The organism is Aphanothece microscopica RSMan92, assembly GCF_046613545.2.
Lineage (GTDB): Bacteria > Cyanobacteriota > Cyanobacteriia > PCC-6307 > Cyanobiaceae > NIES-981.
The window spans coordinates 1-54,503 of record NZ_JBKKKY020000007.1 but is presented as its reverse complement, the minus strand read 5'-3'; the positions used below and the strand labels follow the sequence as shown (position 1 = coordinate 54,503).

The following is a 54,503-nucleotide window of genomic DNA, read 5'->3' as shown; positions in this document are numbered from 1 at the left end:
ACTCAGCGATCTGGATGTGATCTACATCAATGCGATTGCCTGGGTTGGCGACAACTACGAGGTGCACGGGCGAAGTTTCCACCTCACCCGGGACCTCGCCTACAAGCCTGAGGCGATCATCCTCCACCCTCTGGCCCGGGGCGCTGAACTGGGAACCTGCCTGGATCAGACCCCCCACAACTGGTACTTCTCCCAGGCCCGCGGCGCCGTCTTCATCCGGATGGCCCTCCTGACCTGCATGGTCGAACGGACCTCCCAGGTGATGGACATCATCTGAACCAACCCAAGTCTGAAGAGAGTCTTTTCGCGAACGAGCTCATGTGTGGCATTGGTGGCATCTTTCAGCGCCGGTCCGACCAACCGATCGACGAGCAACTGCTCGTGAACATGGCGGCCATCCAGGTGCATCGCGGGCCGGATGGGTTCGGGGTGCGCAGCCTCCCCGGCCAGGGGGTGGGCTTCTGCCATGCCCGCCTCTCGATCATTGATCTCGATGCCAACCGGGGCCGGCAGCCGTTCGTGTCGGAAGACCAGCAGCTGTTGATGGCCCACAACGGCGAGTTCTACGACTTCCAGGCCATCCGGGCCTCCCTCACCGCCCAGGGGTCACGCTTCACCAGCAAGAGTGACTCCGAGATCCTGCTGCGGCTCTACCAGCAGCGCGGGCTGGACGCGACCCTGCCGCTGCTGCGGGGTGAATTCGCCTTCGCCCTGTTTGACCGCAGCCTCGACACCCTGTTTCTGGTGCGCGACCGCTTCGGGGTGAAACCCCAGTACTGGGCGCTCACCAAGGAGGGCCTCGTGTTCGGCTCCGAACTCAAGGTGCTGTTCGCCCACCCCGGGGTGGAGCGGCGCTTCAGCTCCGAGGGGTTGTTCCACCAGCTGATGCAGACCATGGTGCCGGGCACCACCGCCTTTGCCGGCGTGCACCAGCTCAAGCCGGGCCACGTCCTGACGGTGCGGCGGCAGGGGGGCGAGTTCCTGATCGATGACCGGCCCTACTGGGATGTGGGATTCCCCCGCCAGGGGGAGCGGGATGGCGGCCGCAGCGAAGCCGAGCACGTCAGCGCGGTGCGGGAGGCCCTGCTCGAGGCCGTGGAGGTGCGCATGGTCGCCGACGTGCCGGTGGGCTGTTACCTCTCGGGCGGCATCGACTCCTGTTCGATCCTCGGGCTGGCGGCGGCCGTGAGTCAGAACCCGGTCAAGGCGTTCACGATCGGATTCGACGATGCCCGCTACGACGAAACCCCGATCGCGGCGAGCATGGCGGAGGCCACCGGCGCTGACCAGCTGGTGATGCGTCTCTCCGGCAACGAGCTCTACGGCCACCTGGAGGAGACGATCTGGCACACCGAACGCACGATCTACAACACCCTGGCGGTGGCCAAGTTCCTGATGAGCCGGGAGGTCAACCGCGCCCACTACAAGGTCGTGATGACCGGGGAGGGCTCCGATGAGCTGTTCGGCGGCTACCCCGCCTTCCGGCGCGACATGTTCCTCCACGGACTGGACACCCTGCCGGCGGCGGATCGCCAGGAATGGGAACAGCTGCTCCAGGAGGCCAACCAGCTGGTGCAGGGGGCCATGCTGGCCGAGGAGCAGGTGAGCGACCCGGCCCTCGAGGCCGTGGTGGGCTTCACCCCCAGCTGCCTGCAGCCCTGGCTCGCCTGTGCCCCCCTGGTGCCCGATCTGCTGGCCCCGCAGCACCGGCAGGCCTGCGAGGGCTACCAGCCGGGTGCCGCCATCGCCGCCACCCTTGACCGCTCCCAGCTGGAGGGCCGCCATGCCCTCGACCGGGCCCAGTACGTGTGGATCAAGACCATGCTCGAAGGCCAGATCCTCACCTGGGGCGGCGATCGGGTCGACATGGCCCACGCCATGGAGGCCCGCCCCGCCTTCCTCGATCACCACCTGGCCGCGGTGGCGGTGCAGGTTCCCCCGGAGCTGCGCATCAAGGGAAAAACGGAGAAGTATGTGCTGCGGGAAGCCATGCGCGGCCTGCTGCCCGAGCAGCTCTACCGCCGCGAGAAGTTCGCCTTCATGGCTCCCCCCGCCCATGCCGATGCCGACAAACGGGCCGCCATGCAGGCCCTGGCCGACCAGCACCTCAGTCCCGAGGCCATCACCGCCGCCGGCCTGCTGGATGCCGAAGGCGTGGCGGCCCTGTTCGAGCGCCACGACCACCCCGACACCACGCCCGCCACGCGGGTGCAGCTCGACGCCGTGATCAACCACCTGATCGGCGTGCAGATCATGCACAAGCTGTTCGTCGCCGCCGATCTACCTGCCCAGGCGCGGCGCCAGGCCGATGCCCTCGGCTGGCGGCTGCACCAGGAGGAGCAGGCCGAACCGGCCTACGCCCTGATCGGCATGTCGGCCGGCTGAGCGACCCCGAGGGTCGTCGGCAGGGTGGCGCGAAAGCCGGTGTAGTAGGGCTTGGCGGTCTCGGCCAGGATCTCCCGCAGCGCCTGCAGGGGCTCGGGGTGGTGATCGACCCGGAAGTCGATGTGGGGATAGCGCTCCTGGTGCATCACCAGCAGCGCGGCCGACTGACGGCCGCGGTGGTCCCCGCCGTGGGCCTCGCCGGCCTCGAGGGCGGCCATCAACCGGGTCTCCAGGGGCAGACCATGGCGCTCGGCCGCCATGTAGGCCTCGGCCATCCCCAGCAGCACCAGCTCGGAAGCCAGGTAGTTGCCGGCCACCGAGAAGCCGGGGTAACAGCGATGGCCTGCCAGCCCGGCGCAGCCGGAGCCCGTCCAGGCAGCTGTTCGGCCGCGGGCGTCGACGAGCTGCAGCTGGCGGCCGTCCCGGCCGGGGTCATCCTGCAGAAGTGAGGCCAGCACCTCGTCGGCGCCCTGCTCCCCCTGGGTGTCGCGCTGCACCTGCTCGAGGCGGTCGAGCCCCCACGGGCCGAAGTAGGGATTCGTGCCGGCCTGGGTGGCCACCGCTCCCACTCCGGGACGGGCGTGGGGCACCAGGGAACCGACCGCCAGATGCTTCGTGGCCACACCCACCCCGGTCATGCCGGTGTGCTCATCCCAGGCAACGATCGAGTAGGTCATCGCGGCAGTGGAGGGGCGGGCGTGAGGCGAGCGGAAGAGGGGAGCACGCCTGGCGCCGGAATCGGTAGAGATGCCGATGATCCACGAACCGGTTGGGGGGGGTCTGTACCTGAGCGCACCGTTTCTCCGATGCGGGCCCGACGGGCCACGGCGGACAGTCGGCCCCCCCGGCGATGTCGGAGGGTGGAGTGAACCCGGTCTGCCCCCGTACCACCTCCCCCAACCTTCCCCAGCCGTCATGAGCCAGCCGAGCATCACCGCCCAGACCCGCCCTGCCGGGGCCGCTGCCGCCCTGCTGGCCGACCGGGAACGGTTGAGCCACAGCCTCGAGGCCCTGGCCCAGATCGGCAGACTTCCCTCCGGTGCCGTCCGCCGGCTGGCCTTCACGGATGAGGACCGGGCCGCCCGAACCCTGGTGATGGGCTGGATGGAGGAGGCGGGCCTGGCCGTGCGGATCGACCCGGCCGGCAACCTGATCGGCCGCTACGAAGGGCTCGACCCCGAAGCCCCCGTGCTGGCCACCGGCTCCCACATCGACACGGTGCCGGAGGGAGGCCGCTACGACGGCGCACTCGGGGTCATGGCCGGCCTGGAGGTGGTGCGGGTGCTGGGCCAGCAGGGCCACCGGCTGCACCACCCCCTCGAGGTGATCGTGTTCGCCGACGAGGAGAGCACGATGGTGGGGTGTAAAAGCATGGTGGGCCGGGCCCCGGACCAACCGGAGAGCTACGCCACCGCCGTGGGGCGGCCGATCCAGGACTGCCTGGCCAGCATCGGCGGGGACTGGGCCCGCCGGGCCGAGGCCCGCCGCCCCCCCGGCGAGATCGCGGCCTTCCTGGAACTGCACGTCGAGCAGGGGGGCGTCCTGGAGGCGGTGGGCAAGGAGATCGGGGTGGTCGAAGGCGTCGTCGGTCAGCAGCGCTACACGATCAGCGTCAACGGCCAGGCGAACCATGCCGGCACCACGCCCATGGCCATGCGGCGGGATGCCCTGACCACCGCCGCCCAGATCATCCTGGCGATCGAGGACATGGCCCTCCACTTCCCCGGGGATCCGGTGGCCACGGTGGGGAAGCTGCAGGTGTGGCCCAACGCCGCCAACATCGTGCCCGGTCGGGTGGAGTTCACCCTCGACATGCGCGACCTCTCGCACACCGTGATCGATCACATGCGTGCCCAGCTGGAGCGCAAGATCGAGAACATCGCCGTGGCGAGCCGCACCCGCATCGCCATGACACCGCAGTTCCTGGTGGATCCCAGCCCGGCCGATCCGATGATCCAGGAGGTGATCACCGAGAGCTGCCAGCAGCTCGGGCTGAGTTACACCCACCTGCCGAGCCGGGCCAGCCATGACGCCCAGGAGATGGGGCGGCTGACGGCGATGGGGATGATCTTCGTGCCGAGCCGCGACGGGGTGTCCCATTCCGCCGACGAGTTCACCTCCCCCGAGCAGTGCGTCCAGGGGGTCAACGTGCTGCTCCAGAGCCTGATCCGCCTGGATGCCAGTCTCGCGGCGAGCTGATCTCCCCTCCCGATGGCCCCTCCCCCCGGTCCGCCCTCCGGCTTCGACGCGATCGTGGTGGGATCCGGGGCCACCGGTGGGGTGGCCGCCATGGTCCTCGCCGAGGCGGGGCTGCGGGTGCTGGTGCTGGAGGCCGGTCCAGCCCTTGACGCCCGCCAGGCCCGGGGGAGCGAGCCCCTGAACAGCCTGCGGCGGGTGGCCCACCTCTCCTCCGGGAGACACCGCCTGCAGCGCCACCATCCGGGGTACTGGAAGCAGAACCCCGAGCTGTTCGTCGACGAACGCCAGAACCCCTACTCCACCCCGGCCGATCGGCCCTTCCTGTGGACCCGCGGGCGCCAGCTGGGGGGAAAGAGCCTCACCTGGGGGGGCATCACCCTGCGGCTGAGCGACTACGAATTCGAGGCCGGCCAGCGGGACGGCCACGGCCCCAGCTGGCCGATCCGCACGGCGGACCTGGCCCCGTACTACGACCGGCTGGAGCGGCTGCTGGAGGTGCATGGCCACGCCGACGGCCTGCCCCAGCTGCCGGACGGCCGCTTTCTGCCGCCGCTGCCCTTCACCCCGGGCGAAGAGCATCTGCAGCGCCGCATCGGCCGCGAGCTGGGCCTGCCCTTCATCCACTCCCGGGGCTTCAACCTCCACAGGGGCCGGGACTGGCCCCGCTCCGCCAGTCCGGGCCGCACGCTGGCCAGGGCCCTGGCCACCGGGCGCACCCAGCTGCGCGCCGGCACCGTGGTGAGCCATCTGCTCATGGACCCCGGCCGCGAGCGGGCCCGCGGCGTGGTGGTGGTGGATGCCGGCAGCGGTGCCCTGGAACGGCTGGAGGCCCCGCTGGTGGTGCTGTGCGCCTCGACGATCGAAACGGTGCGGATCCTGCTGCACTCCCATGAAGCGGAGCGCAGCGGTGGGCTGATCGACCCCTCCGGCAGCCTGGGCCGGTATCTGATGGACCACATCTCCACCAGCCGCTTCTTCTCCATCCCGGGCCTGGCGGGGCCGCCGGAAGCGCCTGAACTCTCCGGGGCCGGCAGCTGCTTCATCCCCAACACCGTGAACCTCGACACTGCCGGCGGCGAGGACTTCCGCCGCGGCTATGGCCTCTGGGCGGCGGTGCAGCGCTTCGATCCCCCCAGCCTGCTGCAACGGCGCCGGGGCGAGGCGGTGGGATTCCTGATCGGCCACGGTGAAGTGCTGCCGGAGGCCGGGAACCGGGTGAGTCTGAACAGCGCGCAGCTGGATGCCTGGGGGCTGCCCACCCCCCACATCAGCCTGGCCTGGGGCGCCAATGAGCAGGCCATGGTCCGCCACATGCAGCAGCGGATGGAGGCGGTGGTGCAGGTGGCTGGCGGCACGATCCGGGCGATCGAGGACCTCTTCGTGCTGCCCCTGCTGGAACCGTGGATCCGCAGCAGCCATGCCGTTGGCACCGGAGCACCACCCCCCGGCTACTACATCCACGAGCTCGGAGGGGCGCGCATGGCCGAGCGGGAAGACGATGGGGTGGTGAACCCGTTCAACCAGTGCTGGCGGGCCGCGAACGTGCTCGTCGTGGATGGGGCCTGCTGGCCCAGCGCCGGCTGGCAGAGCCCCACCCTCACCGAGATGGCCATCACCTGGCGGGCCTGCGAAGCCGCGGCCGCCAGGCTGCGCCGCGGTGACGTGGTTGGGGCCTCAGCTGGGGCCTGAGGCGGCGATGGCGAGCGTCGCCAGAGATCGCGCTGCCGTCAGGAGATGCCCACAGCTCTGAGCTTCCGGTGTCGACGGCCACAACCACCCCGGTCAACCCTCCGCACAATGACGGGGCGACCTTTCCAAGGGTCGGGCAAGGGAGAACCGGGGCGGGGGTTGGCACCTCCGCCTCTTTTTATGCCTGAACCGCTTTTGCCTGAACAGCTTTTGCCTGAACGGCTTTTACCTGAACCGCCCTGAGCGGCAGCGGCGGCGTCTCCCCAGTCTTCGCTCCGCTCAGTGGCTCCGCTCAGTGGCTGCACTCAGTGGCTTTGCTCAACGGCGGAACAGCCCGTTGAGGTACTGCTGGTTCACCCAGGGATCCTTGCAGCCGTTCTGGAACAGGAAGGTGGCCAGGGCGGAGGTGATCACGCTGTATTGATTCCAGTCGGGGTGCGTGTCCAGGAACTGGTGCATCCCGGCGAAGAGCAGTTCCGGCACCTCGGCCTCCAGGCTCACCGCAGCCGCCTCAGCCGGCTCCCCGCCCAGCGACGTCGCCTCGGTCTTCGAACCGCTCTCCTCGCCCCTGTCGCCATCCCTGGACATGCCCGTCTCCGCGCCAACGTTGGGGGCCCAGTAGGCCACACCGCCCCGGGCAGCGTCAAAGCCGTCGGCAAACGGCCGAACCATGCTCCTGCAGGCTGAGACTGTGGGCCTGCACAGTGATCTCCACGCCGACCGCCCTCACCCCTCCCGCTCCTGGCGTGGCTGGGCGGTTGCTGTCAAGCCGACTCTGAACAGATCCCCGAAATCCCCAGCCCAGGGCTCCCAGCCACGTCCATGGGCAGCGTTCTGTGGAAAAACCCCCTCAGAACGGGGGAAAACCCCCTCGAAATGGGGAAAGTCGAAACTGATCAGCACTGCTGATCCGTGGGGATTCTCCTGAGACCCCTCCGGGTCGAGACGGTTGAGCCAGGTCCCAGCCCTAGGAGCGACTTCCTCCGGAGCGCAGGGTTCGCGGCCCGAGCGGATGGTCGGCGTGGGGGTAGGGAGGGTGGTGATGATCGGCCCCAGGCTCATGGTCATGGCTGTGGTCATGGACCTGGCTGTGGTCATGGCTGGAGTTCGCCCCAGGGTTCGCTTCGGGGTTCGCCTGGGAGCTCGGCCCCCCGCCCAGGGGGACCGGCACGCCGTCGGGCTGGCAGGCCCCCGTGCACTCCCTGTCGCAGAGGTCGCACGACTCCGTCAGCCCTTCGACGTGATGGTGATGGCTGTGCTGGGGTGCGCCCACCTCGCTCTCGAAACCGAGGACCTGGGCGCGGTACTTGCAGAGGGAGCAGTTCATGTCGGTGTCCCCCCGCACCACCTCCTCCACCCGCTCCACGAAGGTGTCGAGCACGAGGGGATGGTCCCCGAGGTAGGAGGCCTTCAGGAAGGCCACATCGGGATGGTCCGCGGCCACCCGGTCGGTGTGCTGGAGGATCCGGCTGACCAGCACGCCGGAGAAGAGGAAGTACGGGAAGACCACGATGCGGCGGTAGCCGAGCCGCACCACATGGCGCAGACCGGGCTCCACCAGCGGGAAGGTGACCCCGGAGTAGAGGGTCTCGCCCCAGCCGAAGCCGAAGCCTTCGACCAGCATGCGGGTGACCTTCGCCACATTGGAATTGGCGTCGGGATCGGACGAGCCGCGCCCCACCACCACCAGCAGGGTCTCCGCCAGCGGGACAGGGCTGGGGTCGCGATCGAGGGCCTCGCGGATCCGCGCCCCGGCCGCCTGGATCATCTTGCGGTCGACCCCGAGCTCCCGGCCGTAGTCGATCGTCAGACCGGTCTCGGCGGCGTAGGTGTTGAGCACCGAGGGAATGTCGTTCTTGGCATGGCCAGCCGCGAAGAGCATGGCCGGCACCGCCAGCACGTGCTGCACCCCCCGGCGGCGCAGGGCCTCGAGGCCGTCGCGCAGGATCGGCAGGGCAAACTCGAGGTAGCCGTACTCCACCGGCACCGCGCCGAACCGCCCCTGCAGGCTCCGGGCCAGCGAGGCGAATTCGTTGACCGCCAGGCGGTTGCGGCTGCCATGGCCGCAGACCAGCACGCCGATGGGACCGTGGGGACCGACCAGGGATGGCGCGGGGGCAGGAGAACGCATGGGACCAGATGCCTCCAGCGACCCTATCCCCAGCCGCCACTGGGGCACCGAGGCACAGGGGCATCGGGGCATCGGGGCATCGGGCCCCAGGGGAAGACCGCGACAAGCCGACGCCGACCTGCCGCGCTGCCCGGCCCGGGGGGTTCCTGCACCAGCTGGGCCTGGGCTGATCCGGGTGAGGATGGACCCCTGTGGCCCGTCCGCACCCGATGGCACTGCGACTCCCCCCTTACCAGCAGCTGCCTCCCCCCCGATCCGGCGATCCCCTCATCGAGCTGCCCATCGCCAGCCTCCAGCCCACCCAGCTCTGCGTGGGGCTGGCCGAGGTGCGCAGCCGTCAGATCGACTTTCAGGCCGAGAACCGGGGAGAGCGGCGCCAGTACCTCGGCAGCAAGCCCGTACCCCTGGTGCGCAACGGCGCCGGGGAGGTCTGGATGGTCGACCGCCATCATCGGCTCAGGGCGCTGCTGGAGCTCCAGCCCGACGGCACGGCGTTCGGCTACGTGGTTCTGGAGCTGCCGACCACCGAGCGCGCTGAGGTGCTCGAGGAGCTCGCCCGTCGCGGCTGGCTGTACCTCTACGACGGACGCGGACTCGGTCCCCTCCATCCGGCCGTGCTGCCCCGCCAGCTCACCGGCCTCCAGGACGACCCCTACCGCAGCCTGGTGTGGAAACTCAAGAAGGAGGGGGTGATCGAACCGGCGCCCCTGATCCCCTTCCACGAATTCCGCTGGGGCGCCTGGCTGCGCAGCCGCTCGCTGCCGCCGTTCAGTTCGCTGCATCTCGATCCGGCCCTGCCGGCGGCCCGGGCCCTGGCCCGTTCGGCGGCGGCATCCCATCTGGCCGGCTGGAGAGGGCCGCGAGCCGGCGGCGGCGGTCGCTGAACCATGCCCACCTCGGCCGGGGTCCACGCCTTTCTGGTCCACTCCCCCCTGGCGGTCTTCGCCCTGTTGCTGGGGCTGAGCGTGGCGGTGCCGCCCCTGGCCCGGCGGCTCGGCCTGCCGGATCTGGTCGGCCTGCTCACGGCGGGGGTGCTGATCGGCCCCCACCTGCTCGGCTGGATCAGCAGCGAGAGCCCCACCGTCGAGCTGCTCTCCGACGTGGGGGTGATCTACCTGCTGTTCATCGCCGGGCTGGAGATCGATCTCGGCGAGTTCGCACGGATCCGACAGCGGTCGTTCCGCTTCGGCCTGCTCACCTTCAGCCTGCCCCTGATCGGCGGCATGGCCCTGGGGCTGGGGTATGGCTTCAGCCTGCTGAGCGCCGTGCTGCTGGGGTCGATCCTGGCCTCCCACACCCCGCTGGGCTACCCAATCGTCCGCAGCTACGGCGCCATGCGGGAGGAGTCGGTGATCGTGGCGATCGGCGGCACGATCTTCACCGACCTGGCGGCCCTGGTGCTGCTGGCGCTCTGCATGGGATTGAGCCGCGGGGAGCTCTCGGCCCCGGGCCTGCTGACCCTGCTGGCCAAGGTGGCGCTCTTCGTGGTCCTGGTGGTGCTGAGCATCACCCGACTGGGCCGCACCCTGGTGCGCCGCAGCGTGAACAACGACAGCCAGCTGTTCGTGGCGGCGCTGCTCGCCCTGTTCCTCGCTGCCCTCGGCGCCGAGCTCGCCGGGGTGGAGAAGATCGTGGGGGCCTTCCTGGCCGGTCTGGCGGTCAACAGGGTGCTGCCGGAGGGCCGGGTGAAGGAACAGGTGATCTTCGTGGGGGCCGCCCTGTTCATCCCCGTCTTCTTCATCGATCTGGGCCTGCTGCTCGACCTGCCCGCCTTCCTGCCCACGCTGCTCGGATCGCCCTTCGCCCTGGCCCTGATCGGCACCCTGATCGCGACCAAGGGGCTGGCCTCCTGGTGGGCCGGGCGGATCTACGGCTACGACGGCGCCCAGATCCTCACCCTCTGGTCCCTCTCCCTGCCCCAGGTGGCGGCCACGCTGGCGGCCACCTTCGTGGGCTTCCGGGCCGGCCTCCTGGACGGTGCGGTGCTCAACAGCGTGCTGGCGATGATGGTGGTGACCGCCACCCTCGGGCCCTACCTCACCGCCCGGGCCATGCCGCGCCTGGGGCGGCATGCCGCGGCGGCCCTGACGGCCGAGGCCGCCGGCCAGCTCGCCCTGGTGCGTCGTTCGCTCCGGGTGCTGGTGCCCGTTTCCAACCCGGCCACCGAGGCACCGCTGCTGGCCCTGGCCAGCCTGCTGATCGGCGGCGACGCCGACGACCGCGGCCAGGTGCTCCCCCTGGTGGTGGTCTCGCCCCGCCAGATCGCTGCCAACCAACCGGAGGGGACGGCGGCCACCCCCGCGGCGATGGCCACGGCCCTGGCCCGGGCCCGCAGCCTGCTGGATGCAGCCCTGGCCTTCACGGCCGCCGCCGCGGTGCCATGCCGGACCGTGCTGCGGGTGGACACCGACGTGGCGGGGGGCATTGCCCGGGCAGCCCTCGAACGGGGCACCGACTTGGTGGTGATGGGCCTGGCCCCTCCCGCCCGGCTGGGCCAGTGGCTGTTCGGGGATCTGGTGGATGCCACCTGCCGCCAGGTGTCCTGCCCGGTCGTGGTGGCCCGGTTGCTCGGAGATCCGAGCGGCCTTCGCCGCATCCTCGTGCCGATCAAGGACGTCACGGCCGGCGCCCTGGAACAGTTCCAGCTGGCTGAGCGGCTGGCCGCCGCCCTGGGGGGCAGTGTCACCCTTCTGCATGTCACCGACCCCCGCCACCGGGCCGACCAGCGTCAGCGGCTGCAGGAGCAGCTGAGCCGCTGGCAGCCGGGGGCCACCAGCTCGGGCCAGAGCGTGCCGATCAGCCTGGTGATCGACGACCGCCCCGGTGTCGAGGGCGGGATCGCCCGGGCCGCCGAGGGCCACGACCTGGTGATCCTGCGGTCCCAGCGGCGCTTGGTCGCAGGCCTGCCCATCCCCGCCAGCGACCGAATCGACCGGCTGGTGCGGCGGCTGACCCTGCCGCTGCTGGTGATCAGCGACCCGCTGCACTGAAACGGTCCCAGCCCCTGCGGCGCGTGGGCCCATCGCCCACTAAACCTGGACTGTGCAGCTCGTGCCCCCGATGCCTTACCAGCACATCCTCGTGCCGACGGATGGCTCCGACCTCTCCGGCAAGGCCGTGGAGCAGGCCGTGGACCTGGCCCGCCACCTCGGCGCTCACCTGAGCTTCCTGCATGTGCAGAGCAACTTTCCGATCTCCCTGGTGGGCGTCGGGGAGCTGGTGGACACGAGCACGGTCGAATCCCTGGTGCAGGCGGCGCGGGTGCAGGCGGATCAGATCCTCGAGGCCGCCCTGGCCACCGCCGCCGCCGCGGGTGTGCCCGCCCGCCGCATCAACCTGGTCAGCCCCCAGCCCTACCAGGCGATCGTGGACGAAGCGGCGGCGAAGGCGTGCGATCTGATCGTGATGGCCTCCCATGGTCGCCGGGGCATCACCGGGCTGCTGCTGGGGAGCGAGACCCAGCGGGTGCTGACCCACAGCCCCATCCCGGTGCTGGTGGTGCGTTGAGTGGGGCGCGGCGGCTCTAGGCGGCGGTTGTAGGAAGGGTCATCCCAGGAAACGCTGCCGGTGACGATGGATCCAGGCCTGGCCGCCTTCGGTTCCAGCCTCAGCGCCATCACCCTGGCCGAGCTGGGTGACAAGACCTTCTTCATGGCGCTGATCCTGGCGGTGCGCCATCGGCCGCGCTGGGTGTTCGTGGGCAGTTTTCTCGCCCTGGCCGCGGTCACCCTCATCTCCCTCGGGGTTGGCTACGGCCTGCGGGAACTGCTCCCGCCCCGCCTGCTGCCGTGGATCGCGGCCGTGCTGTTCCTGGGTTTCGGCATCAAGCTGCTGATCGACGCCCAGTCCTTGACCCCCGATGCCGCCCGGGAGGAAGCCAAGGAGGCTCAGGAGGCGGTCGACGCCGCGGAGGGTCAGCATCCGAGCGATCGGCCACTGGCCGTGATCTGGGAGGCCTTCGCCCTGGTGTTCATCGCGGAACTGGGCGACCGCACCCAGCTCACCACCATCTTTCTGGCCACGGCACCGGCGTTCACCTTCGCGGGCCTTCTCGCCGGCACCCTGGCGGGTCACGGGCTGGTGACGGCCCTGGCGGTGGGGGCGGGCAAGTGGATCGGGCAACGGGTGGATGAGCGTCTGATCTTCCGTCTCAGCGGCGGACTGTTCCTGCTGTTCGGCCTGGCGGCTCTCGGGCAGGCCCTGGGCTGACCCTTACGCTGCCCCTCACTGCGGGTGAGTTGGTGGTGGTCAAGGACGAGATCAGCCGGGCGGAGGAGCTTCAGGCCCTCGGCTGGACGGCGGAGGATGTGCGCCGCTACGAGGAGCTCTGGGAATACCGCCAGCGCTGGGGAGCGATCAACCTCGAACCGGAGGACCGGGCGTTCCTGCGCCGGGCCGAGGCCGCCCTGCCCAAGCGCCCCGCCAGCGGCAAGGGTGCCCAGAAGAAGACCCTCCAGGAGAAGTCCCATTACCGCTGGCTGGCGTTCCACCTCGACGCCATGAAGGCCAGCCCCGTGGAGCAGGATCTGGCCGAAGGCGAGGCCGGAGCCTGGCGGATCCTGCTGGAGCAGGAACTGCGGGTGCTCGATCACTACGAGCCGGTGCTCGGGCTCCCCGACACCCTCAAGGCCCGCGACCTGCAGCCCCTGCGCGAGCAGTGGATCGGCGAGGTGGCGGGAGACGCTCGCCTGCTGGAGTTCGACTTCGCAGCCCCCCTCGAGGAGCTGCGCCAGCGCGAGAGCACGAGCTGGAAGCCGCTGCGGGGCGAAGGCAACGACGACCGCCGCTATCCGGTCCTGGCCGGGGAGGCCGCCGAGAACTTCCGCCGCCACATCCACCAGGAACTGGCCCGCCAGATCCGCGCCAGCTTTCCCTCCCTGAAGGACAGCGGCAAGCCCGAACCCCCCGCTCCCTGAAGCGGGGGGAAGGCGACGGGACGCTCCGGTGATCTGGCGCTCAGGTGCTCAGGTGCTCAGCATCGCCGCCACCGTGAGCACCCCGAACACGCTGAGGATCGCCCCGCCACCCAGGATGATTCCCAACCAGAGCTGCCTTGCCCAGGGAGCGGGTTGATCGGCCAGCCAGGCGGGCCGGGGCACACCGGGGACCCAGGGATTGGCACCCGCCGGAGCCCGGCGGGAGGAGCTGTCCCGCCAGTAGGCGTCGTAGCGGGGGGCCTGCTGGTTGAACGGGCGCGCGCCCACGGACTGGCCGGCGAGGGTGCGGGAGCGCTGGTAGGGCACCCGGTCCTCGCCGAAGTGGGTGAGGTATTCGGGTGACGTGAGCAGCGCATCGACGAAGGCCGGCAGACCCTGTTCGGCGATCAGGATCGACCAGGCAATCCGCTCCTGCTCGCCGTAGACAGGCCGTCCGAGCACCCGGCCGACCAGCTGCTCGACGATGCGGTAGTTGCTGTTGCAGCGGTAGAAGTCCTGGCGGAACTTCTCGGAGAGCAGCAGACCTCGGATGAAGTCGCGCACCCGGATCTGACCGGAGCGCAACTGCGACTCCAGCACCGGATCGCGATCGCTGCGGAAGGCATGGAAGAAGATCTGGCGGTAGGCCTGTTCGATCTGGGCATCGAGGGCCGCCGGATCCTGCACGGCGGCGGCAGGAGCCTGGTGCGGCGACTCATCCGTGCCCGGCATGAAGTTGCGCACCCGCGCGTTGAGGGCCGTGGGCTTCACGTTCAGCAGGGGGAGGGGCATCAGTGCAGGGGAAGGGAGTCGCAGGGAAGGTATCCAGGGGGATCCGGGCTCAGCCGGCCCGGGCGCAAAAGCTCACACAGCGTGACCAGTCTTCATGGAGGTTTATGGAGCGCTCCCCGCTCGGCAGACTGCCCTCCCCCCACGGCCCGCCGCGACGCAGCCCTTGATGCAGCCGAGTACCTGGCACCCCCATCTCTGGCACCCCACCACCCAGGTGGCCCATGCCCCCGTGCCGCTCAAGGTTCTGCAGGCCCACGGCGCGACCCTGCAGCTCGCGGATGGCCGCCAGCTGATCGATGCGATCAGCAGCTGGTGGGTGACCCTGCACGGCCATGCCGAGCCCACGATCGCCGCGGCGATCGCGGCCCAGGCCCAGCAGCTGGAGCAGGTGATCTTCGCCAACTTCAGCCACGAGCCCGCCGAATCCCTGGCCGACCGCCTCAGCGCCCTCAGCGGCCTGGAGCGGCTGTTCTTCTCCGACAACGGATCCACCGCCGTGGAGGTGGCCCTCAAGATCGCCTGGCAGTGGTGGCGCAACCGGGGCGAAGCGCGCCATCGCCTGATTGCCTTCGAAGGCGCCTACCACGGCGACACGGTGGGGGCGATGGCCGTGGGGGCCCGCTCCATCTTCACGGCCCCGTTCGAGCCGCTGCTGTTCGATGTGGCCCGGGTGCCCTGGCCCCACACCTGCTGGCATGACGAGGGCGTGGAGGAGCGGGAGGCGGCGGCCCTCGCCGAACTGGAGCAGGCCCTGCAGACCCCCAGCGCCGCGGTGATCCTCGAACCGCTGATCCAGGGGGCGTCCGGCATGGCGATGGTGCGGCCCCCGTTCCTGCGGGCTGTGCAGGAGCGGGTGCGGGCGGCGGGCAGCCTGCTGATCGCCGACGAGGTGATGACCGGCTTCGGCCGCACGGGCAGCCTGTTCGCCTGCGAGCAGGCCGGGCTGCGGCCCGATCTGATGGCCCTGTCCAAGGGCCTCACGGGAGGCTTCCTGCCGATGGGCGTGACCCTGGCCAGCGAGCGGCTCTACCAGGGGTTCATCAGCGACGATCCGACGGCCACCTTTTTCCATGGCCACAGCTTCACCGCCAACCCCCTGGGCTGTGCGGCGGCCCTGGCCAGCCTCGATCGGCTGGAGGCCGACCCGGAGCGTTACACGCACTTCGAAGCCCGCCATCGCCCTCACCTCGAGCTCCTGAGCCACCACCCGCTGGTGCGCCGGCCGCGCTGCCTGGGAACCGTGGCCGCCTTCGAGGTGGCCGTGGATCAGCCGGGCTACCTGAATGCCGTGGGGCGACGGATCCAGCACCTCTGCCTGGAGCGGGGGGTGTACCTCCGCCCGCTCGGCAACGTGGTGTATCTGCTGCCGCCCCTCTGTCTCAGCGACGCCCAGCTGGAGCGCTGCTATGCCGCCATCGGCGCTGCCCTGGAAGCCTCACCAGGTTGAAGCGGTCGATCCGGTTGTTGGTTGTTCAGCGCCAGCGCCAGCGGCATGGCGCGTGTGCTGGGGCTCAAGCCAAGGGAATCGGGCCAAGGGAATCGGGGCGACAGGGATCCCCGTCGAGCTGCAGGGCGGGGTGGTTGGAGGCCCGCTTGCCCCCCACCCGCTCCCTGCCGGCGACGCGATCAGCCGCTGCTGAAGGTAACGGCTCAAGAGCAGCAGGCTGACCTTGACCGGCGGCTCAGGGGCTCAGGGTCAGGGGCTCAGGGTCAGGGGGGCGTTCCAGCAGCGGATCGCCGGCACCCCCCGGTACCAGGACAGAACCGTGAGGGTGGAGGTGTCGAGCAGGAAGTGCGCGCCGCCGGCGGTCGGCAGACCGATCCAGCGGGCACCCAGCACCCGCAGCACATGGCCGTGGGCGAACAGGGCGACCGGGCCATCCACAGCCCGGACCCGCTCGATGACCCGATCCACCCGTGCGCTGACGGCCTGGGGGGATTCCCCACCCGGACAGCCATCGCGGAACACCAGCCAGTCGGGCGTCTCCGTCCGGACCTCAGCCGGGGTGCGCCCCTCGTAGAGGCCGTAGTCCCACTCGAGGAGGTCGGGCTCGATCTGGGCGCCAGCCCCCAGGCCGGCCAGCTCGCAGGTTTCCCGCGCCCGTTGCAGGGGACTGCAGAGCACCTGGTGAAACTCCCGCCCCGCCAGCACCGGTGCCAGACCACGCGCCACCTCCCGCCCCCGCTCCGTGAGGGGGAGATCGGTGCGGCCGGTGTGCTGGCCGGAGAGACTCCAGGCTGTTTCGCCGTGGCGGATCAGCACCACCTCCGCCGGTCCTGCCTTGGCCATCAGCTCACCTCGCAGCCCATCGCCACCGGCAGGGGCTCCACCCCCCACACCCGCTCGGCGTACTCCCGGATGGCCCGATCCGAGCTGAAGTACCCGCTGCGGGCCGTGTTGAGGATCGACGCGCGCTGCCAGGCGGATGGATCGGCCCAGAGTCGCGAGGCGTCGTTCTGGCTGACCAGGTAGTCGGGCAGGTCGGCCAGCAGGAAGTAGGAGTCGCGGCCCACGATGTTCTGCACCAGCGGCCGGAACAGCTCTCCGTCGCCGTTGCTGAAGTGACCACGCTCGATCAGATCCAGGGCCTCACGCAGCAACGGCACCTTCTCCACCCATTCCCATGGACGGTAGTCGGAGCGAAGCTCGGCGATCTGCTCGGTGGTGTGACCGAACAGGAAGAAGTTGTCCGTGCCCACCTGCTGGCGGATTTCCACGTTGGCACCATCCAGGGTGCCGATCGTAAGGGCGCCATTGAGGGCGAACTTCATGTTGCCGGTGCCCGAGGCCTCCAGACCGGCCGTGGAGATCTGCTCGGAGAGGTCGGCGGCCGGATACACCCGCTCCCCCAGCTTGACGTTGTAATCGGCCAGAAACGCCACCCGCAGCAGGCCGCGGTTGTCGGGATCGGCGTTGATCGTCTCGGCGATGCCGCTGATGAAGCGGATGATCAGCTTCGCCATCCAGTAGCCAGGCGCCGCCTTGCCACCGAAGATCACCGTGCGGGGCACCATGCCCTCGGTTTCGCCGTGTTTGATCCGCAGGTACTGGAGCACCACCTGCAGGGCATTGAGATGCTGGCGCTTGTATTCATGAATGCGCTTCACCTGGATGTCGAACAGGGAGGTGGGATCCACCAGCACCTGCGACTGTTCAGCGATCACGCCGGCGAGCCGGCGCTTGCACGCGAGCTTGCAGGCCGCCCAGCGCTGCTGGAAACCGCTGTCGGTGGCGAGGGGCTCCAGCTGCCGCAGACGCTCGATGTGGGCCGGCCAGTCATCGCCCAAGGTTTCGCCCAGGAGCCGGGCGAGGGGCGGGTTGGCCAGGGCCAGCCAGCGCCGCGGGGTGACGCCGTTGGTCACGTTGGTGAACTTCCCGGGCCAGAGGGCGGCGAAGTCGGGGAAGAGATCGGTCTTCACCAGCTGGCTGTGGAGCGCTGCCACACCGTTGACGTGGTGCGCCGCCACGGTGGCCAGATGGGCCATGCGCACGGCCTTGGTGCCGTCCTCGTGAATGATCGACACCCGTCGCAGCAGATCCAGATCACCGGGTGCGTGCAGCCGCACCTGCTGCAGGAAGCGGGCGTTGATCTCGTAGATGATCTCCAGGTGCCGTGGCAGCAGGGAGCCGAACAGACCCACCTCCCAGCGTTCCAGCGCTTCCGGCAGCAGCGTGTGGTTGGTGTAGGCGATCGAGGCGGTGGTGATCGTCCAGGCTTCGTCCCAGCCGAGTCGGTGCTCATCCACGAGCAGCCGCATCAGCTCGGCCACGGCGATGGAGGGATGGGTGTCGTTCAGCTGCACGGTCCAGTGCTCGGCGAACGACTGCACCGGGGCTCCGCGCAGCGCGAGGGTGCGCAGCATGTCCTGCAGCGAGCAACTCACGAAGAAGTGCTGCTGCTCGAGCCGCAGCCGCTTGCCCTGGTCGGTGCCGTCGTTGGGGTACAGCACCTTGGAGAGGGTCTCGCTGGCCACCTTCTCCTGCACCGCGCGCTGGAAATCACCCTCGTTGAAGGCATGCACATCGAAGGATTCCGCCGCCACGGCACGCCACAGCCGGATCCTGTCGCAGCTGTTCACCCGGTAGCCCAGCACCGGCACGTCGTGGGGCACGCCGAGGGCACGGTGGGCCGGCAGCCAGCGCCGGCGCTCGGCACCCTGCTCATCGCCATAGCTCTCCACATGGCCGCCGAATCCCACGGACACGCTCTGCGCTGGATAGACCAGCTCCCACGGCCATCCCCCCTTGAGCCACTTGTCGGTGATCTCCACCTGCCAGCCGTCTCGGATCGCCTGATCGAAGATCCCGAACTCGTAGCGGATCCCATAGCCGCTGGCGGGAAACTCCAGACTGGCCAGTGACTCGAGGTAACAGGCGGCGAGGCGGCCAAGGCCGCCATTGCCCAGGCCGGGTTCCTCCTCCACGTCGAGCACCTGGTCCAGGCCTGGCCCGCCGAAGCGTCGCAGCGCTTCCGCCGCCTCCGCCTGCATGCCCAGCATCAGCAGGTTGTTGCCCAGCTGGGGGCCGATCAGGAATTCGGCCGAGAAGTAGGCCACAACCTTGGCTGACCCGGCACGCAGCTGATCCTTGGTGGCCAGATGGCGGGTCATCAGCCGATCGCGCACGGCATGGCTCAGGGCCATGTAGAGGTCGTGCACGCTGGCGCCTTCGGCCCGGGTCCCCAAGGTGTAAAAAAGATGTTCGGCCATGCCGTCGAACAGGTCGTTGGCGGTCAGACCGTTGCGCTGGGGATCGCCGTAGCTGGCGGGCACCGGGATGCCGTGGGGTACAGGGGAACTGCTGACCATGGCCGAGGGGCGATCCACACATCTCCACCCTGACCCGTCCAAAGCACAGTTGGTTAAGAAGGCATGAATGCGCGGCCCCGGGTTGATGAACGGACGGAGCGCGGCAGCGAGGTGGCGCAGCAGTGGGGTGGCGCGGCAGTGAGGTGCCGCGGTGATGTGTGGAACTCGCGACGATGGTGTCGGCGATGACAGGCCGGAGATCGCACGCGGAGTTGAACTGTCACTCAGCGCACTGGACGGTCCGGGCAACCATGGCCAGCTACACCATCACCCTCGATGACGGCCGCAGTTTCAGCTGCAGCGACGACACGTACATCCTCGACGCGGCCGAGGAGGCCGGCATCGACCTGCCCTTCTCCTGCCGCGCCGGTGCCTGCAGCACCTGCGCCGGCAAGGTGCTGAGCGGCAGCGTCGACCAAGCCGACCAGAGCTTCCTCGACGACGACCAGATCGCCGCCGGTTTCGCCCTGCTCTGCGTCAGCTACCCCCAGAGCGATTGCCAGATCCAGCCCGACATGGAAAACGAGCTCTGATCCCGGGCTGCACCGCACGATGACCCGCTTCCCGCACATGGCCCACGCTTGGTAGTGCTCGCCACAGCACGCCCCTGCTAGGCGGCAGCAGAACGGAAGCAGTTCCATCGCCGTCCGCGGCTTCCATGGCCGAATCCTTCCGCTCGAGCACCAGCCCCTGCCAGACCAGCAGCAGGGCCCTAGCCGAGGCCATGCAGCGGCATCTGTTCTTCAGCCAGGCGAAATCCCCATCCCTGGCCACCCGCCATGACCACTACCGCTGTCTGGCGCTGGCGGTGCGCGACCGGCTCCTGCACAACTGGGTGGACACGGCCGAGACCTACACCCAGGCCCAGGTGCGCACGGCGGTGTACTTGTCGGCCGAGTACCTGCTGGGGCCGCACCTCGACAACAACCTCGTCAACCTGGGGCTGCGGCAGGAAGCCGAACAGGCCTGCCACGAGCTGGGGCTGGACCTGGAGGAGCTGATCCGGGAGGAGCCCGAGCCGGGCCTGGGGAACGGCGGCCTGGGCCGGCTGGCGGCCTGTTTCCAGGAGTCGATGGCGACCCTCGAGCTCCCTGCCATCGGCTACGGCATCCGCTACGAATTCGGCATCTTCCGCCAGCAGATCACTACCCAGGGGCAGCAGGAGAGCACCGATTCCTGGCTGGCCCAGGGCAACCCCTGGGAAGTGATCCGCCCGGAGTGGAGCTACCCGGTGACCATCGGCAACCACACCGTGATCGGGGTGGCCTACGACACCCCGATCCTGGGCTACGGCGTTCGCACGACCAACACCCTGCGCCTCTGGGCGGCCTCGGCGCCCGAAGCCCTGGACTTCGCCTCCTTCAATGCCGGCGATTACACCAAGGCCGTGCTGCACAAGATGCAGTCGGAAACCCTCTCCAAGGTGCTCTACCCGAATGATGAGCCGGAACAGGGCAAACGCCTGCGCCTCTCCCAGCAGATCTTCTTCGTGAGCTGCTCCCTGCAGGACATGTTCCGCATCCTCAGGGGTCAGGGCCTTCCCGCCCGGGAGTTCCACCGCAAGTTCGCCGTTCAGCTCAACGACACCCACCCGGCCATCGCGGTGGCCGAGCTGATGCGTCTGCTGCTCGATGAGCACCGGCTCGACTGGGACACCGCCTGGGGGGTGACGACGGCCAGCCTCAGCTACACCAACCACACCCTGCTGCCCGAAGCCCTCGAGACCTGGGGGATCGACCTCTTCCAGCAGCTGCTGCCCCGGCAGCTGGAGATCATCTATGAGATCAATGCCCGCTTTCTGCGCATGGCCCGGATCCGCTATCCGGGTCAGCCCGACAAGCTCGCCCGGCTCTCCCTGATCGAGGAAGGTCCGCATCGGAAGGTGCGCATGGCCAATCTGGCCGTGGTGGGCTGCCACCACACCAATGGCGTGGCCGAGCTGCACAGCGAACTGCTGCGCCGCCACGTGCTCGCCGACTTCGCCGAACTCTGGCCGGATCGTTTCACCAACGTGACCAACGGCGTCACCCCGCGCCGTTGGATGGCCGTGGCCAATCCGGCCCTGGCCAACCTGCTCGACGACGTCATCGGCTCCCACTGGCGCCGCGATCTCACCCATCTGCAGGCCCTCGGGAAGCACACCGGCGACGACGCCTTCCTGCAGCGCTGGCGCGGGGTGCGGGATGCCTCCAAGCAGCGACTGGTGCAGCACATTCACCAGACCCAGGGCATCCTCCTCGACCACAGCTCCCTGTTTGACGTGCAGGTGAAGCGCATCCACGAGTACAAGCGCCAGCACCTGGCCGCCCTGCACGTGGTGGAGCGCTACCTGAGGCTCCGCAACGGCGAGGACCTTCCCCCGCGCACGGTGATCTTCGGCGGCAAGGCCGCCCCGGGTTACGCGATGGCCAAGCTGATCATCCGGCTGATCGTGGGCATCGCCGAGATCGTGAACATGGATCCGGCCATGGCCGGACGCCTGCGGGTGGTGTTCGTGCCCAATTTCAGCGTCAGCCTGGGGCAGCTGATCTATCCGGCCGTGGATCTCTCCGAGCAGATCTCCACGGCGGGCAAGGAAGCCTCTGGCACCGGGAACATGAAGATGGCCCTCAACGGGGCCCTCACCATCGGCACCCTGGATGGGGCCAACATCGAGATCCGGGATCAGGTCGGCGCCGACAACTTCTTCCTGTTCGGCCACACGGCCGAGCAGATCCACGAGTTCGATCGGATGGGCTACCACCCGATGCCCTGGATCGAGAAGGATCCGATCGTCCGTGAAGTGATCGAGCTGATCGGCTCCGGACACTTCAGCGAGGGAGACCGGGACCTGTTCCATCCCCTGCTGGCCAACCTGACCAGCCATGACCCCTTCAAGGTGATGGCCGACATCGGCGATTACCGCCAGGCCCAGAACCACGTCGATGCCTGCTGGCAGGACCCCAGCCGCTGGGCCCGGATGTCCGTGGCCAACACGATGGGCTGCGGCTTCTTCTCCAGCGACCGCTCGATCCAGGAATACGCCGAGCGCATCTGGAAGGTCGCACCGGTGCCGGTGGAGGCCACCACCCGCAGCCTCTGAGCAGACACCCGGAGGCCAGCCAGAGGCCACCTCGAGAGCACGCCCAGGCCACGTTGAATGGGGGAATGGAGCACCCCCATTCCCCCCCCCTGGTGCTGGTGCACGGGCTGCTCGATCGCCCCACGGTGTTCAACCGGCTCAAGCAGCGCCTCGGCGGGCAGCGGGAACCGCTGCTGATTCCAGCCCTGCCGCTGCGGCTGGGGGCCACCCCGGTGACCGAGGCCGCCGCCCTGCTGGGCAGCCACATCGAGGCCGCCTTCGGCCTGGAGCAGCGGGTGGACCTGCTGGGCTTCTCCATCGGCGGGGTGATCTGCCGCGCCTGGATCCAGCTGCTGGGCGGGCACCGGCGGACCCGCCGCTTCATCAGCGTCGGCAGTCCCCAGCAGGGCACCCTCACGGCCCTGCCCTGGCCGCGGCGGATCACCGCCGGGATCGCCGATCTCAAGTGGGGCAGCCCCCTCCTGGAGCGCCTCAACGGCGATCTGGCGACCCTCGAGACGGTGGAGTGCTGCAGCTTCTATTCCGTGGTCGATCTGGCGATCGTGCCGGGCTGGCGGGCGGTGCTGCCGGTCGGTCCCCGCCACAGACTGCCGGTGCTGACCCACCCCCAGCTGCTCCGCGATCCCCTGGCCCTGGCACCGCTGGCGGAGGAACTGCTCAGGCCCTGAACCCGCCTAGCATGGTGGCGCCCAGGGAGACAGGCCGATGGACTGGCTTGCCGTTTCCCTCGTGGGGCGCTGGATGATCGGCTGGCCGTTGAGCCTGTGGCTGCCGGTGTTGCCCGCCGCCGATGGAGACGGCGCTACCGCCAACGACGACTACTCGGCCTCGGTCTCGGTGCTCATCCCGGCCCGCAATGAGGCCGCGACACTGCCCAAGCTGCTGCAGGCTCTGGCTGCGCAGACGCTTCGCCCTCAGGAGGTGATCGTCATCGACGACCACTCCAGCGATGCAACGGCCGCGATCGGCAGGACAGCGGGGGTGCGGGTGCTGCAGCCGCCGCCCCTGCCGCGGGGCTGGTGCGGCAAGACCTGGGCCCTCCACCAGGGGGTCCAGGCCTGCAGCGGAGAGCGCCTGGTCTTCCTCGATGCCGACACCGAGCCCGCCCCGGACTTCCTCGCCAGCCTGCTGGCGGCCCTGCGGACCTACGGCGGCCTGGTCTCCGTGCAGCCCTACCACCGGACGGAGCGGCCCTACGAACAGCTCTCGATGCTCTTCAATCTGGTGGGCCTGATGGCCGTGCCCCTGGGGCCCGGTGGGGGGGTGGCCTTCGGACCGGCCATGGCCACCAGCCGGGCCGACTACCTGCGCATCGGCGGCCATGCCGCCGTGGCCGACAAGGTGGTGGAGGACTGGTTCCTGGCCCACCTCTACCAGCGGGCCGACCTGCCCGTGAGCGCCTGGATCGGGATGGGGCGGATCGCATACCGCATGTATCCCGGCGGAATCGCCGACCTGGTGAGCGGCTTCAACAAGAACTTCGCCACCGCGGCGGGGGAGGTCCGCTGGCCCTGGATGCTGGGCGTGCTGCTGTGGCTCTCGGGGCTGTTCTGGGCCGCCTGGTGCCTGCCGGCCTCCCTGCTGGGCTGGCCGATGATCGGGGACCCGGCCCTGCTGCCCAACCTGGTTCTCTATGCGGCCTTCGCCATCCAGCTGCTGGTGATCACCCGGCGGGTGGGCCGCTTCAGCTGGATCAACCTGGTCTTCCCCATCCCGGTGCTGTTCTTCCTGGGGGTGTTCCTGCTGGCGATCCTCAACCTGGAGCGGGGTCAGGTGCGCTGGAAGGGCCGCAGCGTGCCCACCCGCTGATGGGGATCGACCCCCTGCTGAGCAGTGGCCTGGGCTGGCTGGCCTGGTCGGTGCTGGTGGGAGGGCTGGCCAACCGGGTTCCGGCCAGGGTGCTGGCCGGGAATCCGGCGCTGCCCGGCCGGCCCCGCGGCCGGTGCTCCCGGCAGGAGAGGCTGCGGCGGTTCGAGCAGCAGCTGGCGATCCGCGCCTGGAAAGGCTGGCTGCCGGATGCCGGAGGAGCCCTGCCCGGAGGCATCCCCAAGGCCCGGCTGGTGGGCCGGGATCGCGACGGGCTGGAGCGGCTGGTCGTCGAGACCCGTCGGGCTGAGCTGGTGCACCTGGCGCTGTGGCCGTTCTGGCTGGTGACGGCCCTCTGGCTGCCCCCGCTGGGCGTGGTGATCAACCTGGTGTTCGCCACCCTCTTCAATCTCCCCTGCATCGCCCTGCAGCGCTACAACCGGCTGCGGCTGGAGCGGCTGCTGGAGCGGTGGGACGGTACCCCTCAGGCCGGGGGGGACTTCCCGGTTCCCGGCAGGGTCAGGGGCCGAGGACCCCGGCCTTGAGGAGCAGCTCCACCGCGAGGCCCTCGTCCTCGGCGTGGCGGGCCAGCCGCACCACATGGGGGCCAGCCTCCAGGCAGAAGCCATCCTGGCGGGGATCGAAGTAGGCCAGCCGCCGCAGGGGAATCCCCAGCGTCACCCGCCGCTGCTCCCCGGGCGCCAGCTGGTCCAGGCGGGTGAACCCCGCCAGGAGCCGGGCGGGCCGCTCCAGCAGCCTGCCGGGGGGATCCACGTACACCTGCACCACCTCGTCGGCCGCCATCGGCCCGCGATTGGCCACGGTGAAGTCCAGCTGCAGGCTGCCGCCCTCCGCCCCCCCGGCCTCGACCTGCGCCGTGAGATCCCCATACGCGACGTGGCTGTAGGACAAGCCGAAGCCGAAGGGGAAGGCGGCGGCATGGCCGTCGCGCCGCAGCCGCCTGTAACCGTGCCAGAGGTCGTAGGTGACCCGGCAAGCCCGGGGATCGAACGGTGGCAGGTGGGTGGCGTCCGTCGGCAGGGCATAGGGGAGCCGGCCCGAGGGCGAGACCCGGCCATCGAGCACATCGGCCAGGGCGTGCCCCCCCTGCTCACCGGGATAGCCCAGCAGCACGATCGCGGGCACCGCCTGCCGCCAGGGCTCCATGAGGATCGCCCCGCCGCCCATCAGCACCACCACCGTGCGCGGATTGGCCGCCACCACGGCCCGGATCAGCTGCTGCTGGGCGGGGTCGAGGCCCAGGTCGGTGCGGTCGCCGGCGGCGAAGTCGCCCCCGGGCCGGGCCGAGCCGAAGCGCGTGATCGCCGCCATCAGCCACCCCACCGGCGACCACAGCCTCCGCAGCCCGATCCGATCCAGCAGGGGCCGCAGCGGATCGGGTGGGGGCACCTGGCGCAGGACCGGCGCGATGTCACCGGGATGGATGTGCTCGCCTTCGTCGCGCCAATCGAGCCCCACCACCACCACCGCCGCCTCACAGCCCGCCGCCAGGTTCGCCGCGGCCGCCGGATCGGTCCCACTGGCGAAGCGCACCCGGCGCCGGGGGTCGGAGGAGCGCAGGCCGTCCAGGGGGGTGACGACGACCCCCGGGGCAGGCCGGGTGTCGGAGGAGCCCCGGTCCCCCAGGTTGGGCACCGCCGCCAGCTCGCCGATCACCGCCAGGCTCTGGAGATCGGCGAACGGCAGCGGCGCTGAGGGGGAGGGCCGAGGGCCGGCGGCGGCGGACGGCGGCGCATTCTTCAGCAGCACGATCGCCTTGGTGGCCGCCTCCCTGGCGAGGGACCGATGGGCCGGGCAACCGCGCAGCTGGCGGGGATAGACACCGGTGGGCACCGCCAGCCGCGTTCTCAGCTGCCGCAGCACCGCATCGTCGACCCGGCCGATCGGCAGGCGGCCATGGGCCAGGGCCGGTGCCAGCACCGCCTCGAAGATCATCCGGAAGGGCATCTCCAGGTCCTGGCCGGCCAGCAGGGCCTCCACCCCGTCCCTGAGCCCGAAGATGAAATCGGTCACCACGAACCCCCGGAACCCCCAGCGGCGCTTCAGGATTCCGGTGAGCAGCTCGGGATGCTGACCGCACCACGTTCCATTCACCCGGTTGTAGGCGCTCATCACCGAGCCGGCCCCTGCCTCCACGCAGTCGCGGAACTGGGGCAGGTACAGCTCATGGAGGGTCCTGGCATCCACCCGGACATCCACCCGGAACCGGGAACTGTCGATCGAGTTGAGGGCGAGGTGCTTGACGCAGGCGATCGCGTGGCGCTGGATGCCCCGGGTCATGGCGGCTCCCAGGGCACCGACATGCACCGGATCCTCGCCGTAGGTCTCCTGGGCCCGGCCCCAGCCCGGATGGCGCAGCAGGTTCACGCAGACCGCCGCCAGCCAGTTGGCCCCGAAGCTGCGGGCCTCCACGGCCATGGCCTCGCCGATGCGCTGCTCGAGATCCACATCCCAGCTGGCGCCGCGAGCGATCGGAACGGGAAAGGTGGTGGCGCCACCCTCGAGCACGACCCCCCGCGGCCCATCCACGAACTGCAGCGGAGGAAGGTCCAGCCCCGGCAGGCTGCCAGCCGGCCAGGGGTGACGGTGCGAGGCGTCGTGCAGGGCAATGTCTGCCATGCCCGACCAGAAGGGGGTGTCCCCGTCCAGCAGGGCGAGTTTCTCGGCCGGTGTCAGTCCCGCCAGCAGGGCTTCAGCCCTGGCTTCCGGCGCAACCGGGGTCACTCGCGCAGATGACGACTCCACGCTGCCGGCGAGAACGTGTGGCCTTCAGCGGCTGCCAGCGCCACCACCGCGCCGGCGTCGGGGGCGGAATCCACCTGGGCCCTCAGGGCAGGGTCGGCATCGACTTTGACCATGAAGGCCTTGAGCTGGGCTTTGGACATGGTCGGCATCCGTCGGACCCTCCAGCCCTAGCCAGGGTGAGGGGCGCTGTCAGCGGGGAGCATCCGCCATGGGGCCGGCATCCGCCGCAGCGCGGGGACCGTGCCGATTGGAGCACCGTCCACAGAGATGCTGTAGGGTTGAAGGGATTCAAAGATCACTCTTCAGCGGGTTTCTTCCGAAACGGCGGCTCCCATTCCAGGTTTCTCCACTAGGCCAGCGACTTACTTCAGGGCTTTCGACGAATCTGTTCATAGTTTCCAGACCAGATTTCATGACCATTTACGTGGGCAACCTCTCGTTTGACGCCGAGGTTGAAGACGTTCAACACCTGTTCTCTGAATACGGTGAAGTGCGCAAGTGCAGCCTTCCCCTCGACCGGGACACCGGTCGTAAGCGCGGCTTCGCTTTTGTCGAAATGGCCAACGAGGCCGATGAGACCAAGGCCATCGACGACCTCCAGAACGTCGAGTGGATGGGCCGCAACATCCGTGTCAACAAGGCCGAGCCCCGCACCGGTGGTGGTGGCGGCGGTGGTCGCCAGTTCGCCGGTTCCGGCTCCTACGGCGGCGGTGGCGGTGGCGGTGGCAACCGCTGGTGAGTTGACCCCCTGAGGCACTTCCCCCGGGAAGTGCCCACCCTGAGCCGCCCCCTGCGGGCGGCTTTCTGTTGTCTGGGCGGCCCGTAGGACCGTCCGGCTCCAGCCCGACCATCCCCCCCGACCATCGACAGCAGCAGCTGGATCGGTGGACCTGCCCCGCGCGGGCCCCTCCGGAATTTCCTTGACAGACCGTTCCATCTCTTCCGTCACCGCCCAGTTCTCCACCGGACCCCAGGCGCCCCGTAGCCCCCAGGCCCTCGCCCGCCAGCTGAGACCGCTGCTGCCGAGCGAGGCATTCCAGACCAGCCCGACCAGGCTGGCGCTTGTACCGATCAATCTGGCGATCCTGGTGCTGGGATGGCACATGGCAAGCCAACTGGATCGCTGGCCCCTCCCCTCCTTGCTCATTTGGCTGCCCATAGCGGTGCTGATGGGGAACAGTGTCATGGTGCTTGGTTTTCTCGCCCATGATCTGATGCACGGCAGAGGCCCCCGACAGCGGACCCTGCGTCGGCTGGCGGGCCTGCTGGGCTTCAGCATGTTGTGGATGACGCCGACCCTCTGGCAGGCGGTGCACAACCGCGAACATCACAGCCACACCAATGGCCTCCAGGACCCTGACCGCAGCTACCTGGCCAGCCAACCCAACAGCTGGGGCAAGCGCCTGTTCCACTGGATCGCCCCCTCCTCGGAGGTCAACCCTTTGGTTCTTGCGCTGGGCATGACCAGTGCCTGGCCCCTGCACCACTTCCGCACCACCTGTGCCGTGCTGCTGTTCAACAGCACCAAGACCGGCTTCACCCCAGCCTCATTTCGAGTGCGGCCCGCAGAGCGCCGGGCCATCGGCCTTGAGCTGGCGGCCGTGGCGAGCATCCATCTGCTGGTGATCAGCTGGATCGGCCTCCAACCGATCCAGCTGTTGCTGGGATATTTCCTACCGCTGTGGATTGGCTACGCAATGGCCATGGCCTATATCTACACCAATCACGTACTCAACCCTCTTACAGAGGACAACGATCCCCTGCTGAGTTCCCTCTCCCTTCAGGTGCCGGCCTGGATCGACCTGCTGCACTGCAACTTCTCCCACCATTCCGAGCACCATGTCTTCCCGGGACTGAACAGCAACTATTACCCGCTGGTGCGCCAGCTCCTGCTGCGTCACCACGGCGATCGCTTCAACCTGATGGGTGCCGCCGAGGCCTGGCGCCTGATGCTCGCCACTCCCCGGTTCTACCGGGATGCCGGCCATCTGATCAGCGCGGATGGTGCGGTGCTGGTGCCCGTGCCGCTGGCCCCAGCGGCCCCCTGAACGGCCGTCCATCCGGGGGTCGGGGGGTTCAGCTCACGAGCCGCGGCTTGCCGGGATGGATCGCCCTGAGCGGCCGGGGCCGGGCCGGGATCACCAGGGAATCCCGCCGCGGATGGTGCCTCCGGAACTGGCGGTCATCGGCCGCCCGGCGGCAGGTCTGCCGAAACAGCGGCATGGCGATCCCGAAGGTCTCCTCGAACTGGGCCAGGGTTTCGGCCGTCGTCCGCAGTCCGCAGTCGCGGATCGCCGCCCCGAGGGCCTGCTGCGGCTGCGCCGTGATGGCCTGAAACAGCCTGTTCAGGCGATGGTGCTGCAGGGCCTCAAACGGGGTCATTCCCCGCGACTGATCGAAGCAGAACTCCAGGCAGGCCTCGCTCACGCCCAGTTCCTCGGCCACCAGGACCATCTCAATCGGCCGACGGAAGTGGCGGGCGAAATACTTCAATGCCGCACCCACCAAGAGCCGGCTGCGGGCGGGGCTGGCCGATGGGCAGTCGCGGGGAACCAGAAGCATCGATGGATCTCCCACAGGAACTGGAGCACCGGGGCATGGCTCGGCAGGCCAGCATCCGGTCAGGGTTGAAGGGGACGCGGCGGTGCGATCGTCTCGTCTACCACCGTCATAGGCAGCGGGACCAAACGGCATCCACCGCGCGCCCGGAAGGTCCATGATTTGACGCATGCCGGCACGAGCCGCAAGGTTCGACCGACGTCCTTGTGAAGGCGTTGTAACCCGGCGAAGGCGTGTAACCGGGCGAAGGCGCTGGGACGGGCAGTGAGGCGATCAGCCCTGGCGATTGTGCGTGTCGCTGGGCCGCAGCACCAGCACGACCGAACCGATCACGATCAGCCCGATCAGGCCAAGACCAGCTGCCAGGGGCAGCGCCACATCCGTCTCCATCGGAACCTGCAGGCTGAACATCCAGGGTTCCATGATGGAGCGAAACGGGCGCCACCGCCTCGGCGGGCCGGGCCGGGTGCGACTCAGCGCATGATCAGCGCACGGTCAGCGCATGATCAGCGCATGGTCAACGCATGAACAGCATCTCCTGGTAGGTGGGCAGCGGCCAGGAGGCATCGTCGACCAGCGACTCCAGGGCATCGGCGGCTTCCCGGATCCGCCCCATGCAAGGCAGCAGGGCATCGACGCAGTGGCGCAGATGGGCATGGACGCCCTCCCCCTCGGACGCCATGGCGGCCTCCAGGGCGGTACAGCCTTCCAGCATCTGCTGGCAGAGGGCATCCATCCGCGAGAGCACGGAGGGATCGGGCGACAGGCCGACCTTCTTCTGGGCCTTGAGGGAGGCCGCCAGGCCGCCCATCGACTCCATGATCACCGGATAGAGCTGGGTGCGCACCATGCGCAGCAGCAGCCTGGCCTCCACCTCGATGGCGAGGATGTACTGCTCGGCGTACACCTCGAAGCGGCTTTCCAGCTCCAGCGGGGTGAGCACGCCCTGGCGTTCGAACAGATCCCGGATCTCGGGGCGTTGCAGCACCGGCAGCGCATCGGCCGAGGTGGGCAGATTCTCCAGACCCCGCTCCTCAACGGCGATCCGATGCCACTCCGAGGAGTAGCCGTCCCCTCCGAAGACCACGGCACCATGCTGATCCATGGTGCGCTTCAGGGCCGCGAAGGCCGCATCTTCCAGGGAGGCACCGGAGGCCATCCCCGCTTCCAGCTGGTCCGCGATCCACTGGATCGAGTCGGCGAGGATCGTGTTCAGCACCACCAGCGGACCGGCCACGGACTGGCCGGATCCGACGGCCCGGAATTCGAAGCGGTTGCCGGTGAAGGCAAACGGGGAGGTGCGGTTCCGGTCTCCCGGATCCTTGTTGAGATCGGGCAGGGTGTCGACCCCGAGGGACATCAGCGCGGCCTGGGCGGACCCCTGCAGATTGCCGGAGCGGATCTGGCTGTACACATCCTCCAGCTGGCTGCCCAGATACACCGAGATGATCGCCGGTGGAGCTTCGTTGGCACCCAGACGATGGTCGTTGCTGGCGGTCGCAATGGCGGCACGCATCAGCGGGCCGAAGCAATGAACGCCGCGAATCACCGCGGCACAGAACAGCAGGAACTGGAGATTCTCGTGGGGGGTGTGGCCGGGATCCAGCAGGTTGCCCTGGGTGGCGTTGCCGATCGACCAGTTGACGTGCTTGCCGCTGCCGTTCACGCCGGCGAACGGCTTCTCATGCAGCAGACAGGTGAAGCCGTGCTTCTTGGCGGTGGCCTTCAGCACCGTCATGGTGAGCTGCTGATGGTCCGTGGCGACGTTGGCCGCTTCGAAGAAGGGCGCGATCTCGAACTGACCGGGGGCCACCTCGTTGTGGCGGGTCTTGGCGGGGATGCCGAGCCTGTAGAGCTGACGCTCCACATCCTGCATGTACACCTGCACCCGCTCGGGGATGGCCCCGAAGTAGTGGTCATCGAACTGCTGGCCCTTGGCCGGCGGCGCGCCGACCAGGGTGCGCCCGGCCAGTTGGAGGTCGGGACGCAGGGCCGTGAAGGCCGCGTCGACCAGGAAATACTCCTGCTCGGCCCCGCAGCTGGAGTTCACCGGGGCGACCTCGGTTTCACCGAGCAGGCGCAGCAGCCGCTGGGCCTGGCGGTTCATGGCCGCGTTCGAGCGCAGCAGGGGGGTTTTCTTGTCGAGGGCCTCGCCGGTCCAGGACACGAACACCGTGGGGATGCACAGGGTGACCCCGTTGGGGGTATCCATCAGGTAGGCGGGACTGGTGGCGTCCCAGGCCGTGTAGCCGCGGGCCTCGAAGGTCGAGCGGATGCCGCCGTTGGGGAAGGACGAGCCGTCCGGTTCCCCCTGCACCAGCAGCTTGCCGGTGAACTCGGTGATCGCCGTGCCATCTCCCTGGGGGGAGATGAAGCCATCGTGCTTCTCGGCCGTGAGGTTGGTGAGCGGGTAGAAGACGTGGGCGTAATACAGGGCGCCGCGGCTGGTGGCCCAGTCCTTCATCGCCTGGGCGACCACGTCGGCCACGGAGGCGTCGAGCTTGGTCCCCTCCTTGATCGAGCGCTGGATCGACTTGAAGACGGTCTTCGGCAGGGCCGACTTCATCTTCTCCAGGGTGAAGACGTCACTGGCCCAGAGCTCCTCCAGGGGAGCTGGCGGCTGGGTCTGCACCGGCGAGCGGGCCAGGATCGACTCGATGGCATTCAGCCGTGCGGTGGCAGGCATGGGAAAGGTCAGGGGATGAAGGTCAGCCAAGCCCCCCACCCCCCCCATCGATTGCCGCAGTTGATACCAGGAGCGGAACTCGGAGGACCACCCGGATCACTGGGGGTGCGACCGATCACCAATGCTTAGCAGTCAGGCTTTTCCGCCCCTGCCGGCGTTTTTCCCCAGCAGGACCCGGTGTTTTCCCCAGGCGGCTCTCCCCGGTCGCCGCACGGCCACCCGGCCCGGGCGCAGGCTCCGGGGAAAAGGCCTCTCCCGTTGACGGCCAGCCCTGAGCCGGCATCGCCCCGGGACGCTGGGCTTCGCAGGTGGCGCCGAGCCGCTGCCAGCACTCGATTCCCGCCGTAGGTCCCAGTGGGATGGGGGGTGCACCGCCGGCTTTGACGGGAGCCGCCCGCCATGGCGTCATGGAGGGGAAGCGCGATGAGCTGTGTGACCCAGGTTCCCGATCACCCCCCCGCCCACGTGTCCGTCGAGAACCAGTTTCCGGAGGATCTGTTCGAGGCGATGCGGGAGTTCGTCCACACCCATCCCCAGTGGGACCAGTACCGCCTGATGCAGGCGGCCCTGGCGGGCTTCCTGTTCCAGCAGGGGTGCCAGGACCGTGCGGTCGCCCGCCATTACCTCGACGGGTTGTTCCGTCGCGACCCCGCGGCCCAGGCCCCCGGCACCACGCCGGCCTGACGCCCCCGGCGACCAGGTCCCACGCCCACCGCCACCACCCCACCGGGCCACCACCCCACTGCAACCCCCACTGCCGCTCCCTCCCCCATGGCTGCGTCGTCCCGCTCCCAGGTCCGCCGTTCCCCGCACCGGCCCGCCTGGCTGGATCCCCTGGGCCGGCTCCTGATCGGCCTGGTGTTCGTGCATGCGGTGGTCGGCAAGCTGATGGACGTCCCGGCCGCGACCGCGGTGATCGCGAACCGCGGCCTGCCCATGGCCCCGCTGCTGCTCGGTGCGGCCATGCTCCTGATGGCGGCGGGATCGGTGCTGGTGATCGGGGGCTTCCGCACCCGCCTGGGGGCGCTGCTGCTGCTGGCCTTCCTGGTGCCGACCACCCTGCTGTTCCATGGCGAGGTGGGCGATCCCCAGCAACGCATCCAACTGCTGAAGAACCTGGCCATCGTGGGGGGGCTGCTGCTGGTGCTGGATCGCTCGCCCGCCAGCTGAGGCCAATCCGGCGGCCGCCTCCACCGGTAGACAGGCCAGACGACCCCGCGCAGTTCATGGGCCTGGAGCCGACCATTCCCACCCCCGGCCAGGGGCCTCCAGCCGCGGCGCCGGCGCCACCCCCCCTCGACCACCAGGACCGGGCCGCCCTGTACGACGCCTGCAGTCCGGCCGTCTACCGCCTGGCCCTGCGGCTCTGCCGCAACAGCCAGGCCGCCGAGGATCTCGTCCACGATGTGTTCGTGCGCTACTGGCGCCAGGACAGCTACGACCCGCGGCGGGGGCCGGTGCTGGCCTACCTGCTGCTGCTGACCCGTTCCATGGCCCTGAATGGACTGGCCCAGCAGCGCAACCGCTGGCAGATCCTGCAGCAGTGGTCGGCCCAGCTGCTGGGCCGCGACGAACCGGCCGCCCAGCACTGGGCCGAACTGACGGACCTGGGCGAACGGATGCGCCACGCCCTGGAGCAGATCGATCCGAAGCAACGCCAGGTGCTCGAACTGGCCTACTACCAAGGCCTGAGCCAGTCCGCCGTGGCCGAACGGCTGCAGATCCCCCTGGGCACGGTGAAGACCCGCTCCCGCCAGGGGCTGCTGGCCCTGCGGCATCACATGGCCGACTTCCACGACCTCCCCGCCGATCCCCCAGCCCGCCCGTGATGACCCACTCCGATCTCCCGCCGATCGACGAGCTCCTGGCCGGCCATGCCCTGGGGGATCTCGATGAAGCCGAACAGGCGTCCCTGCGCCAGCAGCTGGCCGCCGATCCCTCCCTGCAGCGCCGTCTCGACGAACTCGCCACCACCCTGCAGCTGCTCCCGCTCGGCCTGCCGGCCCAGGCCCAGCCCCCGGCCCGTCTGCGGCAGCGGCTGCTCGCGCCGGCGGAACAGCCGCCAACGCGGCACCGCTCCCCGGCACCGTCCTGGAGTCGCCTGGTGATGGCCGCCCTGGCCGGTGGGCTGATCGTGACGGGCCTCCAGGTGCAGCAGCTGCGGCACCAACTGGCCCAGCAGAGCCCCCCTGCCGCGACCGCGCCGAGCCTGCGGGTGAACCGCACCATGGTCCTCGAGGGCGACACGCCGGGCGGTCCGATCTCCGGCCAGGTGGTGGTGCAGGCGGATCAGGGCTACAACCTGCTGCGCCTCAAGGGGCTGCCGCCGGCACCGCCCCAGCACGTCTACCGGCTCTGGGCCGAGGTGGACGGGCGCCAGGTGGGATGCGTCCAGGTCGTCCCCGACAACGACGGCGTCGTGGCGATGCCGATTCCCAGCGAACCCTCCAGCCATGCCAGCCGGCTGAGCATCAGCCTGGAGCCCCTCCGGCCCGGCGGGGATCAACCCCTCGGGCCCCGCGTGCTCACCAGCATCTGATCCGGCCCGTGCGCGACACCCACGCCTTCCCCGCCCTCCACCGCCACAGCCTCACCTGCCTGCAGGTGAATCTGGGCTACCGCTGCAACCAGAGCTGCAGCCACTGCCACGTCAATGCCGGGCCGACCCGCACGGAGAGCATGGACCCGGCCACCCTGGCACTGATCCCGGCCGTGCTACAGGCCCGGGGGATCGGCACCCTGGATCTCACCGGGGGCGCCCCGGAACTCCACCCACGGTTCCGGGAGGTGGTCCGCCAGGCCCGCCGGCTGGGGGTGACGGTGATCGACCGCTGCAACCTGACCATCCTGAGTGAACCCGGCCAGGAGGATCTGGCGGACTTCCTGGCCAGGGAGGGGGTCGCGGTGGTGGCCTCGCTGCCCTGCTACTCCGCCGGCAATGTCGATCGGCAGCGGGGCTACGGGGTGTTCGAGCGCAGCATCGCCGGCCTGCGGCAGCTCAACGCCCTCGGCTACGGGGAGCCGGATACGGGCCTGACGCTCAACCTGGTGTACAACCCCCAGGGACCGAGCCTGCCGCCGCCGCAGCAGAAGCTCGAGGCGGACTACCGGCGGATCCTCGCCCAGGACTTCGGCATCCGCTTCAACCACCTCTTCGCCCTGGCCAACATGCCGATACAGCGCTTTGCCGCCGTGCTGCAGGCCAGCGGGCAGCTCGAGGGCTACCTGGATCTGCTGCGGAGCCATCACCGCGACGCCAACCTCGAGCAGGTGATGTGTCGCTCGTTGATCAGCGTGGACTGGCAGGGCCAGCTGTTCGACTGCGACTTCAACCAGATGCTCGACCTGCCCGCCGCCGGCCGCACCCGTCAGCGCCCCCACCTGCGTGACCTGCTGGAGCACGACCCCTGCAGCGATCCGATCGCGGTGGGGGCGCACTGCTTCGGCTGCACGGCCGGGAGCGGTTCCAGCTGCAGCGGTGCCCTCGGCTGAGCCAAGCTCGGGCCTGCCCTCCACCCCCACGCCACCCCCCTCGCGAAGCCATGCGCACCAGCAGCGACCAGACCGTCACGGACAACGTGCGCACCTACTACGGATCCGTGCTGAACAGCAGCGCCGATCTCCGCACCAGCGCCTGCTGCGATGCCAGTGCCGTACCGCAATCCCTGAGGCCGTTGCTGAGCCGTATCCATCCGGAGGTGCTCTCCCGCTACTACGGCTGCGGCCTGGTGATGCCGCCCCTGCTGGAGGGGCGCCGGGTGCTGGACCTCGGCTGCGGCAGCGGCCGCGACGTCTACCTGCTGGCCCAGCTGGTGGGACCCGACGGCACGGTGGTGGGGGTCGACATGACGGCCGAGCAGCTCGCCGTGGCCGAAGCCCACCGCCACTTCCATGCCGAGCAGTTCGGCTACGCCAACGTGAAGTTCCTCGAGGGAAGGATCGAGGAACTCCAGGCGCTGGATCTGGAGCCCGCCAGCTTCGATGTGGTGATCTCCAACTGCGTGGTGAACCTCTCCACCAACAAGCGGGCGGTGCTGGAGGGGGTTCACCGGCTGCTGCGGCCGGGCGGGGAGTTCTACTTCGCCGATGTCTACGCCGATCGACGCGTTCCCGAGGATCTGCGCCGCGACCCCGTGCTCTACGGCGAATGCCTGGGCGGAGCGCTCTACTGGAATGATTTCCTGCGGCTGGCCCGCCAGGCTGGCTTCCCGGATCCCCGGCTGGTGGAGGACCGACCGCTCGCCATCACCGATCCCGACCTGGCGGCCCGCACCGGGACGCTGGGCTTCCACTCCGCCACCTACCGCCTGTTCCGCATCGACGCCCTCGAGGATGCCTGCGAGGACCATGGCCAGGCCGTGATCTACCGGGGCACGATCGCCGGCCACCCCCACCTGCTGCCGTTCGACAAGCACCACGCCATCGAGACGGGCCGGGTGTTTCAGGTGTGCGGCAACACCTTCCGCATGCTGGCCGAGAGCCGCCTGGCCCCGCACTTCGCGTTCATCGGCGACTTCAGCCGGCACTACGGCCTGTTCCCGGGCTGCGGCGGGGTGATGCCCTTCTCGCCAGGGGCAGAGCAGCGAGGGCAGGACCGCCAAGGCATCGAGGCCAGCAGCAGCTGCTGCTGAGCCATCCGGCCGAGGGCGCTGACAGGGCTCAGGCTTGCGAAGGAGCGTTCAAGGGCAGCGCATCGAGCTTGGCGGCAAGCACCACATCAGCTCGGGTCACCCCTCCGGCCTTGTGGGTGAACACTTCAATCCCCACATAGCCCCATCCAACCCGGAAATCCGCATGGTGACCCTGCTCCTCGCAGACGGCGCCAGCGCTGTTGAGCCAGCTCAGGGCCGAGGCGAAATCCGGGAACTCCAGCTCCTTGCTGAGGTGGTGGCCCTCCACGAGGCGCCATCCCGGAAGTTCAGGGAGCAGTTCATCCAGCTCCTCCATCTCCAGGGTGGGACCGCCATCGCGACAGGGAATGCAGGTTTCGTCAACCAGAGCCATCGCCGCCACCTCCTCCAACACATCCTTGGACCCATGACCATGACGCCAGCGGTGACGACCGCGGGTGACGACCACGTCAAGCTGGCCACTCCCACCATGAGCCTCGGGGACTGCAAAGCAGCAGAGCGAATCGACCTTGAGAAGATTCGTCATCCGGGGCAGCTTTCAGGCCCGGCCATCAAGGTTTGTTCATGCCCGAAGCGCAGACGCGGCAGACAGATCCAATAGCTTTTCACAACTCAACAATCCGAAACCCCCGGGCAACATCCTGTGAGCCACCGGACAGCCTGCGCCCTGCACACCTAAGCTGGTGGAAGGAAGGAACAAGCGGCTCAGCCGAGCAAAACAGGCCCAGCCAACAGGCCGAGCAAGAGCAACAAGCCACACGCCGAAGCATCGAGAGAGCGGCCGAGAGCAGCATAGAAATCAGCAGAAAAGACTGTTCTTATCGGTAGGCACCGAAAGCAAATCAGTACCAAAAGTCCATCAGCACCGAAAGCACCTAAGCGACGCCAGCACTTCGGCACCAAAAGCAAGATCCCACGAGCGTCTCGAGAGACATTCAGCCATGAACGCACATTCCCGCTACAACCTTCGCTCCACCTTGACCTATGGAGACATCTATGGGCAGATTCTGATCTGGTTGCTCGTGATTTTTCTCAGCCTCGCTTCAGGTCTTGCCCTGATGGGAGCCTCGCACCTCTACGCGGGGATGGCGGTTGTTGGGTTCATCTTTGTCTTTTCCTTGCCATTCATCCTGTTCGCCTTCACGACGACGCTGCTGAATCACGTCTCCCTCGACGAAGTCAGCACATACGACGTGGCCGCCCATCCATTGACCTTCGCACCAGAACGGGATGCCGATGCCCCACCCGACCTGGGAAACACAACCCCTTGGCCTGGACTTGTGCCTGGACTGATCTAAGCGGTCGCCCGAACGCCAGGGCCTAGGGACCGGGGCCGCGCAGAAGCCCCCTCAGCGGCTCGGTCGGGGGGCAGCAGCGCCTGCAGCCCATCACGGAACACCTGCTCGGGCATACCTCCGATGACCTCCCCAAGGATCGAGAAATCCCCACTCGGCTCATCCACCAGCAGGTAGGTGGGCAGCGCCAGGGACTGCTTGTAGGGAAAGCGTGTCAGCAGGATCTTTCGGTAGCGCCTGTAGACCTCTGGATTCCTGAGATCTACATCCACAAAGCTGAGCCCAAGATCTCCCGCAACCTTGGCGTCAAACGCACTCATGGAGCGACAAACAGAACAATCATGGGTGCTGTACTTGAGAAGAAAAAGCTGTTCCATCACACGCAACGCAACAACAACACGACGACTGTGCGCCCATCAAGGCGCGACGACGGGGCACGACTGGGCGAGACGCCCCTACGACAACCCTGGAGCAGCCAGGGCCAGTACGACCAGACGCCTGAATCAACCCTGCCTTTCTTCTACCTTAGCGAGCGTGCTGAGGCCTCCTGAGCAACTCCAAGTTTGTTGACCTCGCTCAACAAGTCGCCATCTCACGACGACGTGATCAGAGCGTGGGAGGGTTGCCTTGGGGACCTCAAACCCTCCAGGGATAGGCTCCATGGGACGGCTGAGCCAACCCCTTCTGGGTGAACCCTCCAGCTGCCGCGAGCCATCCCTCAGCCTGGCCAGGCTTGCTGGACAGCGCGTCCTGCCAGGGACCCTGAAGGGGGGGCAGGGCCGTCGACGCCTTGGAGAAGCAATCCATGGGTCGCCTGAGATTCGAACTCAGGACCAATCGGTTAAAAGCCGAGTGCTCTACCGCTGAGCTAGCGACCCGCGCCCGCTGGGCACCCAAGGAAGGTATCACCCCGGGGCGACCTCCTCCAAGAGAGAGTCAGGGGCCTGGAGAATGGCCCCACTGGAGCCTTCTGCGATGGCCACCTTTCCCTGGCCCGATCCCCAGATCCATCCCGATGCCTGGGTCGCGCCGACGGCGGTGGTGATCGGCGATGTGCAGCTGGCGGCCGGGGCCAGCCTCTGGCCCACGGCCGTGGCCCGCGGTGATGTCTGCCCGATCCTGATCGGTGCGGGCAGCAATGTGCAGGACGGCGCCGTGCTGCATGGCGATCCCGGCCAGCCTGTCCGCATCGGCGCGGACGTGACCATCGGCCATCGGGCGGTCGTCCATGGCGCCACCCTCGAGGACGGGTGCCTGATCGGCATCGGGGCGGTGGTGCTGAACGGCGTGACGGTGGGGGCTGGCGCACTCGTCGCCGCGGGGGCCGTCGTGACCCGGGATGTCCCGCCGGGAGCCCTGGTCATGGGAACCCCCGCCCAGGTCCGGCGGGACCTCACCCCGGAGGCCATCGCCGCGCAGCGTCTGCATGCCCAGCGCTACCGCCAGCTGGCCATGGCCCATGCCGGCCGAAGCCCGCAGAGCGCCTGGGAGGAGTCTGGGGATCTCCCGTGATCTGACGAGGCGGCCTGACAAGGCGGCCTGACAAGACGGTCTGACAAGGCGACCTAACGAAACGAATCAGACGGGCCATCCCGGGGCACCAGCGTCCGGGGCAGTCCTTAAGATCGCCCCACTTCCTCTTGCCCTCCCATGGACGCACGGCTGGTGCTGGTTGCCGCTCCGATCCTGCTTGCCGCCGCCTGGGCCGTGTTCCACATCGGCCGGGCTGCCGTGGGGCAGCTGCAGCTGATGATCAAGCGCGCCCGCGCCTGAGCCCCTGCCCTTGTCTCCCGTCGATCTCCAGGCCGTTCGCCCCAGCCCGAGTCCACGGGCCGCGGGGGGCCAGGAGATCCTGGTCATCGGTGCGGGGCTGGCCGGCACAGAGGCCGCCTGGCAGATCGCCGCGTGCGGCGTGCCGGTGCGCCTGGTGGAGATGCGGCCCCTGCGCCGCTCTCCGGCCCACCACAGCCCCGAATTTGCGGAACTGGTCTGCAGCAACAGTTTCGGTGCCCTCTCCAGTGACCGGGCCGCCGGGCTGCTGCAGACCGAGCTGCGGCAGCTGGGGTCGGTGGTGATCGCCACGGCCGACCAACACGCCGTGCCGGCCGGTGGGGCCCTCGCCGTGGACCGCGGCCGCTACAGCGCCGCTCTCACCGCGGCTCTCGAGCAGCACCCCCTGGTGACCGTGGAGCGGCGCGAGCAGACCACCCTGCCCGGCCCCGGCCAGATCGCCGTGCTCGCCACCGGCCCCCTCACCAGCGAGCCCCTGGCGGAGCAGCTGCGGGCCTTCACCGGCCGCGCCGACTGCCACTTCTTCGACGCCGCCAGCCCGATCGTGGAGGGCGAGAGCATCGATCTGGGCCTCGCCTTCCGCGCCTCCCGCTACGACAAGGGCGACGCCGACTACATCAACTGCCCGATGGATCGCGAGCAGTACCTCGCCTTCCGCGAGGCGCTGCTGACGGCCGAACAGGCCGAGCTCAAGGATTTCGAGCAGGAACACGCCAGCTTCTTCGAGGGCTGCCTGCCGATCGAGGAGCTGGCCCGCCGCGGCGAGGACACGATGCGCTACGGCCCGCTCAAGCCAATCGGCCTCTGGGATCCCCGCTGGGGTGATGTGAACGACCGCGAGGTGCGCCGGGCCCGCAGGGCCTACGCCGTGGTGCAGCTCCGGCAGGAGGACAGGGACGGCCGGCTCTGGAACCTGGTGGGGTTCCAGACCAACCTCCGATGGGGCGAACAGAAGCGGGTGCTGCGCCTGATTCCCGGGCTGGAGAACGCCGAATTCGTGCGCTTCGGGGTGATGCACCGCAACACCTTCCTGGAGGCGCCCCAGCTGCTCGATCCCACCCTGCAGTTCCGGCTGCGGCCCAGCCTGCTGGCGGCGGGCCAGATCACCGGCACCGAGGGCTACGCCGCGGCCGTGGCCGGCGGCTGGCTGGCGGGCACCAACGCCGCCCGGCTGGCCCTGGGGCTGGAGCCCCTCGCCCTGCCCCCCACCACGATGATGGGCGCCCTCACCCACTTCATCGCCGAGGCTCCCAGCGACCGATTCCAGCCCATGCCGCCGAATTTCGGCCTGCTGCCGGAGCTGCCGGAACGGATCCGGGACAAACGGCGGCGGTACGGGGCCTACCGCGACCGGGCCCTGGCGGACCTCGCCCTCTGGCGGGAGCGTCACCAGCTCGCCACCTCCTTGAAGACCTGATCGATCGAGGGGCCCATGCAGAACCTCTTCGTGATGGCCCCCGAAGTGCGGGCGGCCTTCGAGAACGTGCGCAGGGTGGAGAGCTACCGGCTGGAGGGCCGGCTCGAGCCCCGCGATGTGGATGTGTTCTGGCTGCGCTTCGAGCGCTATTTCGACGATCTCTACGACGCCCTCACCCTGCTGTACGGCGAGCGGGAGGACGCCCTGGAGCAGTTCGGCCAGCTGTTCGGCCGCATGGTGGCGGCCTATGCCGAACGCCCGGACGATCTGAAGATTCTCGATCTGGAGCGCCAGTTCACCCCCCACTGGTTCCAGCGCAGCCACATGGTGGGCTACACCTGCTACACCGACCGTTTTGCCGCAGACCTCTCAGGCGTACGGCAGAAGATCGCCTACCTGGAGGACCTGGGGGTGACCTATCTGCACCTCATGCCCCTGCTGCAACCGCGCGCCGGTTCCAACGATGGAGGCTATGCGGTGCAGGACTTCCGCCGGGTTCGCCCCGATCTCGGCAGCCTGGACGATCTGGCCGCTCTGGCCAGGGATCTGCGCCAGCGGGGCATCAGCCTCTGCCTGGATCTGGTGCTGAACCATGTGGCCCGCGAACACGCCTGGGCGCAGCGGGCGGTGGAGGGGGATCCCCGCTATCTCAACTACTTCCACACCTTCCCCGACCGCACACTGCCGGAGGCCTACGAGGCCAGCCTGCCGCAGATCTTTCCGGACGATGCGCCGGGAAACTTCAGCTGGATTCCCGGCATGGCCGGGGCGGGGCGCTGGGTCTGGACCACGTTCCACAGCTTTCAGTGGGACCTGAATTACACCAATCCCGAGGTGTTGCTCGAGATGGTGGAGATCATGTTCTTCCTGGCCAATCTCGGAGCGGATGTGCTGCGGCTGGATGCGGCGCCGTTCCTGTGGAAGCGGATGGGCACCAACTGCCAGAACCAGCCGGAGGTGTTCCAGCTGATCCAGGCCTTCCGCGCCATCCTGCGGGTGGTGGCTCCCGGCGTGATCCTCAAGGCCGAGGCGATCGTGCCGCCGGACGCGCTGATCCGCTATCTGGGTGTGAAGAGCACGGTGGAGAAACAGTGTGAGCTGGCCTACAACAACCAGCGCATGGTGCTGCTCTGGAGTGCGCTGGCGACCCGGCGGGTCGAGCTGATCACCCATGTGATGCACCAGGCGCCCCAGCTGCTGATCGGCTGCGCACCGGTGAACTATCTGCGCAACCATGACGACATCGGCTGGGCGATGACCGATGGCGCCCTGGCGGCCGTCGGCGAGACCCCCCACCTGCACCGGCGCTTCCTCTGCGACTTCTTCACCGGCGCCTTTCCAGGCTCCTACGCCCGCGGTGCCCTCTTCCAGGCCGACCCCAGCAGCGGCGATGCCCGGGTGACCGGCACCACCGCCTCCCTGGCCGGGCTGGAGACGGCCCTGGAGCAGGGCGATGCGGAGGCGATCGATCGGGCGATCCGGCGCATCCTGCTGCTGCACGCCCTGATCCTGGGGGCGGGCGGCATCCCGGTGCTGCAGATGGGCGACGAGCTGGGCCTGTGCAACGACACGGCCTACCTGCAGGATCCTGCCCGGGCCGGCGACAGCCGCTGGCTGAACCGCCCTGCCATGGACTGGCACAGGGCCAGCGAGCGCCACGACCCCGCCACGGTGACGGGTCGGATCTTCCTGGGCCTGCGCCATCTGATCCAGACGCGCAAGGGCACCTCTCTGCTGCACGGTTTCGGCCTGTTCCAGCCCCTGTGGACGCACAACTCCCATGTGCTCGGTTACGCCCGCCGCCGCCCGGAGGGCACCGTGCTGGTGCTCGCCAACTTCGATGAGGGGCCCCAGTCGATCCCGGCCGAGATGGGCCGCTACGCCGGCCTGGCCGGGGAGCTGCACAACCTTCTGCAGGGCGGGCAGCCACCACCGCTGCAGGCCGGAAGGCTGGAACTCGAGCCCCTGGAATGCCAGTGGCTCGTCAACGGCGAGGCCCCCTGAGCCCCTTAGCGTCACTGCACCTCCAGCCCTCCCCGGTGACCCTCACGCCTCCACCGTCCGCTCCTTCAGCCCCAGCCCCCGCCTCGCTCTCCCCCAGCGGCGGGACCCGGGCGGACTGGGATGTGGTCGTGATCGGTGCCGGCATCGGGGGTCTGGTGACGGCCAGCCAGCTGGCCGCCAAGGGGGCGAAGGTGCTGGTGCTGGAGCGCTACCTGATCCCGGGGGGCAGCGGCGGGAGCTTCCACCGGAAGGGCTACACCTTCGATGTGGGCGCCTCGATGATCTTCGGCTTCGGTGAGAAGGGCCACACCAACCTGCTCACCCGTGCCCTGGCCGACGTCGGCGAACACTGCGACACCATCCCGGATCCCGCCCAGCTGGCCTACCACCTGCCCGGCGGCCTCGAGGTGGCGGTGGACCGCGATTACGAACGGTTCATCGCCGATCTCACCGCCCTGTTCCCCCATGAGGCGCAGGGGATCCGCGCCTTCTACGAGGCCTGCTGGCAGGTGTTTCGCTGCCTCGATGCCATGCCGCTGCTGTCGCTGGAGGATCCGGCCTACCTGGCCAAGGTGTTCTTCAGGGCGCCGCTGGCCTGCCTGGGCCTGGCCCGCTGGCTGCCGGTGAACGTGGGGGCGGTGGCGCGCCAGTACATCCGGGATGCGCAGCTGCTCAGGTTCATTGACATGGAGTGCTTCTGCTGGTCGGTGATGCCGGCCGATCGCACCCCGATGATCAACGCCGGCATGGTGTTCTCCGACCGCCACGCCGGCGGCATCAACTACCCCCGTGGCGGGGTCGGTGTGATCGCCGAGAAGCTGGTGGCGGGCCTGCGCCGCCATGGGGGGGCGATCCGCTACAGGGCCCGGGTGACCCGGGTGCTGATCGAGCAGGGCCGGGCGGTGGGCGTGGAGCTGGCCGATGGGGAGCGGATCGGTGCCCGGCGGGTGGTGAGCAATGCCACCCGCTGGGACACGTTCGCCGGAGAGGACTCACCCCGCTCCACCCTGGTGGAGGCCGCCCACACCCCGGCGGCGGAAGCCACCTGGCGGCGGCGCTACCGGCCGTCGTCCTCCTTCCTCTCGCTGCACCTCGGCATCGACGCGGCAGTGGTACCCGAGGGCTTCCACTGCCATCACCTGCTGCTGGAGCGCTGGGAGGAGATGGAGGCCGAACAGGGCGTGGTGTTCGTGTCGATGCCGACCCTGCTGGACCCCTGCCTGGCCCCCGAGGGGCGCCACATCCTCCACACCTTCACCCCCAGCGCGATCGAGGCCTGGCTCGATCTGAGCCCCAGCCAGTACGCCGCCAAGAAAGAGGCCGATGCGGCGCGCCTGATCCAGCGGCTGGAAACGATCCTGCCCGGCCTGCAGGGGGCGATCCACCACCGCGAGATCGGCACCCCCCGCACCCACCGCCGTTTCCTGGGGCGCAGCGGCGGCAGCTACGGCCCCATACCGGCCCTCCGCCTGCCCGGGCTGCTGCCGATGCCCTTCAACCGCACCGGCCTGGCGGGCCTCTACTGCGTGGGCGATTCCTGCTTCCCCGGCCAGGGACTGAACGCGGTGGCCTTCAGCGGCTTCGCCTGCGCCCATCGCATCGGCGCGGACCTCGGCCTCAACCCCTGGGCACTGCCGGCCTGAGTCGACCGTCCGCCACGACCGGCGGGATGGCCTGCATAGGGTGGATCCCGTCGCCACGTGCGGATGGCCAGCGCCTCACCCACCCCGCCCCAGCCCAGCGCCGAGGAGCTGGCCCGCTTCCTGGAGCAGCGGGGTGAGCTGGGCAAGCCCTGGATGCTCCACCTGCTGCGACTCACCAAGCTCAAGGAAGCCCGCGATGACCTGGCTCCCGATGAGTATCTGGCCCGCCTGAAGGAGGCGCACGCCGATCTGATGCGGCTGGGTGAGTTCTGGAAAGGGCGGGAGCAAGAGGTCTTCACCGGCCGCTACCAGCCCACCCAGCTCCTGGAGCCCCTGCCGGGCTCCGACGACGACCGATGAACCCATCGGGCGATCGGGACGCCGTCGCGTGCCATCCGATGGCGCCCCTGATCCGCTTCACCCTGCTGGGTCTGTACCTGGCCCTGGTGGCTCCCCTGCCCGTGCTGGCCCCCCCAGGAGCAGCCACCCTGGGCCTTACGGTGGCCCTGCTGCTGGGACTGGTGCCCATCGTGGCCCTCACCAGCGAACGGGTCGAACTTGACGGCCACGGCATCCGGGTGGGCCATCCCCCCTGGTGCGCCTGGATGCTCCGCCGCGGCTGGCAGATGCCCTGGGCGTCCATCAGCGGCCTCACCCCCGTGACCACAAGCCAGGGAGGCCGGGTGTACTACGTGCGCAGCCGCGATGGATCCGCCTGGCTGCTGCCCCAGCGGGTGGCACGCTTCGAGGCGTATCTGGCCCGTTTCAGCGAGGCGAGCGGTCTCGACACCCGTGCCGTGGGACGGATCAGTCCTCCCTGGACCTACCGGCTGCTGGCCGGCCTGACCGCCGCCATGCTGGCAGCCGAACTGATCACGGCATGGCTGGGTCCTGCAGCCCCTGGCTCCCTGAGCTGAGCGGGTCCCTCAGCCGGCCGGTCGAGGACGAGCAGATTCCGTGGCGATTCAGGCGACCGAATTGATCGACTGCAGATCAGGGCCCACGGACACGTCCTGCTCGGGGAGGGTCTCCAGACTGAAGCGGTAGCCCTGCTGGCGGACGGTCTCGATGCCGCCGCCCTCCCCCAGACCGGCCTGCTCGAGCTTGCGGCGCAGGGTGAGGACCTGGGTGTCGACCGAGCGGGGACCACCACTGAACGGTGGCCAGGCCATGCGGAGCAACTCCTGGCGGCTGCGCACCACACCGGGAGGCATCAGGAGCGCGCAGAGCAGGGCGAACTCCCGGGGGCTCAGCTCCACCGGCTGATCGCGGAGGGTGACCTGACGCAGCAGCAGGTGCACCTCCAGCGGGCCCACACACACCCGTTCCTGCAGCCCGCTGGAGCTCCGCCGCAAGAGGGTGCGGCAGCGGGCGGCGAGCTCCTCCAGCCCGAAGGGCTTGCGGAGGACGTCGTCGGCGCCGGCATCCAGAAGGGTGACCACCGGCTCCGAACCGGTGCGGGCCGTGAGCACCATCACCGGGCAGCGCAGCTGGGTGGCCAGGCGCAGGGCACTGCTCTCGTCCAGCAGCTCGGCGCTGATCAGCAGGTCGGGCGACTGGTCCCGGCAGACATCGAGGGCTTCGGTGGCCGTTGCCACCGCCGCCGCCATGTGGCCATCCTGACGCAGGCGCTGGGCGAGAACGGTGCGCAGGGTGGCATGGGGATCAACCACCAGCACGCGCTTGGCCGGATCAGCAGAATTCAGCGGCGTGGGAGGCGGTTGGGCAGGCACCTTCGGGTGGGTCGTGAACCCCGGGTGTGCCTAACCTAACGGTCCCGTCGAGGTCTGACGGGTATCAGCTGATGCCTTGGGGACCCGGCAGCCACCGCACCGGCCGCCTTCGCCCCGTTCAGGGCGGGTCACCGGATCCGTGAGGATCGGTCCTCCCTCCGACGGCAGGGTAGGCAGGATGGCCACAATGGTCCCAGGGTCAGCCCGCACCATGACCGCGCTCCAGCATCCCGACGCCATCCGCCACTTCCAGTCGCTGTGTGACGCCTGCCAGGAGCTGGCGCACCGCTACCACGGTCCTGCGGATCTGCGGCTCTATGCCGACGGCTATCTGCATGCCCTGCGGCGAACGGCCGTGCTCGATCCCATCGCCCAGCGGAGGCTCGAAGAACTGGTGGATCGCTGGATCCAGGACCCCTCGAGTTTCATCGGGCCGGATGGGGATCCGCGCAGCCTCTACGAATCCGGTTTCGAAACCGGACGCCACTGAGGCGTGGCCCCCCTCGGCCGGGCCGGGGGGACTGAACGGTCCGGCGAGGGCCCTTACGACAGGGCCGGGCTGAGATCAGCTGGCCAGGGCAACCGCCAGCTGTTCCCGCAGCTCTCCGGAGTTGTACATCTCGATCAGGATGTCGGATCCGCCGATGAATTCCCCGTTGAGATACACCTGGGGGATCGTGGGCCACTCGGAGTAGTCCTTGATGCCCTGACGAATCTCGCCATCCGAGAGCACGTCGAAGGTTTCAAACGAGACCCCCAGGGCATTGAGGATCTGGACCACGTTGTTGGAGAAGCCGCACTGGGGCATCAGCTTGGTGCCCTTCATGAAGACGAAGACGGGGCTGCTGGCGATCAGCGTCTCGATCCGTTGCTTGACGGAAGCATCCATGGAATCAGCTGGGGGTTGAAGTTTGCAGAGCCAGGGCGTGGATCGCCTCACTGGCCAGTTCCTGCCGCAGGGCGCCGTAGACGAGCTGATGCTGACGAATGCGGGTCAGACCGGCAAAGGCGCTGGAGACCACCGTGACCTGCAGGTGATCGCCGCCGCCGGTGAGGTCCTCGACGTCGATCGCGGCATCCGGCATGGCGCGCTGGATGGCGGCCTTGACCTGCTCAGGTTGCACCATCGGGGTGGGGACAGGACCGCGGAAATCTAGGGGGTCGAACTAACGGGCGGCTGGTGCGGCCTGGCCGGCGGTGTAGGGCGTCGTGGCGAACCCGATCTCCACGAGCATCTGGTAGGCCTTGCGGCCCTCCTCCGTGGCGGGCGTCATCACCTTGACCACCTCGACAAGCAACGGCACGGCCACCTCGGGCTGGCTCTGGCGACGGAACACGGCCGCCAGCCGCAGGTTGGCCTGGGCCAGGAGCTCGAGGGCTTCACGCCCCTTCTGATCCATCTCCCGCGGAATGCGGGCATCAAGGCCGCGGAAGGAACCGCTCAGGTCCCGGTAGAAGCTGAGCAGCCGGCGGGTGTAGTCCCGCGCCTGGTCGTAGAGGCGACGCGCCTCGGTCAGGTTGCCGCTCGCCGCGGCGGCGTCCCCCTGGGCCAGCAGGTTGCGGGCCGCCTGGAGGTTCATCGGGTTCTGGGCGGATGCCAGCGACCGCTCCGGTTCCTGCTGGGCCAGCACCGGAAGGCCCACCCCCGGAGCCAGACAGGCCGCCAGGGCAAGAGCGGTTCCGCACAGACGGCGGGTGGACCTACGCACAGCGGATGGGAAGAATGTCGGCAGACTCTAGGGGGCTCGATCCTCGGGCTCCAGCCCGATCGCCGCGGCGGCCCGGCGCTCCAGCACGGCCATGGAGGCCGCGAGCTGGTGGGTGAAGGCCACGGCGGCGTTCCGACCCTCGCCGTGGATCCACATCGGCTGCCCGAAGTGGATGGCCGCCCGGTCGCAGGGTCGTGGTCGGGGATGGCCGTAGGCGATGCCGACCGGCACCACCGGCACGGGCACGCCCCTGCCGGCCCCCATCAGGGCGAGGCGAGCCAGCCCCTGATGCAGGCGGATGACCTCCCCCTCCCGGCGGATGCGGCCCTCCGGGAACACCACCAGCTGCTGGCCCGCCTCCAGCAGTTCCACGGCGTAGCGCAGGCTCGCCAGCGAAGGACGCAGCTGGTCGACGGCAAAACAGCCCAGCCGCTGCAGCAGCCACCCCTGGAGCCCACGCATCTCGTCGATGGTGACCATGAAGCGGCAGTCCCGACCTGTCACGCGGCGCCCGGCCGCGTGGGGAAGCAGCAGGGCATCCCAGCGGGCCTTGTGGGTGGGGGCGAGCAGCACCGGGCCCTCCCGGGGGATGTGGGAACGACCGGCCACCGCGATGCTGCGGAACCAGAGGGGGAGGGCCAGATCCTGGGTGGTGACCATGGCCAGGGGAGCCAGCCATGGACTGATGCCACGGCAGACCATCTGCTCCCGGCCCCTGGCCACGCCCACCGTCTGGGCCATCCGCGCCGATCGCTCCCAGCTCAACGTCATGGCCCGAACGCTAAGGACTGGGTCTGCCTCCAAGCGCAGCGGGCGGGCAGTTGGCCGTGCGGCCGTCCCGGGTCCGCTCCATAGGATCGCCGCGGCCCCTCCTCGCCGCCATGGCCAGCCTCGGCGTCAACATCGACCACATCGCCAACGTGCGCGAGGCCCGTCGCACCGTCGAACCTGACCCGGTCACCTACGCCCTGCTGGCCGAGCTGGGCGGGGCCGATGGCATCACGGTGCATCTGCGCGAAGACCGCCGCCACATTCAGGACCGTGATGTCGAGCTGCTGCGCCAGACCGTCCGCTCGCGCCTGAACCTGGAGATGGCCGCCACGCCCGAGATGGAGGCGATCGCCCTGCGCGTTCGCCCCGACATGGTGACGCTGGTGCCGGAGAAACGGCAGGAGGTCACCACCGAGGGCGGTCTCGATGTGGCCGCCCAGCTCGAGGTGCTGGGGGGGCTGGTCGGCCGCCTGCAGCAGGCCGGCATCGGCGTCAGCCTGTTCGTCGACGCCGAGGCGCGGCAGCTGGAAGCCAGCCACGCCAGCGGAGCCCGCTGGGTGGAGCTGCACACCGGCACCTATGCGGAGGCCGGCTGGGCGGAGCAGCCCCGGGAACTCGCCCGACTCTGCGAGGGAAGCTTCATCGCCCGCAGCCTGGGGCTGCGGGTGAACGCCGGCCATGGGCTCACCTACCAGAACGTCGAGCCCGTGGCGGCGATCGAGGGGATGGAGGAGCTCAACATCGGCCACACGATCGTGGCCCGGGCCCTGGCCGTGGGGCTGGAGCAGGCCGTGCGGGAGATGAAGGCGCTGGTTCAGAATCCCCGCCGGGACCCCCTGTTCGGCAGCCTGCAGCCATGAGCACCTACCACTTCGTTGCCGCCAGCGAGGCTTTCCTCACCGTGGAGGAGCCCCTGGAGGAAGTGCTGCGGGAGCGGGTGCGCAATTACGGGGAACAGGGCAAGGCCATCGATTTCTGGCTGGTCCGCAGACCCGCTTTTCTCGAAGCCCCCGAACTCGCCGCCACCACCGCGACGGTGCCCCGCCCGGCCGCGGCGGTGGTCTCCAGCGACGAGAAATTCATCACCTTCCTGAAGCTTCGGCTGGAGTTCGTGCTGAAGGGCCAGTTCGAAAGTCCCAGCGCCACCATCGGCGATCCCCTGGCCAGCCTGGCCTGAGCAGCCTTCAGCCTCGCCAGGTCCCGGCCAATCCGAGCCCATCCCAAGGGTTCGATCAGAACGGTGGGTCGATCAGAACGGTGGCGCGATCAGAACGGTGGGTCGATCAGAACAGGCCGAGAAATCGCTTGCGCGGAGCTTCAGAAGGTGGTTCAGACGGCTGGGATTCGGCTGAACGGGGGCGGCCCTGGCCCCCGTCCTGCTGGTAACGGGGCTTGTTGTCGCCGATCGTGACCAGGGCTTCCTTGTTCTTCCACCACACCCAGTCGCGGATGGGCGGCGTGTCCCTCAGCTGTTGACGGGTGAGTCCCAGGCCCAGCTTGGCGGAGGCATCCAGGAGCACATCGAGCATGGCCTCGCCATCGGAGCAGCGGGCCAGGGCCTCGTTGGTGCGCTTGGCACCGTTGAGGGCCTTGACCAGCGCATTGACCCGCTGCACGACGGGCAACGACTGCAGATCCATGACCCAGGACTCCCGGCTGCCGCGAACCGTACCAGCGCTGTCCGGCTGGCTGACGGCGTCGATGGCGGGAAACCGAGGGCTGACAACCGGCGGGATTCCAGGCAACACTGGTCCTAACGCAACGGACCGATGACGTCCCCCACCGTCCCCTCCCGGCACTGGGTCATCGGGGACGTTCACGGCTGTGCCGACGCCCTTCAGCGGCTGATTCAGAGCCTGCCGCCGACCGATCGGCTCGTGCTCTGCGGTGATGTGATCAACCGCGGTCCCCAGATCGAACACACCATGGAGCTGGCCTGGTCCCTGGTGACCAGCGGCAGGGGGGTCTGGCTCCAGGGCAACCATGAGGCCAATCTGGTGGCGGCGCTGCGGCGCGGCGACTGGATGGCCCAGCAGGCCCTCGCCGGCTGTGACACCTACCGCCAGCTGGGCGATCGCCGCTGCCGTCTCTGGCTCGACCGCCTGGCCGCGCTGCCCCTCACCTACGGCGGGCCCGGCTGGGTCGCCACCCATGCGGGCTTCGACCCCGACACCTGGGAACCCTCCCTCACGGTGCGAAAACCCTTCTGGGAGGCCTATGACGGCCGCTACGGCGAGGTGATCATCGCCCACACACCGGACAAGGTCGTGCGGCGCAAGGCCAGGGGCCGCATCGTGATGATCGACACCGGCGCCTGCTATGGGGGCACCCTCTCGGCCTACTGCCCCGAGACCGGCTCGACCCGGGAAGTCTCAGGAATGTCCAGCAGGTTCAGCCTGTCCTCCATCACCTCCAGGCCCGCTGCCGCCAAGGACCGCTCGGCTGCAGCGACCCTGGCCGGCCGGGCCCCAGCCCTCCGCGCCGGGCTCCAGGCCTGCGCCAGCTAGCCCACGGCCTTGCTCACCGTCTTCCGCAGCAACCGGGCCGAAACCCTGGCCGCCATCCTGGCCGCCCAGTTGCGCCTCCATCCCCCGGCCCCGTTCGAGACGGTGCAGGTGGTGGTCAACACCTGGCCCACCAGCCGCTGGCTGGGCGAGCAGCTGGCCGAAGGCCTGGGGGGGATCGCCGCCAACATCCGCTACCCCTTCCCGGGCAGCCAGCTCCGCCGGATCGTCCAGACGGTGCTGGGCGAGGAGGGTGGAGCCCCCGACCCCTGGCGGGCCATCGATCTGGTCTGGCCGGTGCTGGAACTCCTCCCCCACCTGGTGCGGGAGCCGGCAGCGGCTCCGCTGCGCCACTGGCTCGAGCGGCGCGACGGCGGCGGCCACACCCTCGAGCGGGCCCAGTGGCAGCTGGCCCGCTCCATCGCCGACGCGCTCGACGACTACGCCCTCTACAGACCCGAGCTGCTGGCGAGCTGGTGGGCCGGGGAGGACGACGGCAGCGACTGGCAGGCCCTGCTGGTGCGATGGCTGCGGCAGCGGCTGACCGTCAGCCCCTTCGGGCTGCGGGTGGTGGAGGCCATCGCCCGGCTCCGGGACGACCCGGCACCGATCGCCGGGCTGCCCGGCTGCCTGCGGCTGTTCGGGCTCAGCAGCCTGGCCCCCGTCCAGGTGGGGCTGCTCCAGGCCATCAGCGGCCGCCTGCCGGTGGATCTCTACCTGCTCACCCCCTGCCCCGACCTCTGGCAGCGCTGCAGCCAGCGCCGCGCCGCCCTCTCCGACGCCGTGGCCCTGAACCAGCCCCTCGCGGGCGACTGGCTGGTGGAGGCCCCTGGCCTGGAGGCCCGCTTCGGCCGTCTGGGGGCGGAGTTCCAGCAGCTGCTGGAGGGCACCGGCGCGTGCCAGCTCGGCAGCGCGACCGAGAGGGATGGGTTCGTCGATCCCCTCGCCCTCTCCGCCCTGGAGGAGGGGCGGGCGGAGCCGTTCCCCCTGCTGCTGCAGCTGCAACGACAGCTGGCGGAACCGGAGACGGCACAGCCGCTGCAACGGGCGGCGGGGGACAGCTCCCTCGAGTTTCACGCCTGCCCTGGCCGGCTCCGCCAGGTGCAGATCGTGCGCGATCGCCTGCTGCAGCTCCTGCACGCCAACCCCGACCTCCAGCCCAGGGACGTGCTGGTGATGACTCCCCAGGTCGATCTCTTCGCCCCCCTGGTGGCGTCGGTCTTCGGGGATACGGAGGCGACCGGGGTGGCGCTGGACTGGCGCCTCACCGACCGCAGCCAGCAGAGCCAGGCGGGTCTCGGCCGCAGCCTGCTCACCCTGCTCCAGCAGGCGGGGGAACGGCTGACCGCCAGCTCCCTCGAGACCCTGCTGGAGAGCGGTCCCCTGCGCCAGCGGTTCCAGCTCAGCCCGGAGGAGGTGGCCGAGCTGCACCGTGTCCTGCAGCAGGTGGGATTCCGCTGGGGGATCGATGGCGACGCACGGGGCGGGGAAGCCAGCGGCAGCCTCAGCTGGGCGATCGACCGGCTGCTGCTGGGTCTGGTGTTGCCGGATGCCCCCGGGCTCGCGCCGGGGGAGACGGCCCCGTTTGCCGGCCACCAGGGCCTCGAGCTGCTGGGGCGGTGGCTCCACCTGCTCACCCGGCTGCGGCACTGGCTGCGCGAGCTGCGCCACCCGCGCCGCAGCCCGGCCTGGGCGGAGACCCTGCAGGCTGCGATCGAGGATCTCTTCGCTGACGGGGGGGATCAGGCCTGGGAGCTCCCGCCCCTGCTGGCCGCCATCGATGACTGGCAGCAGGTGGCCGGCGGTTGCGAGCTGCCGGTGGCCGCCCCGGTGGTGGCCGCGGTGCTGGAGGAGCGGCTCGCCGCCGACGCCGGACGGTTCGGCCACCGCAGCGGCGCCCTGACGATCAGCGCCCTGGAGCCGATGCGGGCGATCCCGCACAGGGTGATCGTGCTGATGGGCCTCGATGCCGGCTGCTTCCCGCGGCGACGCCAGCGGCCGGGCTTCCACCAGCTCGAACAGCAGCGCCGGCTGGGAGACCCCAGCGCCGCCGACCAGGACCGCTACGTGCTGCTGGAGGCCCTCCTCTCGGCACGGGATCACCTCCTGGTGACCTGGAACTGCCGCGATGAGCGCAAGGGAGAGGAGCTCTGGCCCGCCGCGCCGGTGAGCCAGTGGATCAGCTGGCTGGAGGGAAAGCTGGGCGGCAAAGTCAACGTCCCCGACCTGGTCGTGCACCACCCGGCCAACCCCCTCGATCGACGCAACTTCCTGGCCACGGCGGGCCGGCCACCGGCCAGCTGCGACCGGCGCCTGCTCCAGGCACGGCGGCTTCTGGAGCAGCCCCTCCCACCGGAAGCCCCCCGCGCACTGGCCGCAACCCCATCGCCGGCAGCGGCGACAGCGGAGCGGGAGGCGGAGCGGGAGGCGGGAACCTTCGCCGATCTGCGCCACTGGGTGATCCAGCCCCAGGCCTGCTGGTTGCGGTCCCTGGGCCTGCAGCCGAACGAATGGGCCGACGCCACCGCAGACCTCGACCCCGCCGAGCTGGACGAGCGGCAGCGTTCACGACTCCTGCGGGAAGCCCTGGAGGAAGCTTCCGGGGGGCAGGACGGAAGCCCGGCCCACCTGGAGCAAGCCGGGACCTGGCTCAGCCGGCAGCGCGGCCAGGGCCTGCTGCCCCCCCAGGGTGGCGGCGAGCTGGAGGCCGCGCTGCTGGCCCAGCGCTGGGCGGACCTCCACAGCGGCCTCGAGCCCCTCGGCCCGCCCAGCTGGCGGCTGGCCTCCTGGGCGGGCCTGGAGGAGGAACTGACCTGGTGGGGGAACACGGTCGCGGTGATCCAGCCGGCCCGCGCCCGGGCACGCCACCGCCTCGATCTCTGGCTCCAGCTTCTGCTGGCGGCCGCCGCGGAGCAGGAGCCGCAGGCAGGGGTGCTGATCGCCCGCGGTGAGCGGGGATTCGGGACCCAGCTGCGCCTGGTGGCCCCAGGGGCAGCGGCGGCCCGGGCCGAGCTCGAACGCCTTCTGGCGCTTCGCGAGGCCTGGCGACTGCCCTGCTGGCCCGTGCCCCCCGACACGGGCTGGACCTTTCTGGAGCGCGGCAAGGAGAAGGCGATCGGCCGCTGGGAGGGGGGGGCCATGGAGCGGGGCGAGAGGGAGGACCCGGCCCAGGCCCTGTGCTTCGG

55 protein-coding genes and 1 tRNA gene (1 of these 56 running past the window's edge) are annotated in these 54,503 nt (G+C 69.4%); 36 read left to right on the top strand and 20 right to left on the bottom strand.

Annotation, left to right across the window (positions count from 1 at the left end):
* Both ACLD7X_RS03390 and asnB read left to right on the top strand, forming a co-directional pair.
* Nucleotides 1-277, top strand: partial view of an aspartate/ornithine carbamoyltransferase family protein gene (locus tag ACLD7X_RS03390; protein WP_411422052.1) — the 3' end only. The gene continues 809 nt to the left of window position 1, outside the view; the window shows 277 of its 1,086 coding nt (coding positions 810-1,086); its start codon lies beyond the left edge, outside the window; the stop codon is at nt 275-277.
* A 41-nt stretch (nt 278-318) separates the two neighbouring features.
* Nucleotides 319-2,385, top strand: a complete 2,067-nt coding sequence (gene asnB, locus ACLD7X_RS03385) for an asparagine synthase (glutamine-hydrolyzing) (protein ID WP_411422051.1) — start codon at nt 319-321, stop codon at nt 2,383-2,385.
* On the opposite strand, the gene ACLD7X_RS03380 is transcribed toward asnB, so the two are convergent.
* The gene (locus ACLD7X_RS03380) at nt 2,355-3,062 is read right to left on the bottom strand and encodes a DUF1028 domain-containing protein (protein WP_411422050.1); all 708 of its coding nucleotides are present in this window, start codon (nt 3,060-3,062) and stop codon (nt 2,355-2,357) included. The genes asnB and ACLD7X_RS03380 overlap by 31 nt on opposite strands.
* A gap of 238 nt (nt 3,063-3,300) precedes the next feature.
* On the opposite strand from ACLD7X_RS03380, the gene ACLD7X_RS03375 reads away from it, so the two are divergent.
* Nucleotides 3,301-4,584, top strand: coding sequence for a Zn-dependent hydrolase (locus ACLD7X_RS03375; RefSeq protein WP_411422049.1), 1,284 nt, complete (start codon nt 3,301-3,303; stop codon nt 4,582-4,584).
* A gap of 12 nt (nt 4,585-4,596) precedes the next feature.
* Nucleotides 4,597-6,273: a GMC oxidoreductase gene (locus tag ACLD7X_RS03370; RefSeq protein WP_411422048.1), complete on the top strand. Its 1,677-nt coding sequence runs from the start codon at nt 4,597-4,599 to the stop codon at nt 6,271-6,273.
* A gap of 318 nt (nt 6,274-6,591) precedes the next feature.
* Here ACLD7X_RS03370 and ACLD7X_RS03365 read toward each other — a convergent pair whose 3' ends face one another.
* Entirely contained in the window at nt 6,592-6,945 is a 354-nt protein-coding gene (locus ACLD7X_RS03365; RefSeq protein WP_411422047.1) for a DUF2811 domain-containing protein, read from the bottom strand.
* Between the two features lie 295 nt (nt 6,946-7,240).
* Nucleotides 7,241-8,404 carry a sirohydrochlorin chelatase gene (locus ACLD7X_RS03360; RefSeq protein ID WP_411422046.1) on the bottom strand — a complete coding sequence of 388 codons (1,164 nt, stop codon included), beginning with the start codon at nt 8,402-8,404 and terminating at the stop codon, nt 7,241-7,243.
* 209 nt (nt 8,405-8,613) lie between these two features.
* Between ACLD7X_RS03360 and ACLD7X_RS03355 the strand changes: the two genes are divergently transcribed.
* The 5 genes from ACLD7X_RS03355 (at nt 8,614) to ACLD7X_RS03335 (ending at nt 13,320) form a co-directional block, all read left to right on the top strand.
* Nucleotides 8,614-9,288 (top strand): ParB-like protein, encoded by a 675-nt coding sequence (locus tag ACLD7X_RS03355; RefSeq protein ID WP_411422045.1) that lies wholly within the window; start codon nt 8,614-8,616, stop codon nt 9,286-9,288.
* A gap of 3 nt (nt 9,289-9,291) precedes the next feature.
* Nucleotides 9,292-11,394, top strand: coding sequence for a cation:proton antiporter domain-containing protein (locus ACLD7X_RS03350; RefSeq protein WP_411422044.1), 2,103 nt, complete (start codon nt 9,292-9,294; stop codon nt 11,392-11,394).
* Nucleotides 11,395-11,464: 70 nt separating this feature from the next.
* A complete protein-coding gene (locus ACLD7X_RS03345; protein ID WP_412007220.1) occupies nt 11,465-11,911 on the top strand; it encodes a universal stress protein in 447 nt (148 codons plus the stop codon).
* Nucleotides 11,912-11,977: 66 nt separating this feature from the next.
* Nucleotides 11,978-12,613, top strand: a complete 636-nt coding sequence (locus ACLD7X_RS03340; protein WP_411422079.1) for a TMEM165/GDT1 family protein — start codon at nt 11,978-11,980, stop codon at nt 12,611-12,613.
* Between the two features lie 35 nt (nt 12,614-12,648).
* Nucleotides 12,649-13,320, top strand: coding sequence for a hypothetical protein (locus ACLD7X_RS03335; RefSeq protein ID WP_411422042.1), 672 nt, complete (start codon nt 12,649-12,651; stop codon nt 13,318-13,320).
* 48 nt (nt 13,321-13,368) lie between these two features.
* Here ACLD7X_RS03335 and ACLD7X_RS03330 read toward each other — a convergent pair whose 3' ends face one another.
* Entirely contained in the window at nt 13,369-14,112 is a 744-nt protein-coding gene (locus tag ACLD7X_RS03330) for a phycobilisome rod-core linker polypeptide (RefSeq protein ID WP_412007219.1), read from the bottom strand.
* A gap of 166 nt (nt 14,113-14,278) precedes the next feature.
* On the opposite strand from ACLD7X_RS03330, the gene bioA reads away from it, so the two are divergent.
* The gene (gene bioA / locus ACLD7X_RS03325) at nt 14,279-15,559 is read left to right on the top strand and encodes an adenosylmethionine--8-amino-7-oxononanoate transaminase (RefSeq protein ID WP_411422040.1); all 1,281 of its coding nucleotides are present in this window, start codon (nt 14,279-14,281) and stop codon (nt 15,557-15,559) included.
* 249 nt (nt 15,560-15,808) lie between these two features.
* On the opposite strand, the gene ACLD7X_RS03320 is transcribed toward bioA, so the two are convergent.
* On the bottom strand, nt 15,809-16,402 hold the full coding sequence (locus ACLD7X_RS03320) for a histidine phosphatase family protein (RefSeq protein ID WP_411422039.1): 594 nt from the start codon (nt 16,400-16,402) through the stop codon (nt 15,809-15,811).
* Complete coding sequence (locus ACLD7X_RS03315; RefSeq protein ID WP_411422038.1) at nt 16,402-18,921, bottom strand: glycogen/starch/alpha-glucan phosphorylase; 2,520 nt, start codon at nt 18,919-18,921, stop codon at nt 16,402-16,404. The genes ACLD7X_RS03320 and ACLD7X_RS03315 overlap by 1 nt, the downstream gene beginning before the upstream one ends.
* A gap of 251 nt (nt 18,922-19,172) precedes the next feature.
* Between ACLD7X_RS03315 and ACLD7X_RS03310 the strand changes: the two genes are divergently transcribed.
* From ACLD7X_RS03310 to ACLD7X_RS03290, 5 genes are all read left to right on the top strand, one after another.
* Entirely contained in the window at nt 19,173-19,454 is a 282-nt protein-coding gene (locus ACLD7X_RS03310) for a 2Fe-2S iron-sulfur cluster-binding protein (protein ID WP_411422078.1), read from the top strand.
* Between the two features lie 125 nt (nt 19,455-19,579).
* Nucleotides 19,580-22,003: a glycogen/starch/alpha-glucan phosphorylase gene (locus ACLD7X_RS03305; RefSeq protein ID WP_411422037.1), complete on the top strand. Its 2,424-nt coding sequence runs from the start codon at nt 19,580-19,582 to the stop codon at nt 22,001-22,003.
* 65 nt (nt 22,004-22,068) lie between these two features.
* On the top strand, nt 22,069-22,671 hold the full coding sequence (locus tag ACLD7X_RS03300) for an esterase/lipase family protein (protein WP_411422036.1): 603 nt from the start codon (nt 22,069-22,071) through the stop codon (nt 22,669-22,671).
* Nucleotides 22,672-22,708: 37 nt separating this feature from the next.
* Nucleotides 22,709-23,812: a glycosyltransferase family 2 protein gene (locus tag ACLD7X_RS03295; protein WP_411422035.1), complete on the top strand. Its 1,104-nt coding sequence runs from the start codon at nt 22,709-22,711 to the stop codon at nt 23,810-23,812.
* Nucleotides 23,812-24,354: a glycosyl-4,4'-diaponeurosporenoate acyltransferase CrtO family protein gene (locus ACLD7X_RS03290; RefSeq protein WP_411422034.1), complete on the top strand. Its 543-nt coding sequence runs from the start codon at nt 23,812-23,814 to the stop codon at nt 24,352-24,354. The genes ACLD7X_RS03295 and ACLD7X_RS03290 overlap by 1 nt, the downstream gene beginning before the upstream one ends.
* Here ACLD7X_RS03290 and ACLD7X_RS03285 read toward each other — a convergent pair.
* Together ACLD7X_RS03285 and ACLD7X_RS03280 are read right to left on the bottom strand one after the other, a co-directional pair.
* Nucleotides 24,329-26,554: a beta-glucosidase family protein gene (locus tag ACLD7X_RS03285; RefSeq protein WP_411422033.1), complete on the bottom strand. Its 2,226-nt coding sequence runs from the start codon at nt 26,552-26,554 to the stop codon at nt 24,329-24,331. The two genes, ACLD7X_RS03290 and ACLD7X_RS03285, sit on opposite strands and share 26 nt — an antisense overlap.
* Nucleotides 26,551-26,715, bottom strand: a complete 165-nt coding sequence (locus ACLD7X_RS03280; protein WP_411422032.1) for a Nif11-like leader peptide family natural product precursor — start codon at nt 26,713-26,715, stop codon at nt 26,551-26,553. The genes ACLD7X_RS03285 and ACLD7X_RS03280 overlap by 4 nt, the downstream gene beginning before the upstream one ends.
* Nucleotides 26,716-26,987: 272 nt before the next feature.
* Between ACLD7X_RS03280 and ACLD7X_RS03275 the strand changes: the two genes are divergently transcribed.
* Both ACLD7X_RS03275 and ACLD7X_RS03270 read left to right on the top strand, forming a co-directional pair.
* Nucleotides 26,988-27,314 (top strand): RNA recognition motif domain-containing protein, encoded by a 327-nt coding sequence (locus tag ACLD7X_RS03275; RefSeq protein ID WP_411422031.1) that lies wholly within the window; start codon nt 26,988-26,990, stop codon nt 27,312-27,314.
* Between the two features lie 364 nt (nt 27,315-27,678).
* Nucleotides 27,679-28,623 carry a fatty acid desaturase family protein gene (locus ACLD7X_RS03270; RefSeq protein ID WP_425625060.1) on the top strand — a complete coding sequence of 315 codons (945 nt, stop codon included), beginning with the start codon at nt 27,679-27,681 and terminating at the stop codon, nt 28,621-28,623.
* Nucleotides 28,624-28,651: 28 nt separating this feature from the next.
* Here ACLD7X_RS03270 and ACLD7X_RS03265 read toward each other — a convergent pair whose 3' ends face one another.
* The 3 genes from ACLD7X_RS03265 to ACLD7X_RS03255 all read right to left on the bottom strand — a co-directional run bounded on the left by ACLD7X_RS03265 (nt 28,652) and on the right by ACLD7X_RS03255 (nt 31,820).
* The gene (locus ACLD7X_RS03265; protein ID WP_411422029.1) at nt 28,652-29,137 is read right to left on the bottom strand and encodes a helix-turn-helix domain-containing protein; all 486 of its coding nucleotides are present in this window, start codon (nt 29,135-29,137) and stop codon (nt 28,652-28,654) included.
* 270 nt (nt 29,138-29,407) lie between these two features.
* A complete protein-coding gene (locus tag ACLD7X_RS03260; protein WP_411422028.1) occupies nt 29,408-29,545 on the bottom strand; it encodes a hypothetical protein in 138 nt (45 codons plus the stop codon).
* Between the two features lie 106 nt (nt 29,546-29,651).
* Nucleotides 29,652-31,820, bottom strand: a complete 2,169-nt coding sequence (locus ACLD7X_RS03255) for a glutamine synthetase III family protein (RefSeq protein WP_411422077.1) — start codon at nt 31,818-31,820, stop codon at nt 29,652-29,654.
* 432 nt (nt 31,821-32,252) lie between these two features.
* Between ACLD7X_RS03255 and ACLD7X_RS03250 the strand changes: the two genes are divergently transcribed.
* From ACLD7X_RS03250 to ACLD7X_RS03225, 6 genes are all read left to right on the top strand, one after another.
* Complete coding sequence (locus tag ACLD7X_RS03250; RefSeq protein WP_412007389.1) at nt 32,253-32,504, top strand: DUF2811 domain-containing protein; 252 nt, start codon at nt 32,253-32,255, stop codon at nt 32,502-32,504.
* A gap of 87 nt (nt 32,505-32,591) precedes the next feature.
* On the top strand, nt 32,592-32,990 hold the full coding sequence (locus tag ACLD7X_RS03245) for a DoxX family membrane protein (RefSeq protein WP_411422026.1): 399 nt from the start codon (nt 32,592-32,594) through the stop codon (nt 32,988-32,990).
* A gap of 56 nt (nt 32,991-33,046) precedes the next feature.
* Nucleotides 33,047-33,649, top strand: a complete 603-nt coding sequence (locus tag ACLD7X_RS03240; protein ID WP_411422025.1) for a sigma-70 family RNA polymerase sigma factor — start codon at nt 33,047-33,049, stop codon at nt 33,647-33,649.
* Nucleotides 33,649-34,359, top strand: a complete 711-nt coding sequence (locus tag ACLD7X_RS03235) for an anti-sigma factor (protein ID WP_411422024.1) — start codon at nt 33,649-33,651, stop codon at nt 34,357-34,359. The genes ACLD7X_RS03240 and ACLD7X_RS03235 overlap by 1 nt, the downstream gene beginning before the upstream one ends.
* Nucleotides 34,360-34,367: 8 nt before the next feature.
* Complete coding sequence (gene arsS / locus ACLD7X_RS03230) at nt 34,368-35,312, top strand: arsenosugar biosynthesis radical SAM (seleno)protein ArsS (protein WP_411422023.1); 945 nt, start codon at nt 34,368-34,370, stop codon at nt 35,310-35,312.
* A 50-nt stretch (nt 35,313-35,362) separates the two neighbouring features.
* Nucleotides 35,363-36,451 (top strand): methyltransferase domain-containing protein, encoded by a 1,089-nt coding sequence (locus ACLD7X_RS03225; RefSeq protein WP_411422022.1) that lies wholly within the window; start codon nt 35,363-35,365, stop codon nt 36,449-36,451.
* A gap of 28 nt (nt 36,452-36,479) precedes the next feature.
* Here ACLD7X_RS03225 and ACLD7X_RS03220 read toward each other — a convergent pair whose 3' ends face one another.
* Nucleotides 36,480-36,977 carry a 4a-hydroxytetrahydrobiopterin dehydratase gene (locus tag ACLD7X_RS03220; protein WP_411422021.1) on the bottom strand — a complete coding sequence of 166 codons (498 nt, stop codon included), beginning with the start codon at nt 36,975-36,977 and terminating at the stop codon, nt 36,480-36,482.
* Nucleotides 36,978-37,392: 415 nt separating this feature from the next.
* Here ACLD7X_RS03220 and ACLD7X_RS03215 point away from each other — a divergent pair, with 415 nt between their 5' ends.
* Nucleotides 37,393-37,749 carry a hypothetical protein gene (locus ACLD7X_RS03215; RefSeq protein ID WP_411422020.1) on the top strand — a complete coding sequence of 119 codons (357 nt, stop codon included), beginning with the start codon at nt 37,393-37,395 and terminating at the stop codon, nt 37,747-37,749.
* Here ACLD7X_RS03215 and ACLD7X_RS03210 read toward each other — a convergent pair.
* Together ACLD7X_RS03210 and ACLD7X_RS03205 are read right to left on the bottom strand one after the other, a co-directional pair.
* Nucleotides 37,746-38,123, bottom strand: coding sequence for a thioredoxin family protein (locus ACLD7X_RS03210; RefSeq protein WP_411422019.1), 378 nt, complete (start codon nt 38,121-38,123; stop codon nt 37,746-37,748). The two genes, ACLD7X_RS03215 and ACLD7X_RS03210, sit on opposite strands and share 4 nt — an antisense overlap.
* 429 nt (nt 38,124-38,552) lie before the next feature.
* A tRNA-Lys gene (locus tag ACLD7X_RS03205) sits at nt 38,553-38,624 on the bottom strand.
* A gap of 97 nt (nt 38,625-38,721) precedes the next feature.
* Here ACLD7X_RS03205 and ACLD7X_RS03200 point away from each other — a divergent pair.
* From ACLD7X_RS03200 to ACLD7X_RS03170, 7 genes are all read left to right on the top strand, one after another.
* A complete protein-coding gene (locus ACLD7X_RS03200) occupies nt 38,722-39,258 on the top strand; it encodes a gamma carbonic anhydrase family protein (RefSeq protein ID WP_412007309.1) in 537 nt (178 codons plus the stop codon).
* A gap of 138 nt (nt 39,259-39,396) precedes the next feature.
* Nucleotides 39,397-39,519: a photosystem II protein Y gene (locus tag ACLD7X_RS03195; protein WP_006910263.1), complete on the top strand. Its 123-nt coding sequence runs from the start codon at nt 39,397-39,399 to the stop codon at nt 39,517-39,519.
* Nucleotides 39,520-39,595: 76 nt separating this feature from the next.
* Nucleotides 39,596-40,954 (top strand): FADH(2)-oxidizing methylenetetrahydrofolate--tRNA-(uracil(54)-C(5))-methyltransferase TrmFO, encoded by a 1,359-nt coding sequence (gene trmFO / locus ACLD7X_RS03190; protein WP_411422076.1) that lies wholly within the window; start codon nt 39,596-39,598, stop codon nt 40,952-40,954.
* Between the two features lie 15 nt (nt 40,955-40,969).
* Nucleotides 40,970-42,958 (top strand): alpha-amylase family protein, encoded by a 1,989-nt coding sequence (locus ACLD7X_RS03185; RefSeq protein ID WP_412007308.1) that lies wholly within the window; start codon nt 40,970-40,972, stop codon nt 42,956-42,958.
* A gap of 122 nt (nt 42,959-43,080) precedes the next feature.
* On the top strand, nt 43,081-44,601 hold the full coding sequence (gene crtH / locus ACLD7X_RS03180) for a carotenoid isomerase (protein WP_412007310.1): 1,521 nt from the start codon (nt 43,081-43,083) through the stop codon (nt 44,599-44,601).
* Nucleotides 44,602-44,664: 63 nt separating this feature from the next.
* On the top strand, nt 44,665-44,961 hold the full coding sequence (locus ACLD7X_RS03175) for a hypothetical protein (RefSeq protein ID WP_411422015.1): 297 nt from the start codon (nt 44,665-44,667) through the stop codon (nt 44,959-44,961).
* Between the two features lie 38 nt (nt 44,962-44,999).
* Nucleotides 45,000-45,518: a hypothetical protein gene (locus ACLD7X_RS03170; RefSeq protein WP_412007307.1), complete on the top strand. Its 519-nt coding sequence runs from the start codon at nt 45,000-45,002 to the stop codon at nt 45,516-45,518.
* 48 nt (nt 45,519-45,566) lie between these two features.
* On the opposite strand, the gene ACLD7X_RS03165 is transcribed toward ACLD7X_RS03170, so the two are convergent.
* On the bottom strand, nt 45,567-46,280 hold the full coding sequence (locus tag ACLD7X_RS03165; protein WP_412007306.1) for a response regulator transcription factor: 714 nt from the start codon (nt 46,278-46,280) through the stop codon (nt 45,567-45,569).
* Between the two features lie 265 nt (nt 46,281-46,545).
* On the opposite strand from ACLD7X_RS03165, the gene ACLD7X_RS03160 reads away from it, so the two are divergent.
* On the top strand, nt 46,546-46,824 hold the full coding sequence (locus ACLD7X_RS03160; RefSeq protein WP_412007305.1) for a DUF6761 family protein: 279 nt from the start codon (nt 46,546-46,548) through the stop codon (nt 46,822-46,824).
* Between the two features lie 75 nt (nt 46,825-46,899).
* On the opposite strand, the gene grxD is transcribed toward ACLD7X_RS03160, so the two are convergent.
* Genes grxD through ACLD7X_RS03140 form a run of 4 tightly spaced genes read right to left on the bottom strand, consistent with a single transcriptional unit; the run spans nt 46,900 to nt 48,814 of the window.
* Nucleotides 46,900-47,223 (bottom strand): Grx4 family monothiol glutaredoxin, encoded by a 324-nt coding sequence (gene grxD / locus ACLD7X_RS03155; RefSeq protein ID WP_411422011.1) that lies wholly within the window; start codon nt 47,221-47,223, stop codon nt 46,900-46,902.
* 4 nt (nt 47,224-47,227) lie between these two features.
* Complete coding sequence (locus tag ACLD7X_RS03150; RefSeq protein ID WP_411422010.1) at nt 47,228-47,461, bottom strand: BolA family protein; 234 nt, start codon at nt 47,459-47,461, stop codon at nt 47,228-47,230.
* A gap of 39 nt (nt 47,462-47,500) precedes the next feature.
* On the bottom strand, nt 47,501-48,043 hold the full coding sequence (locus tag ACLD7X_RS03145; RefSeq protein ID WP_411422009.1) for a hypothetical protein: 543 nt from the start codon (nt 48,041-48,043) through the stop codon (nt 47,501-47,503).
* A 27-nt stretch (nt 48,044-48,070) separates the two neighbouring features.
* The gene (locus ACLD7X_RS03140; protein ID WP_411422008.1) at nt 48,071-48,814 is read right to left on the bottom strand and encodes a lysophospholipid acyltransferase family protein; all 744 of its coding nucleotides are present in this window, start codon (nt 48,812-48,814) and stop codon (nt 48,071-48,073) included.
* A 110-nt stretch (nt 48,815-48,924) separates the two neighbouring features.
* Between ACLD7X_RS03140 and ACLD7X_RS03135 the strand changes: the two genes are divergently transcribed.
* Complete coding sequence (locus ACLD7X_RS03135) at nt 48,925-49,674, top strand: pyridoxine 5'-phosphate synthase (protein ID WP_411422007.1); 750 nt, start codon at nt 48,925-48,927, stop codon at nt 49,672-49,674.
* Nucleotides 49,671-49,991 carry an MgPME-cyclase complex family protein gene (locus ACLD7X_RS03130; protein ID WP_411422006.1) on the top strand — a complete coding sequence of 107 codons (321 nt, stop codon included), beginning with the start codon at nt 49,671-49,673 and terminating at the stop codon, nt 49,989-49,991. The genes ACLD7X_RS03135 and ACLD7X_RS03130 overlap by 4 nt, the downstream gene beginning before the upstream one ends.
* Nucleotides 49,992-50,097: 106 nt before the next feature.
* Here the strand turns inward: ACLD7X_RS03130 and ACLD7X_RS03125 are convergent, their stop codons facing one another.
* Nucleotides 50,098-50,454 (bottom strand): hypothetical protein, encoded by a 357-nt coding sequence (locus tag ACLD7X_RS03125; protein ID WP_412007304.1) that lies wholly within the window; start codon nt 50,452-50,454, stop codon nt 50,098-50,100.
* A 129-nt stretch (nt 50,455-50,583) separates the two neighbouring features.
* Between ACLD7X_RS03125 and ACLD7X_RS03120 the strand changes: the two genes are divergently transcribed.
* Nucleotides 50,584-51,321 carry a metallophosphoesterase gene (locus ACLD7X_RS03120; protein ID WP_411422004.1) on the top strand — a complete coding sequence of 246 codons (738 nt, stop codon included), beginning with the start codon at nt 50,584-50,586 and terminating at the stop codon, nt 51,319-51,321.
* A 9-nt stretch (nt 51,322-51,330) separates the two neighbouring features.
* A partial coding sequence (locus ACLD7X_RS03115) for an exodeoxyribonuclease V subunit gamma (protein WP_411422003.1) occupies nt 51,331-54,503 on the top strand: 3,173 nt, incomplete at its 3' end.

Bases quoted from the DNA above. Each gene is read 5' to 3' on its own strand.
- ACLD7X_RS03275 (WP_411422031.1), top strand. From the start codon at position 26,988: ATGACCATTTACGTGGGCAACCTCTCGTTTGACGCCGAGGTTGAAGAC.
- ACLD7X_RS03225 (WP_411422022.1), top strand. From the start codon at position 35,363: ATGCGCACCAGCAGCGACCAGACCGTCACGGACAACGTGCGCACCTAC.
- ACLD7X_RS03320 (WP_411422039.1), bottom strand. From the start codon at position 16,402: ATGGCCAAGGCAGGACCGGCGGAGGTGGTGCTGATCCGCCACGGCGAA.
- ACLD7X_RS03125 (WP_412007304.1), bottom strand. From the start codon at position 50,454: ATGGATCTGCAGTCGTTGCCCGTCGTGCAGCGGGTCAATGCGCTGGTC.
- ACLD7X_RS03365 (WP_411422047.1), bottom strand. From the start codon at position 6,945: ATGGTTCGGCCGTTTGCCGACGGCTTTGACGCTGCCCGGGGCGGTGTG.
- ACLD7X_RS03315 (WP_411422038.1), bottom strand. From the start codon at position 18,921: ATGGTCAGCAGTTCCCCTGTACCCCACGGCATCCCGGTGCCCGCCAGC.
- ACLD7X_RS03135 (WP_411422007.1), top strand. From the start codon at position 48,925: ATGGCCAGCCTCGGCGTCAACATCGACCACATCGCCAACGTGCGCGAG.
- ACLD7X_RS03330 (WP_412007219.1), bottom strand. From the start codon at position 14,112: ATGCCCCTCCCCCTGCTGAACGTGAAGCCCACGGCCCTCAACGCGCGG.
- ACLD7X_RS03130 (WP_411422006.1), top strand. From the start codon at position 49,671: ATGAGCACCTACCACTTCGTTGCCGCCAGCGAGGCTTTCCTCACCGTG.
- grxD (WP_411422011.1), bottom strand. From the start codon at position 47,223: ATGGATGCTTCCGTCAAGCAACGGATCGAGACGCTGATCGCCAGCAGC.
- ACLD7X_RS03120 (WP_411422004.1), top strand. From the start codon at position 50,584: ATGACGTCCCCCACCGTCCCCTCCCGGCACTGGGTCATCGGGGACGTT.
- ACLD7X_RS03350 (WP_411422044.1), top strand. From the start codon at position 9,292: ATGCCCACCTCGGCCGGGGTCCACGCCTTTCTGGTCCACTCCCCCCTG.
- ACLD7X_RS03300 (WP_411422036.1), top strand. From the start codon at position 22,069: ATGGAGCACCCCCATTCCCCCCCCCTGGTGCTGGTGCACGGGCTGCTC.
- ACLD7X_RS03150 (WP_411422010.1), bottom strand. From the start codon at position 47,461: ATGGTGCAACCTGAGCAGGTCAAGGCCGCCATCCAGCGCGCCATGCCG.
- ACLD7X_RS03200 (WP_412007309.1), top strand. From the start codon at position 38,722: ATGGCCACCTTTCCCTGGCCCGATCCCCAGATCCATCCCGATGCCTGG.
- ACLD7X_RS03240 (WP_411422025.1), top strand. From the start codon at position 33,047: ATGGGCCTGGAGCCGACCATTCCCACCCCCGGCCAGGGGCCTCCAGCC.
- ACLD7X_RS03355 (WP_411422045.1), top strand. From the start codon at position 8,614: ATGGCACTGCGACTCCCCCCTTACCAGCAGCTGCCTCCCCCCCGATCC.
- ACLD7X_RS03305 (WP_411422037.1), top strand. From the start codon at position 19,580: ATGGCCGAATCCTTCCGCTCGAGCACCAGCCCCTGCCAGACCAGCAGC.
- ACLD7X_RS03265 (WP_411422029.1), bottom strand. From the start codon at position 29,137: ATGCTTCTGGTTCCCCGCGACTGCCCATCGGCCAGCCCCGCCCGCAGC.
- ACLD7X_RS03175 (WP_411422015.1), top strand. From the start codon at position 44,665: ATGGCCAGCGCCTCACCCACCCCGCCCCAGCCCAGCGCCGAGGAGCTG.
- ACLD7X_RS03370 (WP_411422048.1), top strand. From the start codon at position 4,597: ATGGCCCCTCCCCCCGGTCCGCCCTCCGGCTTCGACGCGATCGTGGTG.
- ACLD7X_RS03140 (WP_411422008.1), bottom strand. From the start codon at position 48,814: ATGACGTTGAGCTGGGAGCGATCGGCGCGGATGGCCCAGACGGTGGGC.
- ACLD7X_RS03245 (WP_411422026.1), top strand. From the start codon at position 32,592: ATGGCTGCGTCGTCCCGCTCCCAGGTCCGCCGTTCCCCGCACCGGCCC.
- ACLD7X_RS03260 (WP_411422028.1), bottom strand. From the start codon at position 29,545: ATGTTCAGCCTGCAGGTTCCGATGGAGACGGATGTGGCGCTGCCCCTG.
- ACLD7X_RS03295 (WP_411422035.1), top strand. From the start codon at position 22,709: ATGGACTGGCTTGCCGTTTCCCTCGTGGGGCGCTGGATGATCGGCTGG.
- ACLD7X_RS03380 (WP_411422050.1), bottom strand. From the start codon at position 3,062: ATGACCTACTCGATCGTTGCCTGGGATGAGCACACCGGCATGACCGGG.
- ACLD7X_RS03235 (WP_411422024.1), top strand. From the start codon at position 33,649: ATGACCCACTCCGATCTCCCGCCGATCGACGAGCTCCTGGCCGGCCAT.
- ACLD7X_RS03185 (WP_412007308.1), top strand. From the start codon at position 40,970: ATGCAGAACCTCTTCGTGATGGCCCCCGAAGTGCGGGCGGCCTTCGAG.
- ACLD7X_RS03215 (WP_411422020.1), top strand. From the start codon at position 37,393: ATGAACGCACATTCCCGCTACAACCTTCGCTCCACCTTGACCTATGGA.
- bioA (WP_411422040.1), top strand. From the start codon at position 14,279: ATGCAGCCGAGTACCTGGCACCCCCATCTCTGGCACCCCACCACCCAG.
- ACLD7X_RS03195 (WP_006910263.1), top strand. From the start codon at position 39,397: ATGGACGCACGGCTGGTGCTGGTTGCCGCTCCGATCCTGCTTGCCGCC.
- ACLD7X_RS03220 (WP_411422021.1), bottom strand. From the start codon at position 36,977: ATGACGAATCTTCTCAAGGTCGATTCGCTCTGCTGCTTTGCAGTCCCC.
- asnB (WP_411422051.1), top strand. From the start codon at position 319: ATGTGTGGCATTGGTGGCATCTTTCAGCGCCGGTCCGACCAACCGATC.
- ACLD7X_RS03340 (WP_411422079.1), top strand. From the start codon at position 11,978: ATGGATCCAGGCCTGGCCGCCTTCGGTTCCAGCCTCAGCGCCATCACC.
- ACLD7X_RS03255 (WP_411422077.1), bottom strand. From the start codon at position 31,820: ATGCCTGCCACCGCACGGCTGAATGCCATCGAGTCGATCCTGGCCCGC.
- ACLD7X_RS03210 (WP_411422019.1), bottom strand. From the start codon at position 38,123: ATGGAACAGCTTTTTCTTCTCAAGTACAGCACCCATGATTGTTCTGTT.
- ACLD7X_RS03270 (WP_425625060.1), top strand. From the start codon at position 27,679: ATGGCAAGCCAACTGGATCGCTGGCCCCTCCCCTCCTTGCTCATTTGG.
- ACLD7X_RS03375 (WP_411422049.1), top strand. From the start codon at position 3,301: ATGAGCCAGCCGAGCATCACCGCCCAGACCCGCCCTGCCGGGGCCGCT.
- ACLD7X_RS03280 (WP_411422032.1), bottom strand. From the start codon at position 26,715: ATGTCCAAAGCCCAGCTCAAGGCCTTCATGGTCAAAGTCGATGCCGAC.
- ACLD7X_RS03360 (WP_411422046.1), bottom strand. From the start codon at position 8,404: ATGCGTTCTCCTGCCCCCGCGCCATCCCTGGTCGGTCCCCACGGTCCC.
- ACLD7X_RS03160 (WP_412007305.1), top strand. From the start codon at position 46,546: ATGACCGCGCTCCAGCATCCCGACGCCATCCGCCACTTCCAGTCGCTG.
- ACLD7X_RS03290 (WP_411422034.1), top strand. From the start codon at position 23,812: ATGGGGATCGACCCCCTGCTGAGCAGTGGCCTGGGCTGGCTGGCCTGG.
- ACLD7X_RS03170 (WP_412007307.1), top strand. From the start codon at position 45,000: ATGGCGCCCCTGATCCGCTTCACCCTGCTGGGTCTGTACCTGGCCCTG.
- ACLD7X_RS03310 (WP_411422078.1), top strand. From the start codon at position 19,173: ATGGCCAGCTACACCATCACCCTCGATGACGGCCGCAGTTTCAGCTGC.
- ACLD7X_RS03345 (WP_412007220.1), top strand. From the start codon at position 11,465: ATGCCTTACCAGCACATCCTCGTGCCGACGGATGGCTCCGACCTCTCC.